The 57671-nt window shown below is 35.5% G+C and carries 52 protein-coding genes (2 of these 52 running past the window's edge); 47 read left to right on the top strand and 5 right to left on the bottom strand.

The features are described 5' to 3' along the window. The 12 genes from RBQ61_RS12695 to spoVT all read left to right on the top strand — a co-directional run. Positions 1-1374, top strand: the end of a protein-coding gene (locus RBQ61_RS12695; protein ID WP_308137682.1) for a SpaA isopeptide-forming pilin-related protein. Its footprint begins 4143 nt before the window's first position; only the last 1374 of its 5517 coding nucleotides appear in the window; its start codon lies off the left edge, out of view; it ends in the stop codon at positions 1372-1374. Between the two features lie 54 nt (positions 1375-1428). After that, positions 1429-2103, top strand: a complete 675-nt coding sequence (locus RBQ61_RS12690; protein ID WP_308137681.1) for a class D sortase — start codon at positions 1429-1431, stop codon at positions 2101-2103. 45 nt (positions 2104-2148) lie between these two features. Next, the gene (locus tag RBQ61_RS12685) at positions 2149-2652 is read left to right on the top strand and encodes a GAF domain-containing protein (protein ID WP_308137680.1); all 504 of its coding nucleotides are present in this window, start codon (positions 2149-2151) and stop codon (positions 2650-2652) included. A gap of 63 nt (positions 2653-2715) precedes the next feature. After that, complete coding sequence (locus RBQ61_RS12680; RefSeq protein WP_308137679.1) at positions 2716-3435, top strand: DUF4397 domain-containing protein; 720 nt, start codon at positions 2716-2718, stop codon at positions 3433-3435. Positions 3436-3542: 107 nt separating this feature from the next. After that, positions 3543-4238, top strand: a complete 696-nt coding sequence (locus RBQ61_RS12675) for an aspartate/glutamate racemase family protein (protein ID WP_308137678.1) — start codon at positions 3543-3545, stop codon at positions 4236-4238. Between the two features lie 89 nt (positions 4239-4327). After that, positions 4328-5149: a pur operon repressor gene (gene purR / locus RBQ61_RS12670; RefSeq protein WP_308137677.1), complete on the top strand. Its 822-nt coding sequence runs from the start codon at positions 4328-4330 to the stop codon at positions 5147-5149. Between the two features lie 108 nt (positions 5150-5257). Continuing rightward, positions 5258-5548: a septation regulator SpoVG gene (gene spoVG / locus RBQ61_RS12665; protein ID WP_213926509.1), complete on the top strand. Its 291-nt coding sequence runs from the start codon at positions 5258-5260 to the stop codon at positions 5546-5548. 288 nt (positions 5549-5836) lie between these two features. Continuing rightward, positions 5837-7207: a bifunctional UDP-N-acetylglucosamine diphosphorylase/glucosamine-1-phosphate N-acetyltransferase GlmU gene (gene glmU / locus RBQ61_RS12660; protein WP_308137676.1), complete on the top strand. Its 1371-nt coding sequence runs from the start codon at positions 5837-5839 to the stop codon at positions 7205-7207. 8 nt (positions 7208-7215) lie between these two features. After that, entirely contained in the window at positions 7216-7797 is a 582-nt protein-coding gene (gene pth, locus RBQ61_RS12655) for an aminoacyl-tRNA hydrolase (protein WP_308137675.1), read from the top strand. Between the two features lie 84 nt (positions 7798-7881). After that, positions 7882-11394 (top strand): transcription-repair coupling factor, encoded by a 3513-nt coding sequence (gene mfd / locus RBQ61_RS12650; protein WP_308137674.1) that lies wholly within the window; start codon positions 7882-7884, stop codon positions 11392-11394. Positions 11395-11418: 24 nt separating this feature from the next. Beyond that, positions 11419-12357, top strand: coding sequence for a peptidylprolyl isomerase (locus tag RBQ61_RS12645; RefSeq protein ID WP_308137673.1), 939 nt, complete (start codon positions 11419-11421; stop codon positions 12355-12357). 204 nt (positions 12358-12561) lie between these two features. Further along, positions 12562-13113: a stage V sporulation protein T gene (gene spoVT, locus RBQ61_RS12640; protein WP_308137672.1), complete on the top strand. Its 552-nt coding sequence runs from the start codon at positions 12562-12564 to the stop codon at positions 13111-13113. A gap of 181 nt (positions 13114-13294) precedes the next feature. Here spoVT and RBQ61_RS12635 read toward each other — a convergent pair whose 3' ends face one another. Beyond that, positions 13295-13738: a hypothetical protein gene (locus tag RBQ61_RS12635; RefSeq protein ID WP_308137671.1), complete on the bottom strand. Its 444-nt coding sequence runs from the start codon at positions 13736-13738 to the stop codon at positions 13295-13297. An 18-nt stretch (positions 13739-13756) separates the two neighbouring features. Then, positions 13757-14146 carry a DUF2089 domain-containing protein gene (locus RBQ61_RS12630; RefSeq protein WP_308137670.1) on the bottom strand — a complete coding sequence of 130 codons (390 nt, stop codon included), beginning with the start codon at positions 14144-14146 and terminating at the stop codon, positions 13757-13759. A 441-nt stretch (positions 14147-14587) separates the two neighbouring features. On the opposite strand from RBQ61_RS12630, the gene RBQ61_RS12625 reads away from it, so the two are divergent. From RBQ61_RS12625 to RBQ61_RS12550, 16 genes are all read left to right on the top strand, one after another. Beyond that, entirely contained in the window at positions 14588-16261 is a 1674-nt protein-coding gene (locus RBQ61_RS12625) for an MBL fold metallo-hydrolase RNA specificity domain-containing protein (RefSeq protein ID WP_308137669.1), read from the top strand. A 17-nt stretch (positions 16262-16278) separates the two neighbouring features. Next, the gene (locus tag RBQ61_RS12620) at positions 16279-18339 is read left to right on the top strand and encodes a sigma-54-dependent Fis family transcriptional regulator (protein ID WP_308137668.1); all 2061 of its coding nucleotides are present in this window, start codon (positions 16279-16281) and stop codon (positions 18337-18339) included. Between the two features lie 242 nt (positions 18340-18581). Then, entirely contained in the window at positions 18582-20360 is a 1779-nt protein-coding gene (gene iorA / locus RBQ61_RS12615; protein ID WP_308137667.1) for an indolepyruvate ferredoxin oxidoreductase subunit alpha, read from the top strand. A 1-nt stretch (position 20361) separates the two neighbouring features. Further along, positions 20362-20958 (top strand): indolepyruvate oxidoreductase subunit beta, encoded by a 597-nt coding sequence (locus RBQ61_RS12610; RefSeq protein WP_308137666.1) that lies wholly within the window; start codon positions 20362-20364, stop codon positions 20956-20958. Between the two features lie 38 nt (positions 20959-20996). After that, positions 20997-22064, top strand: coding sequence for a butyrate kinase (gene buk / locus RBQ61_RS12605; RefSeq protein WP_308137665.1), 1068 nt, complete (start codon positions 20997-20999; stop codon positions 22062-22064). A 285-nt stretch (positions 22065-22349) separates the two neighbouring features. After that, positions 22350-26087 carry a phosphoribosylformylglycinamidine synthase gene (locus RBQ61_RS12600; protein WP_308137664.1) on the top strand — a complete coding sequence of 1246 codons (3738 nt, stop codon included), beginning with the start codon at positions 22350-22352 and terminating at the stop codon, positions 26085-26087. A 16-nt stretch (positions 26088-26103) separates the two neighbouring features. Continuing rightward, positions 26104-26601: a 5-(carboxyamino)imidazole ribonucleotide mutase gene (gene purE, locus RBQ61_RS12595; RefSeq protein WP_308137663.1), complete on the top strand. Its 498-nt coding sequence runs from the start codon at positions 26104-26106 to the stop codon at positions 26599-26601. Continuing rightward, positions 26601-27314 carry a phosphoribosylaminoimidazolesuccinocarboxamide synthase gene (gene purC, locus RBQ61_RS12590; RefSeq protein WP_308137662.1) on the top strand — a complete coding sequence of 238 codons (714 nt, stop codon included), beginning with the start codon at positions 26601-26603 and terminating at the stop codon, positions 27312-27314. The genes purE and purC overlap by 1 nt, the downstream gene beginning before the upstream one ends. A gap of 14 nt (positions 27315-27328) precedes the next feature. After that, positions 27329-28723, top strand: coding sequence for an amidophosphoribosyltransferase (purF, locus tag RBQ61_RS12585; RefSeq protein WP_308137661.1), 1395 nt, complete (start codon positions 27329-27331; stop codon positions 28721-28723). 10 nt (positions 28724-28733) lie between these two features. Continuing rightward, complete coding sequence (purM, locus tag RBQ61_RS12580; protein WP_308137660.1) at positions 28734-29771, top strand: phosphoribosylformylglycinamidine cyclo-ligase; 1038 nt, start codon at positions 28734-28736, stop codon at positions 29769-29771. Further along, a complete protein-coding gene (gene purN / locus RBQ61_RS12575; RefSeq protein ID WP_308137659.1) occupies positions 29762-30391 on the top strand; it encodes a phosphoribosylglycinamide formyltransferase in 630 nt (209 codons plus the stop codon). The genes purM and purN overlap by 10 nt, the downstream gene beginning before the upstream one ends. Next, complete coding sequence (purH, locus tag RBQ61_RS12570; protein ID WP_308137658.1) at positions 30392-31948, top strand: bifunctional phosphoribosylaminoimidazolecarboxamide formyltransferase/IMP cyclohydrolase; 1557 nt, start codon at positions 30392-30394, stop codon at positions 31946-31948. Positions 31949-31991: 43 nt separating this feature from the next. After that, positions 31992-33242 (top strand): phosphoribosylamine--glycine ligase, encoded by a 1251-nt coding sequence (purD, locus tag RBQ61_RS12565; RefSeq protein WP_308137657.1) that lies wholly within the window; start codon positions 31992-31994, stop codon positions 33240-33242. 149 nt (positions 33243-33391) lie between these two features. Further along, positions 33392-34663 carry a LysM peptidoglycan-binding domain-containing protein gene (locus tag RBQ61_RS12560; protein ID WP_308137656.1) on the top strand — a complete coding sequence of 424 codons (1272 nt, stop codon included), beginning with the start codon at positions 33392-33394 and terminating at the stop codon, positions 34661-34663. A 919-nt stretch (positions 34664-35582) separates the two neighbouring features. Further along, complete coding sequence (locus RBQ61_RS12555; protein ID WP_308137655.1) at positions 35583-36266, top strand: response regulator transcription factor; 684 nt, start codon at positions 35583-35585, stop codon at positions 36264-36266. Then, positions 36266-37636 (top strand): cell wall metabolism sensor histidine kinase WalK, encoded by a 1371-nt coding sequence (locus RBQ61_RS12550; protein WP_308137654.1) that lies wholly within the window; start codon positions 36266-36268, stop codon positions 37634-37636. The genes RBQ61_RS12555 and RBQ61_RS12550 overlap by 1 nt, the downstream gene beginning before the upstream one ends. Before the next feature lie 140 nt (positions 37637-37776). Here the strand turns inward: RBQ61_RS12550 and RBQ61_RS12545 are convergent, their stop codons facing one another. Beyond that, on the bottom strand, positions 37777-38919 hold the full coding sequence (locus RBQ61_RS12545) for a PucR family transcriptional regulator (RefSeq protein ID WP_308137653.1): 1143 nt from the start codon (positions 38917-38919) through the stop codon (positions 37777-37779). Between the two features lie 385 nt (positions 38920-39304). On the opposite strand from RBQ61_RS12545, the gene RBQ61_RS12540 reads away from it, so the two are divergent. The 12 genes from RBQ61_RS12540 (at position 39305) to RBQ61_RS12485 (ending at position 52493) form a co-directional block, all read left to right on the top strand. Next, positions 39305-40384 (top strand): DUF917 domain-containing protein, encoded by a 1080-nt coding sequence (locus RBQ61_RS12540; protein ID WP_308137652.1) that lies wholly within the window; start codon positions 39305-39307, stop codon positions 40382-40384. Positions 40385-40395: 11 nt separating this feature from the next. Further along, positions 40396-41982: an ABC transporter substrate-binding protein gene (locus tag RBQ61_RS12535; protein ID WP_308137651.1), complete on the top strand. Its 1587-nt coding sequence runs from the start codon at positions 40396-40398 to the stop codon at positions 41980-41982. A 62-nt stretch (positions 41983-42044) separates the two neighbouring features. Continuing rightward, positions 42045-43055 (top strand): ABC transporter permease, encoded by a 1011-nt coding sequence (locus tag RBQ61_RS12530; protein WP_308137650.1) that lies wholly within the window; start codon positions 42045-42047, stop codon positions 43053-43055. Between the two features lie 10 nt (positions 43056-43065). Beyond that, on the top strand, positions 43066-43956 hold the full coding sequence (locus tag RBQ61_RS12525) for an ABC transporter permease (protein WP_308137649.1): 891 nt from the start codon (positions 43066-43068) through the stop codon (positions 43954-43956). 9 nt (positions 43957-43965) lie between these two features. Continuing rightward, positions 43966-44961, top strand: a complete 996-nt coding sequence (locus RBQ61_RS12520) for an ABC transporter ATP-binding protein (protein WP_308137648.1) — start codon at positions 43966-43968, stop codon at positions 44959-44961. Beyond that, positions 44958-45917 carry an ABC transporter ATP-binding protein gene (locus RBQ61_RS12515; protein WP_308137647.1) on the top strand — a complete coding sequence of 320 codons (960 nt, stop codon included), beginning with the start codon at positions 44958-44960 and terminating at the stop codon, positions 45915-45917. Before RBQ61_RS12520 ends, RBQ61_RS12515 begins: the two co-directional genes overlap by 4 nt. A 24-nt stretch (positions 45918-45941) precedes the next feature. Beyond that, a complete protein-coding gene (locus RBQ61_RS12510) occupies positions 45942-46988 on the top strand; it encodes an aminopeptidase (protein WP_308137646.1) in 1047 nt (348 codons plus the stop codon). A gap of 1 nt (position 46989) precedes the next feature. Beyond that, positions 46990-48096: a DUF917 domain-containing protein gene (locus tag RBQ61_RS12505; protein ID WP_308137645.1), complete on the top strand. Its 1107-nt coding sequence runs from the start codon at positions 46990-46992 to the stop codon at positions 48094-48096. A gap of 41 nt (positions 48097-48137) precedes the next feature. Then, positions 48138-48977: a nitroreductase family protein gene (locus RBQ61_RS12500; protein WP_308137644.1), complete on the top strand. Its 840-nt coding sequence runs from the start codon at positions 48138-48140 to the stop codon at positions 48975-48977. Between the two features lie 224 nt (positions 48978-49201). Next, the gene (locus RBQ61_RS12495; protein WP_308137643.1) at positions 49202-50752 is read left to right on the top strand and encodes a sigma-54-dependent Fis family transcriptional regulator; all 1551 of its coding nucleotides are present in this window, start codon (positions 49202-49204) and stop codon (positions 50750-50752) included. Positions 50753-50772: 20 nt separating this feature from the next. Further along, entirely contained in the window at positions 50773-51966 is a 1194-nt protein-coding gene (gene megL / locus RBQ61_RS12490) for a methionine gamma-lyase (protein ID WP_308137642.1), read from the top strand. A gap of 230 nt (positions 51967-52196) precedes the next feature. Continuing rightward, the gene (locus RBQ61_RS12485) at positions 52197-52493 is read left to right on the top strand and encodes a DUF2325 domain-containing protein (protein ID WP_308137641.1); all 297 of its coding nucleotides are present in this window, start codon (positions 52197-52199) and stop codon (positions 52491-52493) included. Positions 52494-52549: 56 nt separating this feature from the next. On the opposite strand, the gene RBQ61_RS12480 is transcribed toward RBQ61_RS12485, so the two are convergent. Continuing rightward, a complete protein-coding gene (locus RBQ61_RS12480) occupies positions 52550-52918 on the bottom strand; it encodes a metal-dependent transcriptional regulator (protein WP_308137640.1) in 369 nt (122 codons plus the stop codon). 295 nt (positions 52919-53213) lie between these two features. Here RBQ61_RS12480 and RBQ61_RS12475 point away from each other — a divergent pair, with 295 nt between their 5' ends. The 6 genes from RBQ61_RS12475 (at position 53214) to RBQ61_RS12450 (ending at position 56165) form a co-directional block, all read left to right on the top strand. After that, positions 53214-53702, top strand: coding sequence for a molybdenum cofactor biosynthesis protein B (locus RBQ61_RS12475; protein ID WP_308137639.1), 489 nt, complete (start codon positions 53214-53216; stop codon positions 53700-53702). Between the two features lie 85 nt (positions 53703-53787). Continuing rightward, on the top strand, positions 53788-54744 hold the full coding sequence (gene moaA / locus RBQ61_RS12470) for a GTP 3',8-cyclase MoaA (RefSeq protein ID WP_308137638.1): 957 nt from the start codon (positions 53788-53790) through the stop codon (positions 54742-54744). 1 nt (position 54745) lies between these two features. Continuing rightward, complete coding sequence (gene moaC, locus RBQ61_RS12465) at positions 54746-55219, top strand: cyclic pyranopterin monophosphate synthase MoaC (RefSeq protein ID WP_308137637.1); 474 nt, start codon at positions 54746-54748, stop codon at positions 55217-55219. 12 nt (positions 55220-55231) lie between these two features. After that, the gene (locus RBQ61_RS12460; RefSeq protein ID WP_308137636.1) at positions 55232-55666 is read left to right on the top strand and encodes an MOSC domain-containing protein; all 435 of its coding nucleotides are present in this window, start codon (positions 55232-55234) and stop codon (positions 55664-55666) included. A gap of 72 nt (positions 55667-55738) precedes the next feature. Then, positions 55739-55921, top strand: coding sequence for a hypothetical protein (locus RBQ61_RS12455; RefSeq protein WP_308137635.1), 183 nt, complete (start codon positions 55739-55741; stop codon positions 55919-55921). Positions 55922-55976: 55 nt separating this feature from the next. Further along, on the top strand, positions 55977-56165 hold the full coding sequence (locus tag RBQ61_RS12450; protein WP_308137634.1) for a ferredoxin: 189 nt from the start codon (positions 55977-55979) through the stop codon (positions 56163-56165). A 74-nt stretch (positions 56166-56239) separates the two neighbouring features. Here RBQ61_RS12450 and RBQ61_RS12445 read toward each other — a convergent pair whose 3' ends face one another. After that, on the bottom strand, positions 56240-57052 hold the full coding sequence (locus RBQ61_RS12445; RefSeq protein WP_308137633.1) for a TIGR00266 family protein: 813 nt from the start codon (positions 57050-57052) through the stop codon (positions 56240-56242). A gap of 413 nt (positions 57053-57465) precedes the next feature. Between RBQ61_RS12445 and RBQ61_RS12440 the strand changes: the two genes are divergently transcribed. Beyond that, a protein-coding gene (locus RBQ61_RS12440; RefSeq protein WP_308137632.1) for an ATP-binding protein crosses the window boundary here: on the top strand, positions 57466-57671 show its start. It continues 622 nt past the right edge of the window; the window shows 206 of its 828 coding nt (coding positions 1-206); the start codon lies at positions 57466-57468; the stop codon falls past the right edge of the window.

Here is a 57671-nt window from a genome sequence, read left to right as displayed (position 1 = left end):
ACCAACACTTATACAAAGAAAGATGTAACTGCTACAAAAGTATGGAGCGGCGGACCTTCTTCAAGGCCTACAATTTGGCTTGAATTATATCGACAGATTGAAGGTGGAGAATTAGAAAAAGCAGATGTTGAAATTAAAGAATTGCCAAGCGGAACAGAAGAAGCGACTTGGGAAGATGTAGACAAAACAGATGAAAATGGCAATGTATATATCTATTCAGTAAAAGAAGTAGATGAAGATGGCAATGATTTTGTTCCAAGTGGATACAGAAAATCCGAAGATGGTCTAACAGTAACAAATACCAAAAAATCATCAGGCGGTGGCGAAGTAACTCCGCTTTATGGAAAGGTTGTAGTTAAGAAAACCGATGAGGATAAAAAGGTTCTTTCCGGAGCAGAGTTTACACTGTATGATGAAGACGGAAAAGTTGTTGACAAAGGAGTTACAGGATCTAACGGAACAATATCCTTTGAGGAGTTGGAACCTGGAGAATATGTTCTGAAGGAAACTAAGGCTCCTGAGGGATATGTTTTGGAAGAGAATGAAACTGAAGTTTCAATCAACGGCTCTGTTACCAGGACATACACATTCACTAACAAGAAAGAAGAACCTGAGAAGCCAGGCAGCATTGAAATAATCAAGACTGATGAAGAAGGAAAACTTCTTTCAGGTGCATGGTTCAGTCTGATTGACGAAAACGGCTCTACTTTGCAGAATGTTGAAACTTCTGATGGACGCGCCGTATTTGAAGATGTACCTGCTGGAAGGTATACGGTAAAGGAAGTTCAGGCTCCAGAAGGATATGAACTGAGTAACAAGACAATTTCAGTTACTGTTAATAGCGACAAGACTATTGAGTTAAGCTTTATAAACAAACTTGAAGGAACACCTGATGTACCAGTTCCGGCTGAAACTGTTGGAAATATTTCAATTATTAAGGTAGACGAAAATTCCATGGCTCTACCGGGAGCGGAGTTTACACTATATGATGAGAATAATCGAATTATAGAAACTGCCGTATCAGACGAAAGCGGAAGAGTTATGTTTGAGAACCTTAAGAATGGGAAATATACCGTAAAAGAAACAAAGGCTCCAGAAGGATATGAAATTGTAGATGAACCTATGAACATTGATGTTACTGGAGATAAGACATACAGCTACAGATTTAGGAATGTACCTTCTTCTGTTCTAATAGAGGATCCTAATGTACCGATGGGATGGGAAACAATAGATGACCCAGACGTGCCTCAGGATACTGTGGATACACTGCCTAATACAGGCTCGTTTTTAAACACTTGGCTTTTAATGGTCATAGGGTTAATGATGATACTAGCCGGAGCGGTACTATACTTCAGAAGAAGAGTTACTAATTAGATTAATTTAGGAGAGGGGCGGTTTTGCTCCTCTCTATTTTTAGAGGATGATGGTATGCTAAAAAAATATTTGTCTTATATATTAATTATTACAGGAATAGCAATTATATCAATCGCATTATATCAAAAAATAAGTACATCTTATTATCAAAAGAAACTTGTCGAGGAGTATGACAGGCATATTAGCATGCTAAATTCTGATGTAAATGAAGAGTCGGAGGTTGTTCAGTCTGAAGTGGAGATACCTGGTGAGGAAATAAAACAGGAGTCAAGGGAAGAGCATGTTGAGGAAGTTCATGAAGAAAAAAGCCCCGTTGAAAAATATCTTGAGGGAAAAGAAATAAGCGGAATAATAGAAATTCCAAAATTGAATGTAAAATCGGCAATACTTGAAGGTACAGATGACAGCGCTCTGAAATATACGGTTGGACATTATCCGGAAACAGCAAATCCAGGTGAAAAGAGGAACTGCGTTCTTTTGGGGCACAGGAATTACGTATATGGTCATTTTTTCAGAAGAATTGACGAGCTGGAGCCTGGAGATCAAGTTATACTGAAGAAAGACGCAGAGACATACACCTATATTGTAACGGAATCTTTTGTAGTCAGCCCGGAAGAGGTATGGGTTCTAGATAACACGGAGGATGCCACAGTAACTATGATTACTTGCACACCTATGATAACATATACGGACAGACTTATTGTCAGAGGAGTTCTTTCAGATAAGTAAAATATACGAAGGAGAAATCAATAGCGCAGCTATTGAAAAAGCATTATGAATAATATAGAAAAAATTAATTTTGAATCAGAAGATAAGTTATATAGCTACATTAATTTGAAGCTTACAGCTTTAATATGTGATGAACCTGACTGGCTTGCAAACTTGTCTAATGCCGGTGCAGTTCTTTGGCTGCTGCTTGATAATATTAATTGGGCAGGATTTTACCTGTATAAAAACGATGAGCTTGTTCTCGGACCTTTTCAGGGAAAGCCGGCATGCACGCATATAAAACTTGGAAAAGGAGTATGCGGCACAGCGGCAGATAAGAAAGAGACACAGCTTGTTAAAAATGTACATGAATTTCCGGGGCACATAGCTTGCGATTCGAATTCAAATTCTGAGATAGTGATTCCTATTGTTAAAGGAAGCAGGCTGGTTGGAGTGCTGGATATTGACAGTCCTGTTATAAACAGGTTTAATGAAAACGATAGGCGGTATTTGGAGAAATTTGTGTCGTTAATTGTAAAATATGTTGATTTTCCCGAAAGCTTCGTTTAACCATTTTATTGAACGTTTAACATTCCTTTTCATATAATATTACATAAGAAAAGGGGTGAATTAATGAATAATTTTAACAATGTATATAACAATCCGTATTCTACATATCCTCAATGGAAAAACAACATGGATTACAAGAATCAAATATATAATCAAGCGATCAATTGTTACTGCAAAAAATCTTATTTAAGAATACTTAACACATATGATAAGGCTCTTGATGTCCAAGTTAATGAAATAATTATGGCAGAAGGTCTAAAAAGAGGTAATTTTACAAGATATGTGCAATTTACACCTGGGGTTTATAATGTGAAAATTTTTGAATCCGGTGAACCAAAAAAATTAATCTTTGAATCGGCTATAGACATAGAACGAAACCTTGTTTATACAGGAGCCATAGCTGAAGACGATAGAGACCCCGCTGATATAAGTGTATTAATGATTCCTGAAGCAAAGCAAAAATCAATTCCGGGGAAAATGGCGGCAGTCCGATTAATAAACCTTGCATCTAATGCACCGGACTTTGAGCTGGCAGCATCGGATAAAACTATACTGTTTTCCGGAGTAAACTTTGGCGATGCTTCAAATAATGTAGGAATACCTTCAGGGAGGTATACAATTACATTGAGAGAAAAATCAAATAAAAAGGATGTAAAAACACTTAATGTAGATTTTGCTCCAAGAATGCACTACACATTGTTCGTGTCAGGCAAGTATTGTGATGATTCAGACATTGATATAATAATACCTGAGGATGGAGTTAATTATTTAGAATTGTGCTAAGGTAAGTTGCGAGCATATGCAAGTTCATATGCTCATTTTTTTGTTGTTACTGCATTTCCTGTGTGATATAATTTAGTAGATTATTTTTATTATTATTGAGGTGTAAAATGAAAACTATAGGAATAATAGGTGGAATGGGACCTCTTGCTACAGTGGACCTGTACCATCGCATAGTATTGAGAACAAAAGCAGCTACTGATCAGGAGCATATACATGTAATTATTGACGGAAACACCGATATACCTGACAGAACAAAAGCAATAATTTCAGATGGCAAAAGCCCTACAGAAGAACTTATAAAATCTGCCAGGAAGCTGGAACAGGCCGGTGCAGATTTTTTAATAATGCCTTGCAATACAGCACATTATTATGTGGATGTAATCAAACAAAGCGTAAATATACCATTTGTGAACATGCTTGAAGAAACTACTAAGTATACTTTGAATAAATACGGAAAAGAAGCTGTTATCGGTATCCTTGCCACAGATGGCACCATAAAGTCAAAAATTTATGAAAATTATTATGCAAAGGTTGGAATTAAAACGGTGATTCCTGAAAAAACTCAGGAAAAAATAATGAAGTTCATATATGATGTTATCAAAAAAGGAAATTATGAAGAAGGGACTGCGCTTCTATTTGAATGCCTTGAGGAATTAAAGGAAAAAAAAGCAGATGCATTTCTTTTGGGATGTACAGAATTATCATCAGCACAATATATGTACAAGTTTGATGGAAATTTTATTAACCCTATGGAGGTGCTTACAGAAGCATCGATACTATATGCAGGTGGAGAGTTGAATTAATTTTAGGAATGATAAAATATTTTATTTAGCATCTTGAAAATTGCGAACGATTATTATATAATCAATTAAAACATTCGGACGGGGTTACTATGAAAAAATATAAAAGAAACCAAAGAATCGGTGCATTGATGAAAATATTCGCCGAAAAACCAAATTTCATTTTTTCTTACAACTATTTTTCAGAAATTTTCAATGCTGCTAAATCGACAATAAGTGAAGATGTTGCAATAGTAAAAGAATTAGTTTCAGAACTTGATTACGGTAAAATAGAGACTATCTCGGGAGCAGCAGGCGGTGCTGTCTTTATACCTGTAATGGGAATGAAAGAAAAAACAGACATACTTGATAACTTGTGCGAGATGTTTTCGCATAAAAATAGAATACTTTCTGGGGGTTTCATATATATGACGGATATTTTCAATAACCCCGGAGTTGTTACAAACATTGCAAAAGTTATATCCTCGGAATTTTCCAATAAAAAGATAGACTGCATAATAACTGTTGAAACAAAGGGTATACCGGCTGCTATATTGACGGGACAAAAGCTTAATGTGCCTGTTGCAGTCATAAGAAGAAATAACAAAGTAACCGAAGGAGCAACGGTAAGTATTAATTATGTATCCGGCTCTTCAAATAATATCCAGACAATGTCTTTATCAAAACGATCATTGAAGGAAAATTCAAGAGTGCTGATAGTGGACGACTTCATGAAAGGAGGAGGGACATGCAAGGGCATGGCCGACATGATGAGAGAATTCAATGCGGAAGTTGTGGGTACTGCTGTTGTCATCGAAACAAAGGAACCTGAAAAGAAATTGGTTGATAATTATTTGTCCCTTCTTGTGTTAAATGGTATAAATGAAAAGGAAGGAATTATTGATATAACCCCTAACAGTAAATTGTTAAAATAATTTCACATTTTTTTCCACAAAAATGAAAATGTTTTTTTGCTTTTTTCTTTTTATTATAGTATAATAGAAGAAAGTGGACATAATCTTTTGGGGGAAGGTGGTGACAACATGAAAATTTCGGACGTTAGAGTCAGAAAAATTAATTCAGAGGGTAAGATGAAGGCAATCGTTTCCGTTACTTTTGATGATTGCTTTGTGGTACATGACATTAAAATTATTGAAGGACAAGAAGGCTTGTTCATAGCTATGCCAAGTAGAAAAATGCCGGATGGAGAGTTTAAAGATATAGCTCATCCAATTAATTCTGAAACAAGAAACCTTGTTGCAGATGCTGTTTTTAAGGCTTATGAAGAAAAGCGCTTAGAAGAAAGCGAAAGTGCAGAAGCTGCTCTTCTATAGCGCCACGACTGATGATTGAATAATCAACAGTTTCCGGGTCTTTTATAAGACCCTTTTATTATGAAATTTTTTGACTTAATTATTAATATGTAATATATTTTTAATTATACCAATTATTATATGAGTTCAATATCTTATGCTTAAACACTTTAAAAATTTTAAGCAAAGATTATTTTATAAGTGAAAATTCGTTGATATTTCAGATTTGTTATCTATTTTTTCATTTTTATTTACTTTTCGAATAATATGTACTATAATAGCAAAGTATTACGAACAAGGAGAAAATATATGGGCATGTCAATTATTTTAGCAGCCGGTGAGGGAACGAGAATGAAATCAAATATTCCGAAAACCTTACACAAAGTTTGCGGTAAAGAGATGATCAGGTACGTTGTGGATGCTGCTAAAAATTCAGGAATAGAAAAAAATGTTGTTGTATTGGGTCATGGTAAAGAAAAAGTTGGACATAATATAGAGGATATGAATGTTGTTACAGTGGAACAACCTATTGGAGAAGGGGCGCCTTACGGAACAGGCTTTGCCGTTATGTCTGCTGTGGAATACATTGATGACGATGACACGGTCGTAATTTTAGTTGGAGACGGGCCGCTTATAAGAAGCGAAACTCTTGTGTCATTTATGAAGTATCATGAAGACAATGGCTATGCAGCATCGGTTATGACTTCGCATCTGGAGAATCCTAAAGGATATGGTAGAATAGTAAGAAATAACGATTTATCAATAATGAATATTGTTGAAGAAAAGGATGCTTCAGAGGAAATAAAGAAAATAAACGAAATTAACACAGGAATTTACTGCTTCAGTGGAAATATGCTTAAAAGCGCATTGCAAAAAATTGACACAAATAATTCACAGGGAGAGTATTATCTTACCGATACAATTAAGGTTTTGAATACAGAAGGTCATAAAATAGGCGGATGGTTACTAGAACATTCAACTGATATAAAAGCAGTGAACGATAGGGTACAGCTTGCTGAGGTAAATAAGATAATGCAGGAAAGAATAAATAAAAAGCTAATGCTCTCAGGAGTTTCCTTTATAGATCCTGAGCACACATATATAGCAGATACGGTTAAAATAGGAGCAGATACGGTAGTATACCCCGGAAGTATGTTGGAAGGAAGTACAGTAATTGGATCAAACTGCACTATAGGGCCTAATGCCAGAATAATAGATTCTGCTTTGAAAAATAATGTGACAGTTGAAAGTTCAAAAGTAATTGAATCAATTATAGATGAGGGATCAACTGTGGGGCCTTTTGCATATTTAAGACCGGGCACAGTCTTGGGTAAAAATGTCAAAATTGGCGATTTTGTAGAAGTTAAGAAGTCAACAATAGGAGATAACTCTAAATCTTCACATTTATCATACATAGGAGACGCTACAGTAGGAAAGAATGTAAATATAGGATGTGGTGTGGTATTTGTGAATTATGACGGAAAAAGCAAGCATCAAACAATTGTTGGGGATGGAGCTTTTGTAGGTAGCAATTCAAATCTTGTTGCTCCGGTAACAGTGCAGCAGGGAGGATATGTAGCTTGCGGCTCTACAATAACTGATGACGTTGAAGAAGGAGATCTGGCTATAGCAAGGGCTAGGCAGGTTAATAAAAAGGGTTTGGGGAAAAACAGATATTAGAGGTAAATATGTATATAATTGCAGGACTTGGCAATCCCGGTAAGGAATATACAGGAACCAGACATAATGTAGGTTATGATACATTAGATTGTTTGGCAGAAAAGTATGATGTAAAGTTGAATAAACTTAAATTTAACTCCGTTTATGGCGAAACTTTCATAAACGGAGAAAAAGTTATGCTTGTAAAACCTGTTACATATATGAATAGAAGCGGAATTGCTATTGATGAAATAATAAAATTTTATAAAATACCCGTAGATAACTTGATTGTAATTTATGATGATATAGATATACCTGTGGGAACCCTGAGAATCAGACCACATGGAAGTCCGGGAACGCATAATGGTATGAAATCTATCATTAACCATGTAGGAGAAAATTTCCCGCGTATACGTGTAGGAATCGGAAGAAATCCTGATATTGATTTGGCTGATTATGTTCTCCAAAAATTTGGCAGAGATGAATCGGATAAAATTAGGATGATAATGGAGAAAGCTGCTGAAGCAGCAATAGAAATTATTGAGAAAAACATAGATGCAGCAATGCAGAAATATAACATAAAAGCGACAGGTGAGCAGCTTCGGGATTAGAAGTGACATGACTTATGTCGGAACCGAATGAAATGTTCGGAAAGTCGGCATAATGATGTAAACTTTGTGCTAAAAAGGATAGTCATGAACAAAATTTTGTTTGAGCAGTTTCAAAAAACAGAAAAATTTAATAAGATAATTGAAAACTATAAAAATGGAAAAAGTCAGCAGGTTCAGGGGATTAATGAAGAAAGCATGGCGTTTTTGGTGTGTAATTTATTGGAAGCCGCTGCTGATAAGATACTTGTTATAACTTCCAGCGAATCAAAATCAAGAAAGTACGAGGAAGAAATAAAAGCCTTTACAGACAATGCGGGAAGATTTCATCCTAAGGAATTTATATTGTACAATGTAGATGCATTAAGCAAAGATGTAGAATATAAAAGATCATACTTGCTCGATAAAATCCTTAATTTAAAAAAATGTGCTGTTACCGCATCTATAAATTCTATCGTAACAAGAGTTATGCCTAAAGATAGATTTAAGGATTCTATAATAGTATTAAAATATGGCAACTGCTATGATATGAATGAGCTCAAAAAAAATCTTATAAATCTTAAGTATGAAAGAGTTGATGCAATAGAAGGTGTAGGACAGTTTTCCATAAGAGGAGGAATAGTTGATATATTTTCTCCGTCAGAATCTAATCCTGTTAGAATTGAATTTTTTGATGATGAAATTGATTCAATACGTTCAGTAGATTTAAAAACACAGAGATCTGTTAAAAATTTGAAATCTGTTAGAATAATACCTTGCAGTGACTTACTGTTCAATAAGGATGAAATTGACAGCATGCTTACTGAGATAGACATGGACTATCAAAGCAGGATGGATAAGATAAAAAATCTGTCTGAGTCAAAAGAAGTACAGAAAAAACTCAGAAGTATGTACAACGCTTACAGAGACAAAATGAAAGAAGGATTATCAATAGAGAATTCCGATCTATTGGTTCCTTTCCTGAAAGACAGCTTTGTAAGTGTGCTTGATTATTTCGGTGAGGATTTCATACTTATAGTTGATGAACCGGAAAGAGTATTCGAAGAATTAGGATCCTTGAATGACAGCTATGAATTGAAGTTCAGCGAATTGTTTGAAAAGGGCGAGATTTTTACAAAACAAAGTTGCGTTTTTATTAGTGAACAAGAATTAAAGGCAAAGCTTACAGAAACTCCTTTTGTGTCTGTAAATGGAAGGGATAAGATTTTCAAAGCAGAAGAATCTGTTTCGCTGCAGTTTAAAGAAGCTCCATATTATTATGGTAAGATGGAGGATCTGTCTAAGGATTTAAACAGATTGAAATATAAAGGCTACAAGATTGCCATAGTGCTTTCAAGCAATGAAGGATGCTTGAAACTTCATAATCTATTAAATGATTATGAATGCACAACGACTCTGTCCAAGACCGCAAATGTCGCTGCCGAAAGCGGACAAGTGATAATAATGCCTGGAAAAGTCAAAAAAGGCTTTGAATACTACGATAATAAAATACTTATATTAACCGAAAATGAAGTTTTTGGCAGCCTGAGGAAAAAACCTAAAAAGGCTAAAAAAAGAAAAGGGTCAAAAATTGAAATTTTTACGGATCTTAAAGTAGGAGATTTTGTAGTTCATGAGCACCACGGAATCGGACAGTACATCGGAATTGAGAAAATTGATGTTCAAAACATTAAAAAAGATTATTTGTGTATAAAGTACAAAGGCGAAGATAAGCTTTATGTACCTGTAGATCAGATGTCTTTGATTCAAAAATATATCGGTTCGGACTCTGAAAAACCGAAGCTTAACAAAATGGGAAGCGTTGAATGGGTTAAAACCAAGGAACGCACAAAAGCTGCAATAGAGAACATGGCAGCTGAACTTGTTAAGCTTTATGCTCAGCGAAAAGTAGTCAAAGGACATGCGTTTTCGTCTGATACAGAATGGCAGAAGGAATTTGAATATAAATTTCCTTTCCAGGAAACAGATGACCAGCTGAGATGTACAAAAGAGATCAAGAAAGATATGGAAAGGCCTGTTTGTATGGACAGACTTCTTTGCGGTGATGTTGGATTTGGGAAAACAGAAGTTGCAATGAGGGCTGCATTTAAAGCGGTAATGGATTCAAAGCAGGTGGCAATACTCGTGCCTACAACTATATTGGCGCAGCAGCACTATGCAAATATAGTAGATAGGTTTAGGGGATATCCTGTTAAGGTAGAAATGCTTTCCAGGTTCAGAACGCCTTATCAGCAGGTAAAGGTAATCAATGATTTGAACAAGGGACTTGTTGACATTGTTGTAGGCACGCACAAACTTCTTTCAAAAGATCTTAAGTTCAAAGATCTCGGGCTGCTTATAATAGATGAAGAACAGAGATTCGGCGTTAAGCACAAGGAGCTTATTAAGCAGCTTAAGACAAATATAGATGTATTAACACTATCAGCTACACCGATTCCAAGAACTCTTCATATGTCTATGATTGGTGTTAGAGATATGAGTATTATTTCTGAACCGCCAGGAGATAGGCTGCCTATTCAGACATATGTAATGGAATATAATGATGGAATTATAAAAGATTCTATAGAAAAGGAAATTTCAAGAGGCGGTCAAGTTTACTATGTGCATAATAGAGTAATTGATATTGACAGCGCTGCTTCAAAGCTTCAGAAACTTGTTCCAAATGCCAGAATTGCTGTAGCTCATGGGCAGATGAGCGAACGTCACCTTGAAAATATAATGCTTGAATTTGTTAATAAAGAATATGATATATTGATGTGCACAACCATTATTGAGACAGGAATGGACATTCCTAATGCAAATACTTTGATAATTGATAATGCAGATCATTTGGGGCTTTCCCAGCTTTATCAGCTGCGAGGAAGAATAGGAAGATCAAACAAGGTTGCCTTTGCCTATTTGACATATGAAAAGGATAAAATGCTTTCTGAAGTAGCTGACAAAAGACTTAAGGCAATTAAGGAATTCACAGAATTTGGATCGGGATTTAAAATTGCCATGAGGGATTTAGAAATAAGGGGATGCGGAAACATATTAGGATCGGAGCAGCATGGGCATATGCTTGCAATAGGCTACGATTTGTATGTTAAATTCCTTGACAGGGCAGTTAAAGAACTTCAGGGCAAGAGTTATGAGGATGAGGATATTGAGACCTCTGTAGACATAAGTGTTGATGGATACATACCGTCAACCTATATTGAGAATGAAGAGCAGAAAATTGAGATATACAAAAAAATAGCAGCAGCTTCAAGTAAAGATGATATATATGATATCACAGAAGAAATTATAGATAGATTTGGAAACACACCGGTACAAGTAGACAACCTGATGAAAATTTCTTATATCAAATCTCTTTGCAAAAAGCTGCATGTAAAATCAATTGCGCAGGCAGGTTTTATTGTAAACATAGAGTTAACTTCCGGCAACGATCTGAGTCAGGACATAATAGGTTTCTTAATTGAAAATTACAATACAAAAATAAAATTTGACGTTTCAAGAGAGCCTGTTATTAAATATAGATTAGATTCTACAGAACAATTGAAAATTCTGGAGGAACTTGAAAAATTCTTTGAAATATTAATTAATTATAAGCAGGTTTAAAAGAATCTGCCAGGGAGGAAAAATATGAATAAATTGAAACAAGCATTAGCACTGACTCTTGCTTTAACAATGGTTTTATCAGTTACTGCATGTAAGCAGGAAAGCACTGATACAGTTGAAGAAGGTATAAAAGCTAAAGTCAACGACAAAGTTATTACTCAGGAAGAATATGATGAGAATCTGTCAGTATATAAAAAAATGGCAGAAAATCAATATGGAGCGGATGCGTGGGAGCAGGAGATTTCCGAAGGTCAGACAATGGGGAGCTATTATGAAAGCACTTTGTTAGATCAACTTATTATGGATCTTTTGTTGGTTGAAGCAGCAGAAAAAGAAGGAATTACTATTTCTGAAGAAGAACTTAAAGGTGAGCTTGATAACTTTAAAGCATACCTAGATACTGATGAACAATATCAGCAGTTTCTTGAAAACTATGGAATGACGGAAGAATATCTTAAAGAATCATTGAAAAAAGAATTCCTGATAAATCATTATCTTGCATTGAAGATTGAAAACTTACAGCCTACGGATGAAGAGCTTCAAACATTGTTTAATGATTTAAAAATGAATATAAAGATAAAAGCAAGCCATATACTTGTTAATACAGAGGATGAAGCTAAGAATGTTGTTGAAAGACTTAACAATGGCGAAAATTTTGAGGACCTGGCTACGGAACTATCTTTAGATACAGTAAGCGCGGCTAACGGAGGAGACTTGGATTATTTCGAATATACTGATATGGTTCAGCCATTTTCAGAGGCAGCATTCTCTATGGAAATCGGAGAAATAAGCGAGCCAGTGAAATCAGACTTCGGTTATCATATTATTAAAGTGAATGACAAAATTGTAGATGATGAAATTACTGTAGAAACAGAAAAAACAGCTTTGACAGAATACTATAAATCATTTAAATATGAAGAGCTTCTTGAGAAATTAAAAAGCGAAGCAACAATTACAGAATAATTAATATTTTATTAATTACTTCTAAATAATGTTAGAAGGTGTAAAAAAATGTTGCTATTCATAAAAGTATCAATTATAATGTAAATGATATTTCCAATAATATCCGTAAACTAATCAGGATAAAATCTATTAAAGTGTAAATAATAGAAAATATTAAAAGAAATGTCATATAAATAAAATTATTCAATTGGAGGAACATAAGTTATGAAAGCAACTGGAATTGTCAGAAGAATTGATGACTTAGGAAGAGTAGTAATTCCTAAAGAAATACGAAGAACTTTGAGAATCCGTGAAGGAGATCCTTTAGAAATATTCACAGACAGAGAAGGTGAAATAATACTGAAAAAATATTCACCAATAGGAGAATTGACTGAATTTGCGGGAGAATATGTAGAATCCTTGTTTGAAACAACAAGACATATAGCAATAATTACAGATCGTGATGGGGTAATAGCCGTATCGGGAAGTTCTAAAAAAGATTATTCTGAAAAAAGATTAAGCCCTGAGCTGGAAAAAATAATTGAGAGCAGGGAAGTTTATATGACAGGCGCTAACGCTAAGCCAATCAGAATTACAGCTAATGAATTTAACCCGGATAACTATGTAAGTCAGGTTATATCTCCCATACTGGTTCACGGTGATCCTATAGGATCGGTTATGCTTTTATCAAAGGATAAGGCTTCTAAAATGACTGAAGTTGAAGAAAAACTTATAAAAACAGCAAGTATATTTCTGTCCAGACAAATGGAAAGCTAGCATTAGCAAAATCTATATCAGACAATTCATTAAAAGGTTTATATAGAATTTTGTATAATGTATTTTCTTAATAAATTTTGTTATGTTGATATGATACTGCTATCAAAAAACTTCAGATGTGTAATTTATTTGCACATCTGAAGTTTTTTGTAAACTATGCCTATATTTGTATTTGCCATAATTATTCTACGTATATTTTTACTTTTATGGTTGTGTTATGTTCCTGATCCCATGCTTCAACATCAACTATACTGGGATCATCTAATGTTCCGCTCATTAATTCATCTATAATTTCTTTGAAATCAATGTTTGTTATGTCAATACCTTTGCTTTCTATTTCTGCCCTGGCATCCTTTGGTATCATTGATGTCATTTTTCCTGCAATACCACCTACTATTTTAAGAAAGCGTATTGGGATATTTACATTTACATTGACAGTGTTGTTTTCAGACGTTACCCGTATTTTAAGGTACTTATAATCTGTCCTAGATACGTTTGACGCGAGAGCTGTATTGGTTTCGTCTGGTGCGGAAGGGGTGTTTAGGGCATTAAGCAGTTCCATTGCTTCTGCTGCCGTTAATTGACCATTTTCTATCATTTCAAGTATTTTTTCCTGCTCGTTCATTCAAATACCTCCTTAAGGTTATAAATTTTTAATTTTTTCCGTTGCTTCCTTAGGTGAAAGTTCGCCTTTTGAAAGCTTTTCTAGAATTTCACTTCTTAGAGATTTTTTTATTTCATTTTCTTTTTCGACTCCTTTCGGAGAAATTTCTAATCCCAAGCTTTTTATGACAGTGTCTAATTTGCCGCGTACAGTCGGATAAGATATTCCCATTTCCTTTTCAACATCTTTAATGTTACCGCGACACTTTATAAAGGTTTTTAAAAAATTAAGGTCGTCTTCAGGAAGACTGCAAAATTCGCATGGCTCAAAGTCGCCTTCAATGAATGTAGAACATTTATGACATCCTAGTTTTGTAATTGATAATTTTTCTCCGCATACTGGGCATTTGCTGGGTGCTTTATATTTCATTATTTCACCATCCTTGTTAATAGCATAATATACCAATTTGTTTAATATGTCAATATATAAATTAAAAATATTAATATAAAAATTAAATAAATTAATAAAAAAATTAAAAATATTAATTAATTGATAAAAAGTGACAAGAATTTTATGCTATCAAATTATCAAGTATAAACAAATTTATATAACGATGTGCTGATTTTGATACAAATATTTTATATTGGTTAAATTAGTTGTTTGTGCTACAATTATATTGTAATTTATGTACAACGTTATTTATGTTTATAATGTGGAAAGTTAGTGAGCATGTGGCAAATTTAATTTTTAATTCCGTATTAAATTTGTGATATAGGATAGAATTAAGGGTATACTTTTCTGGTTATATGCATAATGCGTTATAACGGCGGCATAGCACATGCTATGACTATTATACCCCAGGGGGCAAAAATGGAAATAAGATTTTTAGGAGCTGTAAAAGGAGTAACAGGCTCAAGTCATTTAATACAATACAAGAATAAAAAGATACTTTTAGATTGCGGGATGTATCAGGGCAGAGATGATGATTTGAATTTAGAGGAATTTGAAATAAATCCTGCCGAGATTGATTATTTATTTTTAAGTCACAGCCATATAGATCACAGCGGCAGAATTCCTCTGCTTGTTAAGAAAGGATTTAAGGGAGTTATTTTTTGTTCAAAGCCTACATATGATCTATGTGAAATAATGCTTTTAGATTCCGCACATATTCAGGAGAACGAAGCAGAGTGGAAAAACAAAAAGGCTCAAAGGCTTGGAAGAAAATTAGTTGAACCTATGTACACACAGGATGACGCCATGGATAGCCTTCAATATTTTAAAACAGTTCAGTACGATCAGATAATTAATGTTGATGAGGGTTTGACAGTAAGATTTAATGATGCAGGTCATATTCTGGGATCTTCAATTATTGAGATGTGGTTTGATGACGAAAATGAAAACGTAAAGCTTGTTTATTCAGGAGATCTTGGAATGGACCAGAAACCAATTTTGAGAGACCCTTCATTTATTGAGAGAGCAGATTATATAATAATGGAAGCTACATATGGGGACAGAGTTCACGATGATGTTGCTCAAAGAACAGAAGAGCTTATAAAAATTATTCTAAAAACCGTTAAAAGAGGAGGAAGTGTCATTATTCCGTCCTTTGCAGTGGGAAGAACTCAGGAGCTTATTTATGAACTTAATAAATATTATGACAGCCACTTAGGTGAAATTGGGACTAAGGAAAATGAGCTTAGAAAAATTCCTGTCTATATTGATAGTCCTTTAGCTTCCAAAGCTACGGAAGTATTTAAACAAAATGCCGGTGTATTTGACGAGGAAGCAAGAGAGTATATTATGAAAGGAGATAATCCTCTTGAGTTTGAAAATCTCCATTTTACTCAAAGCGCCGAGGAATCAAAAGCATTGAATTTTTCTTCTGAACCTAAAATAATAATTTCAGCCAGCGGAATGTGCGATGCTGGGAGAATTAAACACCACTTGAAACATAATTTGTGGAGAAAAGAAGCAAGCATCGTGTTTGTCGGATATCAAGCAGAAGGTACTCTGGGGAGAAGAATATTAGACGGCGAAAAGGTTGTTAAGGTTCTGGGAGAAACAATCAATGTTAAGGCTGAAATTTATAATGTTGAAGGGTTTTCAGGGCATGCCGACAAACCATCGCTTTTAAACTGGCTGAAAGGGTTTAAGGAAAAACCAAAGACAGTCTTCATAGTTCATGGAGAACAGGATTCAAAAATTAATTTTGCTAAAGAAGTTAAAGAAACTCTCGGAATGAACTGTATAATCCCTGAGTATAATATTATTTATGAAATCAAGAAATCAAAAAACATAGAAAAAGTACCTGTTTCAGGGCCTAAATCTATCACGCTTCCTTATTCAAATAAAGTTAACGAGAAGCGCATAAGCGATTTGAGCAATGATATAAACGAGTTGAAGGAGATGTTTGAAATTGCTGTAGAAAGGGCTCAAGTCCATATCAAGGAAAATATTAGCATAGACGATTACAAAAAAATAAACAATGCTATAATTGATTTGGAAAATGAAATTATTAATCTTACGGTTATGACCAGCAAATAAATATCGGGAGTATGTAAATGAAAAAATTAGCCATTGTAAGTTATACTGCTGAGTCTGTCAATAGCTATTATAATCAGATAAAAAGCTTGTTTGGTAATAAAATTTCTATAGAAAAATATTGCCTAGACGATTTTGCCACCAATGGATATATAATTATTGACGCTGATGTTCTGTTAATTCCATCATATCATTTGTTCAAAAAAATAAGAGAACATGTAAATAAAGATACTGAGCTCTTGTTTGCAAACAGGACAATTTCCAAATCGGGGATGGACAAAATAAACAGTATAAATAAGGGCGCTAAAGTTGTGCTTGTTGATGAGAGCCCTGAAATGGCCGAACAGATAATCTCCATAATATATCAGCTGGGAGCAAGGCATATAGAGTTAAATTCATATTGGGCAACAGATTTAAATAAATCAAGGGGAGAAATATACATTATTTTAGGTCAGACTGACTATATTCCTGAAAATACAAAAGAAATAATTAATGTTGGAAACAGTCTCCTAGATATTAACTCAATTATTGATATAGGAACTAAATTCGATTTGTTTTCAGAGTTAGACAGGAAGGATATCGTACGAAGTTATACTGAAATAAAGACGGCGAATTTTGGGTTTCTTAAAATATTAGGACTTACCAACAGCCGCGAAAGTCAGCTTGATATTCTTTTACAGACCATAGATGCCGGAGTAATCGGAATCAATACAGAAGGCGAAATTTTTCTTTATAATGATAATGCTAAAGAAATACTGGGCAGAAATTACGAAGATGTTATAAACAGAAGCGGGTTAGAATTGATGCCTGAAATACCTTTTTCAGTTGCACTGCGAAATCTTAAACCTGTTGAAGAAAAAATAATAAAAATAAATGGTTACGACGTTGTTGTTTCTGTTAATCCGCTTCTTCACTCAAAAAAAACATACGGTGCTGTAGCGATTATACGAAAGTATTCTGATCTTGAGAAACAGGAATATTTATTGAGAAAAAAGCTCATTGGAAAAGGATATGCGGCTAAATATGATTTTAAAGATATATTCGGGAAAAGCAGTTCTATAACAGAATGCATAAACATAGCCAGAAGAATGTCCAGATCAAACTCTTCAGTTTTAATTACAGGAGAAACAGGAACGGGCAAGGAGCTATTTGCACAGGCTATTCACAATAATTCTCTAAGAAAAGATTATCAGTTTGTTCCTGTTAACTGCGGTGCCTTTCCGGAAAGTCTTTTGGAAAGCGAGCTGTTCGGATATGAAGACGGGGCTTTTACAGGAGCTAGAAAGGGCGGAAAACCCGGTTTGTTTGAGCTTGCGCACAACGGTACGCTTTTTTTAGACGAAATAACAGAAATGCCGATGAATTTGCAGGTTAAGCTCTTGAGAGTTCTTCAGGAAAGAGAAGTTGTAAGGTTGGGCGGAGACCGAATAATAGATGTTGACATAAGAATTATAGCCGCAACAAACAAGGATATTAAGGAAATGGTTGAGAGAGGAGAATTCAGGCAGGATTTATTTTACCGCCTCAATGTTCTTCCGTTAAAAATTCCTCCTTTACGCAATCGCAGAGAAGATATAATCGGTCTCATAGATTATTTGAAGAAAACATTTAACAGCAATTTTATTTTAAAAGAAAAGGCCAAAGAGCTGCTGATTAATTACAATTGGAATGGTAATGTAAGAGAGCTTAGAAACTGTGTCGAGTACTTGGTTAATCTGGGTCTGGAGGAAATAGACGGGAAGGATTTGCCAATCGATTTTAATGTGTCTGATGACGAAGAAATTTTTGTTGTTGAACATGAGCTTATGCTTGAATTTCTAGAGCATGCAGGTAATAATATTAAGAAGTATGTCTTTGTTCTTGAGGAACTTAGGAATGCTTATATTAATGAAAAGAGACTTGGAAGAAGAAGTATATCTGAAATTGCAAAATCAAAAAAACTTTTCATTAGTGAGCAGGAAATAAGATCAATTCTCAATAGTCTGGAAAAATATAAAATGGCAGAAATCAACAAAGGCAGAAGCGGTACGGTTATAACGGATTTTGGAATAAAAATTCTTAATCATCTATCAACGGGTTAAAGGGTATAAAAAACTATACCTTTTAACCCGTTGATAATTTACGCACAATTTTAAGCCTGCTTAAAGGCAAGTAATTGCAGTGTTTTATAATTTTTTTTTGCCTGAAATTAATGGCATGATTTATGCAGGTATAAATATGATGCATATGATAATTTTTCTTCATGAAAGACATTTATTTGTCGGATGAGAAATAATTTCTATTGATGTCTACTATATATAAATGATTTGAAGGAGGGCTAAAATTGAAAAAATTAATGACAGGTAATGAAGCTATAGCTCGTGGCGCATATGAAGCAGGTGTGCATTATGCAGCAGCTTATCCGGGAACACCAAGTACAGAAATCCTGGAAAATATCGCTCCGTATAAGGAAATAATAGCTGAATGGGCTCCAAATGAAAAGGTTGCCGTTGAATCGGCCGTAGGTGCTTGCTATGCAGGTGCAAGGACATTGACTGCAATGAAGCATGTCGGTCTTAATGTTGCAGCTGATCCTTTTTTTACAATGGGTTATACGGGTGTAAACGGAGGAATGGCATTAGTAAGTGCTGATGACCCTGGGATGCATTCTTCTCAGAATGAACAGGATAACAGATATTATGCAAAAATGGCAAAGGTTGCATTATTAGAACCTAGCGATAGCCAAGAATGTAAGGACATGGTTAAGGCTGCTATGGAAATAAGCGAAAAATATGATGTCTTGGTTTTGGTTAGAATGACAACAAGGGTATGTCACAGTAAATCAATAGTAAAAATAAGTGAACGTACTGAAGTACCTATTAAGCCATATATTAAAAACCCAAATAAATACCTGGTTGCTCCGGCAGTTGCGAAACAGCTTCATCTTGTAGTTGAAGACAGGCTTAAAGAGCTTGAAAAGTTTTCTAATGAAACAGATTTGAATTTTATAGATTGGAATGACGATAAAAAAATAGGTGTAATTTCATCAGGTATTGCCTACCAGTATGCTAGAGAAATATTTGGTGACAAGGCATCGTACTTTAAAATAGGTTTTACTAATCCTCTTCCTATGGAAAAAATAAAAAAATTTGCTGAAGAAGTTGATACACTATATGTAGTTGAAGAACTTGAACCATTTATGGAAGAACAAATAAGAGCTGCAGGCATCAACTGCATAGGAAAAGATAAAATTCCGAACACATGGGAATTAAACCCGGACATAGTTGAAAAATCACTGCTGGGTACAGTAAAGCCGACAATAGATTATGATAAAACTATGGCTGTTGGAAGACCTCCTACTTTGTGTGCAGGTTGCCCTCATAGAGCATTCTACTATGAATTGTCCAAGAAAAAGAATACTATGATTACAGGAGATATAGGCTGCTATACATTGGGAGGCGCAGATCCTCTAAATGCAATGGATACTGTAACCTGTATGGGAGCAAGCATAAGTTCAGCTCATGGTGCTAAAAAAATATTTGATAAAAACAATGCCAATATGAGAGTTGTTGCTACAATAGGAGATTCCACATTCTATCATTCTGGAATAACCAGCCTTTTGGATGTGGTTTATAATAAGAGCAATACTATAACCTGCATATTGGATAACAGAATAACAGCTATGACAGGGCATCAGGAAAACCCAGGTACAGGTCGTACTCTTCAGGGAGATGAAGCTTATATTACAGATATTCCTGAAACGGTGAAAGCAATAGGCATAAAAAACCTTCGAACAGTTAACCCGATGAATAATTCTGAAATGAAAGAAGCATTAAACTGGGCGTTTGATCTTGATGAACCTTCCGTTATTATTTCAAGATATCCATGTGCTCTTAAGAAATATTCAGAAAACGATTTAAATGAGTTTGGAGCAATAGAAGGTGTTTGTGTAGTTGACCAGGATAAATGTATAGGTTGTAAAAAATGCGTCAGCACAGGCTGCCCTGCAATTCATTTCAAAAAAGAAATTAAGAAATCAACTATAAATAGCGCTCAATGCGTGGGATGTACTTTATGTATGCAAGTATGTCCTGTAAAAGCTATAAGTAAGGTGGGTGAATAATATGAAAAAGAATAAGAATATTTTGTTAGTTGGAGTAGGCGGACAAGGAACAATATTGGTGAGCAAAATTTTATCAACTGGTCTCATGGAGGCTGGATACGATGTAAAAATGTCTGAAATTCATGGTATGGCTCAAAGAGGCGGAAGTGTGTCAACTCAGGTAAGATTTGGAGAAAAGGTATACTCGCCTATAATTGGAGTGGGCGATGCGGATATTCTTGTATCATTTGAAACTATGGAAACATTAAGATGGCTTGAGTATTTGAAACCTGATGGAGTTGTAGTAATAAATGACTACGAAATTCCGTCTGCGCCAATACTTTCCGGTAAAGCTGAATATCCTGAAGGGATAATTGATTTGATAGAGAAAAAAGTAGATACAAGAGTTATTAAGGCCGCTGAAATAGCAGAAAGTATAGGAAGTGCTAAGGTTATGAACGTAGTGCTTATGGGAGCTTTAATAAAATCAATGAATCTGACAGATATAGACTGGGAAGATGCTATAAGAAAAACTGTAAAGGAAAAATTTATAGACTTAAACATCAAGGCCCTGCGTGCCGGAATGGAAAGTGCAGCTCTGGCAGAAGCCGGAAATTAATTAATAGTTTTGATAATTAAATTATACGAGGAAGACATATGAGCTATAAAATTTTGGCAATAAATCCGGGATCCACTTCAACGAAAATTTCTTTATATGAAAATGAGTATGAAATTTTCACAAAAAAATTTGAACACCCCTTGGAAATCATTGAAAAATACGACAGTGTAGAAGAACAGTTAAAAATGAGAAAACAACTTGTCATCGAATTTTTAAAAGAAAAAGGTATTGATATCAAAAAATTATCGGCTGTTGTAGCAAGAGGGGGAATGCTTCCTCCTGTAAAATCAGGAGCATATATAATTAATGATTTGATGATTGACAGGGTTTTAAATAGGCCTGTCATGGAGCATGCTTCAAATTACGCAGCTCCTATTGCTTATGAGATAGCAAAGGAGGCAGGTGTAGAATCATATATATATGATTGTGTTGTTACTGATGAACTTACAGATATAGCTAGGATTTCAGGTATGCCGGAGCTTCCCAGAACAAGTACCAGTCATGTTTTAAATACACGGGCCATGGCTATAAAGGCTGCCGGCGAACGAGGCAAGAAATATGATGATATGAATATAATTGTTGCTCACTTGGGAGGTGGAATTTCTATTAACATCCATGTGGGTGGAAAAATAGTGGACTTGGTATCCGATGATGAAGGCCCGTTCTCTCCGGAAAGGGCAGGTAGAGTACCTTGCAGAGAGCTTATTAATTTGTGTTATTCAGGCAAATATGATAAAAAAACTATGCAGAGGAAGCTCAGAGGAAACGGAGGATTAAAGGCTTATTTAAACACAATTGATGCCAGAGAAGTTGAAGGTATGATTGCCGACGGCAATGAAAAAGCTAAGCTTGTTTATGAAGCAATGGCCTACCAAATTGCAAAAGGAATCGGAGAGCTAGCCACCGTAGCTGAAGGAAATGTGGATCTGATAATTTTAACAGGAGGAATAGCATATTCAAAGATTTTGACAGACTTGATAGTGAAAAGAGTAAGCTTTATTGCTCCGGTAGAAATACTTGCAGGGGAGAATGAACTTGAGGCGCTGGCATTAGGAGCATTGAGAGTTCTGAATGGCGAAGAAAAAGCGAAGGAATATACCGAATAAAGTAAATACAATACAACTAAAAAATGCTCTCGATAGTGATATTGCTCCTATAGAGGGCATTTTTTATATTTAAATTTATGACATAATTTCTTAGGATGCAAACTCATTATTAATTATAACAGATACATATACGAACTATACTATAATTGATTGTGTTATAGTTCGATATAAGACGAATATAAAAATGTTAAATTATAAAATCATATCATTTTGTATTGACTTTAATATTTCTATTTGCTATTATAGAGTTGAAATTACAAATAACGAAATTTAAGGATGGTTGTTATGAACTTTGAAGTCAGAAGAGTGTATGTGGAAAAAAAACATGGCTTTAATACAGAAGCTGTTAACTTGAAGGATAATTTTATTGAAAATCTGCAACTTACAAATTTGGATGATGTTCGTGTTTTGAACAGATATGATGTATCTCACATAGATCAGGAAGATTTTATAAGGGCAGTAACTACAGTTTTTTCAGAACCTAATCAAGATAATACATATGATGAAATAGAAATTAATCATAATGTATTTGCTGTTGAATATCTTCCCGGACAATATGACCAAAGGGCGGATTCCGCAGCACAATGTATCCAAATAGTAACAGGCAAGGACAAACCTACAGTAAAGTATGCAAAGGTTATTGTTCTTGAAGGAGAATTGTCGGAAGAAGATCTAGACAAAATTAAAAAATATTGTATTAATCCTGTCGATTCGAGAGAGGCTTCATTAGAAAAGCCTGATACTCTGGATGAAGTTTATCCTGATTCGGAAGAAGTAGAAATAATAACGAATTTTATAAAAAAATCCAAGGAACAATTGGAAGAATTCCGTGTTGACAGAGGACTTGCCATGAGTTTCGAGGATTTGTTTTTTTGCCAGGAATATTTCAGAGACGCTGAGAAAAGAGATCCTACTATTACAGAAATTAAGGTAATAGATACGTACTGGTCAGATCACTGCAGACATACAACATTTTCTACAGTAATTGAAAAAGTAGAATTTGAAAACGGAAAAATATCGGATGAAATAAAAAGCACTTATGAAGAATATATAAACACAAGAAAATTTGTGCATGATAAAAAGCAGAAGGATATTACCTTGATGGATATGGCAACAATAGGAGCTAAGGAGTTAAGGAAACGTGGTCTTCTGGATAACTTGGAAATATCTGATGAAATAAACGCGTGCAGCATAATAATAAATGTAGATGTAGACGGAAAGAATGAAGAATGGCTTTTGATGTTTAAGAACGAGACGCACAATCACCCTACGGAAATAGAACCGTTTGGAGGGGCTGCTACATGTCTGGGCGGAGCAATAAGAGATCCTCTTTCAGGCCGTGCATATGTGTATCAGGCAATGCGTGTTTCAGGAAGTTCTGACCCACGACAAAAATGGGAAGATACGCTACCTGGCAAGCTTCCTCAAAGGAAGATTTCAACAGAGGCAACTTCAGGCTACAGCTCTTATGGAAACCAAATAGGGCTTGCTACAGGTTATGTTAATGAAATATATCATCCTGACTATGTAGCAAAAAGAATGGAAGTTGGTGCTGTAATAGCAGCAGCTCCAAGAATTAATGTAAAAAGAGAAGATTCTGAAAAAGGCGATGCAATTATCCTATTAGGAGGAAGGACAGGAAAAGATGGTTTAGGTGGAGCTACAGGAGCTTCAAAGGAGCACACTGAAGAATCAATTTTGCTGTGCGGCTGTGAGGTTCAAAAGGGAAATGCACCAACCGAGAGAAAAATTCAAAGACTGTTCAGAAATCCAAATGTCAGCAAAATGATAAAAAAATGCAATGATTTTGGTGCAGGAGGAGTATCTGTTGCTATAGGAGAATTAGCCGAAGGACTTAACATAAATCTTGATCTTGTGCCCAAAAAATATGAAGGGCTTAACGGAACAGAACTTGCCATTTCAGAATCACAGGAAAGAATGGCTGTAGTTATAAGAAAAGAGGATATTGAAGAATTTAACAGATATGCTCATGAAGAAAATTTAGAATCAACTCATGTGGCCGATGTAACAGATGACAGAAGATTGAAAATGAGTTGGAATGGGAAAATAATTTTAGACATAAGCAGAGAATTTTTAGACACCAACGGAGTAAAGCAAAAAATTAATGCTTTAGTAAAAGAACCTGAAAATGTATGTTCAGAAATAAATGTAAAATGTGATGAATTAAAAAGTGCATGGTTTGAAAATTTGAGGGATTTAAATGTGGCAAGTCAAAAGGGCATGGTTGAAAGATTTGACTCTACAGTTGGAGCCGGTACTGTGTTAATGCCTTTCGGAGGAGAAAAACAGCTGACTCCGGCAGAGGGAATGGCTGCTAAAATACCTGTATTGAACGGAACAACAAATACATGTTCTCTCATGGCATACGGTTTTGATCCTTATTTGTCAAAACAGAGTCCGTATCACGGAGCTATGTATGCGGTTATACATTCTGCTGCTAAAATTGCGGCAATGGGCGGAAACTATAAAAATATTAGGCTGACATTCCAAGAATACTTTGAAAAACTGAATAAAGATCCGGAAAAATGGGGAAAGCCGATGTGTGCTTTACTTGGTGCTTTCAAGGCACAGCATGAGCTTGAAATTGCAGCAATAGGCGGGAAGGACAGCATGTCCGGAACATTCAAAGATTTAAATGTTCCTCCCACACTTATTAGTTTTGCCGTAGCAACAGAAAATGTCAAAAATGTAATATCTCCGGAAATTAAAAAGGCTGGCAGCAGGGTAAGCTTGCTTAAAATTAACAGGCTTGGAAATAATATTCCTGATTTTAAAGATATAAAAGAGAAGTATTCGAACATGTACGAAGCTGTTAAATCGGGAAAGATTCTCAGTGCACATACGGTTGGGTACGGTGGTATTGCTGCGGCTATAAGTAAAATGACATTAGGCAACTATATTGGATTTAAAGCTGACAACAACCTTAATATAAGTTTAGATAAATGGTTTACTGCAGACTACGGTGATATTATTCTTGAGATAGAAAATGATGCAGAAATAGCTGGATGTATTCAATTAGGAACAACTACAGAAGAAGAGAAAATAGTGATAGACAGTTCAGTGGCAATAGCATTAGACGATGTGAAAAATGAGTGGCTTAAGCCTCTAAACAGCATTTATCCGATAAAAAAAGATACTGACGGTACAGCAGAGAGTTACCTCACTTCAGGAGGAGCAAAGATTAAATCGTCAACAAGCATTGCTAGACCAAAGGTATTTATACCTGCGTTCCCCGGAACAAATTGCGAGTACGATACGAAAAGGGCTTTTGAAAGGGCAGGCGCTGACGCAGAAATATTTGTATTTAAAAATTTAAACAAGATGGACGTAAAAGATTCTATAGAAGAAATGAACAGGCTTATAAGGAAATCTCAAATTATTGCATTCCCAGGAGGATTTTCTGCAGGAGACGAGCCGGAAGGTTCCGGTAAATTTATTGCTGCTGTTTTCAGAAATGAATTGTTGAAAGATGCAGTTATGGATTTGCTCAAAAATAGAGATGGATTGATTATAGGAATATGCAACGGATTTCAGGCATTAATTAAGCTAGGGCTGGTACCCTTCGGTGAGATTGTAAACATGGAAGATGATTACCCTACACTTACCTACAATAGCATAAGGCGTCATATATCTACATTTGCAAAAACAAAAGTTGTGAGCAATTTGTCACCTTGGTTAAGCATGTGCAATGTCGGAGATATTCACCACCTTCCAGTATCTCACGGAGAAGGAAGATTCGTTGCAAATGAGGAATGGATTAAGAAATTAAAGCAAAGCGGTCAGATAGCCACTCAGTATGTGGACGAAAATGACAATCCTACCTATGACGGATTTTACAATTTAAATGGTTCGGTAGAAGCAGTAGAAGGAATTACAAGCCCTGATGGAAGAGTGCTTGGGAAAATGGCTCATTCTGAAAGACTGGATAAAGACCTTTATAAAAACATACCTGGCTCTAAAGATCAGTTAATCTTTGAAGCAGGTGTAAATTATTATAAATAAAAAAACAGGAGGAAAAATGAAAGCAGCAATTATTATGGGAAGCGATTCAGATTTCCCTATAGTAGAAAAAGGTTACAATATACTAAAAAATTTCGGAGTGGATGTTGACGTACGAGTAATCTCAGCTCACAGGACTCCGGACGAGGCTATCAGCTTTGCAAAAAATGCTGAAAAAAATGGATATGAAGTTATAATAGGTGCTGCAGGTAAGGCAGCACATCTTCCAGGAGTACTGGCAGGCTGCACTGTTCTGCCTGTTATAGGTCTTCCTATAAAATCATCAGAGCTTGATGGTGTGGACGCGCTTTATTCAATAGTACAGATGCCGCCGGGAGTTCCGGTTGCAACAGTTGCAATAAATGGCGCAGAAAATGCAGCTTTGCTTGCGATACAGATTCTTTCTGTGAAATATGAAGTTCTAAGAGAAAAGTTCTATGATTACAAAAAACAGATGGCTGAAAAAGTATATAATAAAAACAAAAAAATAAATGATAAATTGAGTGGAGGAATATAATGAATAAGCTTGAAATGCTCTACGAAGGTAAAGCAAAAAAGGTCTATAAGACAGATAACGAAAAAAAATACATTGTTGAGTACAAGGACGATGCAACTGCTTTTAACGGAGAAAAGAAGGGGACAATAGTTGGAAAAGGTGTTGTTAACAATAAGATGTCAGCGGCTTTATTTGCGCTCTTGGAGAAAGAAGGAGTTCCTACTCACCAAATTGAGCTTTTAAATGATAGAGAATCATTAGTCAAAGCAGTTAAAATTCTTCCGTTGGAAGTAATAGTAAGAAACGTAGCTGCAGGATCACTTTCTAAAAGACTTGGAATTGATGAAGGTATTGAAATGAAAGAAACCGTGCTTGAGTTTTCTTATAAGAATGATGAGCTTGGTGACCCTATGATAAATGACTATCATATAAAAGCAATGGGTTTTGCAACTGACGAGCAGTTGGAAACAGTAAAAAAATATGCCCTGAAGGTAAATGATGTTTTGAAAAAATTCTTCCTTGAAATTAACATTAAGCTTATAGATTTCAAGCTTGAATTTGGACTTTACGATAATAAGGTAATTCTTGCTGATGAAATTTCACCTGATACATGCAGACTGTGGGACGCTGAAACTAATAAAAAACTTGACAAAGACAGATTTAGAAGAGATATGGGCGGAGTTGAGGAAGTATATCAGGAAGTTCTTGCAAGAGTAAGCAGCAAACAAAGCTAATCTGAGGAGATAATATGTGCATTAAAATTATAGATGATGACAAGCTTCATGAAGAATGCGGAGTTGTTGGGGTATATACAGAAAACACAAAAGCAGCAGCACAATTAATTTACTACGGCTTGTTTGCTTTGCAACACAGGGGACAGGAAAGTGCCGGTATTGCAATACACACCGATAACAAAATAGAATATCACAAAGACATGGGACTTGTGGCAGATGTGCTCACAAAAGACGTGATAAACAAGTACGAAGGTAATATTGCTGTAGGGCACGTAAGGTATTCAACTTCTGGAGGAAGTGAAATACAGAATGCACAACCTTTGGTTGTAAGATATAAGGAAGGTTCAATCGCACTGGCTCATAACGGAAACCTTGTAAATGCGGATTCTTTGAAAAGCATGTTGGAGGATAACGGGGTAATATTTCAAACATCTACAGACTCTGAAGTCGTTGCAAACATGGTGGCGCGACACAATAAGGGTGACATTGTAAAATCAATTCAAAATGTTACCGAAATTGTAAAAGGAGCATATGCCTTTGTTTTTATGACTGAAAATGAGCTGATAGGCGTTAGAGATAACTTTGGGTTAAGACCTTTGTGCTTGGGAAAAAGACCGGATGGATATCTCCTTGCGTCTGAAAGTTGCGCAATAAGTGCAATGGGAGGAGAGTTCGTAAGAGATATTGAACCCGGTGAAATGGTAGTTATAAAAGATAACAATGTGGAAAGTATAAAGAGCAATAAATATGCGCAAAAAAAGCTGTGTATATTTGAACATGTATATTTTGCAAGGCCAGATAGCACTTTAGACGGCGTCAATGTATATCAATCAAGATATAATGCAGGTAAATTGCTTGCCGAGGAAGCACCTGTTGAAGCTGATTTGGTGTTTGCTGTTCCTGATTCGGGAACTCCTGCAGCCATAGGATATGCAACTGAGCTTGGGATTCCATATGGCCTGGGGCTTATTAAAAACAGGTATGCTAAGCGTACATTTATTGAGCCTGAACAGTCTTTGAGAGAACAGGGAGTTAAAACAAAGCTAAGCGTATTGAAAGATCTTGTAAAAGATAAAGTAGTGGTTATGATTGATGACAGCATTGTAAGAGGTACAACAATGAAGCAGATTGTGAGCATGGTCAAAAAAGCGGGCGCTAAAGAAGTTCACGTAAGGATAGCGTCCCCGCCTGTAATTAATTCTTGCTTTTTTGGAATAAATACGCCTGATCGAAACAAACTGATCGGAGCAAATTATACCATTGAAGAAATAAAAGAATTTATTAGCGCAGACAGTGTATACTACTTGAGTATTGAAGGCTTGGTGAAGTCCACGGAATCAACCAACAATTACTGTCTTGCATGCTTAAATGGAGAATATCCTATGGAAGTACCTAATCAGAACATGTAAAGGAGAAAATATGTCCAAAAAACTAACATACAAAGATTCAGGAGTAGATATAAAGGCTGGATACGAAACTGTAAAGTTAATAAAGGATTATGTAAAAAAAACATACACAAAGGGTGTCATGTCTGATATTGGCGGTTTTGGTGGAATGTTTTCGGTTGATAAAGATGAGTACGAAGAACCGGTGCTTGTATCAGGGACTGACGGCGTTGGAACAAAGCTTATGGTTGCATTTAAAACAGATATTCATGATACAATCGGAGAAGATGCTGTTGCTATGTGTGTTAATGACATAATATGTCAGGGAGCTAAGCCTTTGTTTTTCCTTGACTACATTGCTACTGGTAAACTTGAGCCTAAAAAGGCATCAGACATAGTCAAGGGAGTTGCTAATGGGTGCATAAAAGCAGGAGCAGCCCTCATAGGAGGGGAAACTGCTGAGATGCCTGGACTCTACGGCGAAGGAGAATACGACATAGCAGGCTTTTGTGTAGGAATTGTTGATAAGAAAAAAATAATTGATGGCTCAAAAATCGTAGATGGAGATATACTCATAGGTATACCATCAAGCGGTATTCATTCAAACGGATACTCATTAGTGAGAAAGGTTTTTTTTGACCATCAGAATTATAGTACATCTGAATATATAGAAGAACTAGATTGCACATTGGGTGAAGCATTAATGGTTCCAACAAGAATTTATCCTGAGCTCATTCTTGATTTGATATCTAAATTTGAGATAAAGGGAATGTCAAACATAACCGGCGGTGGATTTTATGAAAATATTCCAAGAATGTTTCCAGAAGGCATAACGGCTGACATAGAAACAAAAGATATAAATGTGCTTCCAATATTTAATCTCATTCAAAAATCCGGAAATATAGATGTGGATGAAATGTATTCTACATTCAATATGGGTATAGGAATGGTTCTGGCGGCAGGGTTGGAAGAATCGACAAAGGTACTTGAATATCTTAAAAAATTAGGAGAAAAACCTGTCATAATAGGAAAGACTGTTAAAAGAGAAGGCGGTCTTAAAATATGCCATTAAAAATAGGAGTGCTTATATCAGGCTCGGGAACAAACTTGCAGTCTTTGATAGATAATGTGGAAAGCAGAAATATTAATGGAGAAATCTCCGTAGTAATTTCAAATAAAAAAGATGCCTATGGTCTGAAGAGAGCGCAAAAATATAAGATAGATGCGGTATACTTAAATCCTAAAAACTACGGAAGCTCCGAAGAATATAATGATGCCATTATCGAAGAACTAGAGAAACGAGGCGTGTCTTTAGTTGTGCTTGCAGGTTATTTGAAGATACTGTCAGAGAAATTTATAAAAAGCTACAGAAACAGAATTATAAATATACACCCTTCCCTCATACCTTCATTTTGCGGAAAAGGGTATTATGGTATCAAAGTTCATGAGGCAGCTATCGATTATGGTGTCAAAGTAAGTGGTGCTACGGTGCATTTTGTTGATGAGGAGGCGGACACAGGTCCTATAATATTGCAAGAAGCAGTGTATGTTGATGGTGATGACACAAAAGAAACGCTTCAGAAGAAAATCTTAAAAGTTGAACATAAGCTTCTTCCAACAGCAGTTAAATATTTCTGTGATGGAAGAATAGAAGTACAAAAAAGGAAAGTAAAAATAAAGGAGCTGAACTAAATGAGAGCTTTAATAAGCGTATCGGATAAAACAGGAATTACCGAATTTGCTAAAAGACTTGATAAGCTGGGTATTGAAATTATTTCCACAGGTGGGACACATAAAACTCTTGAGAAAGCAGGAATAAAGGTTACAGGGATTTCAGAAGTTACGGGATTTCCTGAATGTTTGGACGGCAGAGTTAAAACACTTCATCCTAAAATTCATGCCGGACTTCTTGCGGTCCGCAATAACCCTGAGCATATGAAGCAGCTTCAAGATTTGGGAATACAGACCATAGATTTGCTTGTAGTTAATTTGTATCCATTTAAACAAACAATACAAAAAGAAAATGTAGAAAGACAAGAAGCAATTGAAAATATTGATATAGGCGGTCCTACAATGCTTCGTGCCGCTGCAAAAAATTATCAGGATGTTGCAGTTATAGTTGACCCGTCTGATTATGAAAAAGTAGCAAAAGATTTGGAAGAAAAAAAAGAGGTGTCGGAAGAAACAAAGTTTTACCTTTGTGGTAAGGTGTTTGAACACACGGCACATTATGACACTTTAATAGCATCATATCTTAAAAAAGAAAGAAATGATAATAGCCTTCCTGAAACAATAAGTCTGACATATGAAAAGGTTCAGGAAATGAGATACGGTGAAAATCCGCATCAAAAAGCTGCTTTCTACAGAGAAGCAGTTGGCGGCAAAGGACTTTTATCATCAGCTGTTCAGCTTCATGGCAAGGAACTTTCATTCAACAATATTAATGATACAAACGGTGCTTTGGAATTGCTTAAGGAATTTGAAGAACCTGCCGTTGTTGCGTGCAAGCATGCAAATCCATGCGGGGTTGGAATTGCTGACAACATATATGACGCATATATGAAAGCTTTTAAAGCTGATCCAACATCTATATTTGGAGGAATAACGGTATTTAACAGAGAGGTAGATGAAAAAACTGCTGAAGAGATAAATAAGATTTTTATTGAAATAGTTGTAGCTCCTTCATATTCTCAAAAAGCTCTTGAAATACTTAAATCCAAAAAAAACAAAAGAGTGCTTCTTATAGAAAATATCCTTCAGAAGCAGGATGAAAACTCATATGACCTTAAAAAGGTTGCAGGAGGAATACTTGTTCAGACAATTGACTCTAAGTTAATTCAAGAGAATGAAGAATTAAAAACAATTACAAAAAAACAGCCCACAGAAAATGAAATGAAGGATCTAATGATGGCTTGGAAAATTGTAAAACATACAAAATCCAACGCTATAACAATTGTGAAAAATGGTCAGTCCATCGGAATAGGACCTGGTCAGGTTAATCGTATATGGGCGTGCAGACAGGCGATAGAACATGCAGTTGAATTTTTAGGTGAGGACAGCCTAAAAGGTGCAGCAATGGCTTCTGATGCGTTTTTCCCATTCCCTGATTGTGTAGAAGAGGCTGCTAAAGCAGGCATTACAGCAATAATTCAACCAGGTGGTTCCGTTAATGACGAGTTGTCTGTGAAGGCTTGTAATGAAAATAATATTTCCATGGTATTTACGGGAATGAGACACTTTAAACATTAATCATGTACACTTAATAATTAATTAATCGAAGCAGGGAGGACTTATGAATATACTGGTTGTTGGAAGCGGTGCAAGAGAACATGCATTGTGCTGGAAATTAAAACAAAGCGGCAAAGCAACAAAGATTTACTGTGCTCCGGGCAACGCAGGTATTTCTCAAATTGCCCGATGTGTTGATATAAAAGCTGATAATTTGGATAAAATTACTGAATTTGCAGTTTCAAACGGGATTGATCTGACTGTTATAGGACCGGAAGGGCCGTTGTGTGAAGGTCTTACGGACATGCTCGAGCAAAGGAACATCAAAGTGTTCGGCCCCTGCAAAAAAGGAGCAAAACTAGAGGCAAGCAAATCATATTCAAAGGAATTTATGAAAAAATATAATATTCCCACTGCCGGATACGAAGTATTTACTGATGCTGAAGCAGCAATAAAAGGGCTTTCAAAATTCAGAGTTCCTATTGTAGTTAAGGCTGATGGATTGGCGGCAGGCAAGGGAGTAGTTATTTGCAGCACTAAGGAAGAAGCCGAAGAGTCTATTAAAAGTATGATGAATGACAAGCAGTTCGGTGAAGCCGGTGATACGGTTGTCATTGAAGAATTCCTTGACGGAACTGAGGCATCGCTGCTATGCTTTGTGGACGGAAATTCAATAATACCTATGGAGAGTGCAAGAGACTATAAAAAGGCGTATGATTTTGACAAAGGCCTTAATACAGGCGGGATGGGATGCTTTTCCCCAAACACAATTTACACCGAAGAGCTGAAAGGTTATATATCAGAAAATATACTTAAAAGAACTATGGAAGGGCTTAAACAGGAAAAACTGGATTTCAAAGGAGTGCTGTTCATCGGTCTTATGGTTAAAGAAGGCAAAGCTAAGGTTTTGGAATACAATACGCGCTTTGGAGACCCGGAAACAGAGGTTGTGCTCCCAAGATTAGAATCCGACTTGGTTGAAATTATGCTAAAATGCATCGACGGAAATTTGACTGAGCAGGATTTGCAATGGAGTAGCGACAAATGTGTAACGGTTGTTCTTGCATCAGGTGGATATCCGGAAAGCTATGAAAAAGGCAAGCAGATTACGGGCTTGAATGATATGGATGACAGTATTGTGATTTTCCACGGCGGAACAAGGGCTGAGGATGGAAAGGTTTTTACTGACGGCGGCAGGGTGATGGCGGTAACAGCTATGGGAAAAACCCTTGATGATGCAAGAAAAATAGTTTATGAAAATATATTAAAAATTAAATTTGAAAAAATGCAGTTTAGAAGTGATATAGCAAAATAGTATAATAGTATTGGGGCAGTCATAAAAGATATATATTTTTTATGACTGCTTTTTTATTGTACATTATTTTACTGTTTTATTTTGAAATCTATCATTATGAGCATGGTACTGAATATATTATTAATAACTAGGGATATAGGGAGGTTTCTATGGTCATATATGTTGTGCAGAGAGGGGATGTATTGTGGAGGATAGCAGATCATTACAATGTTGATATTGATTCCATAATTGAGGCAAATGCTCTGCCTAATCCAGATGTTCTCCTCGTAGGGCAGTCGCTCATAATACCTACAGAAGAAAATATATATAATGTTAGAGCAGGGGACAGCGCGTGGAAGATAGCTCAAAGGCATGGTATATCAGTTCAAGATCTTTTGTGGGAAAATGAAATTATGAATCCGAATAATTTATACATAGGGCAGTTATTGACAATTCCGGAGAAGAAAAAGCCTGAAATTGAGGTTAATGCATTTACTTATACTTTAGGGGATATGGCTGTGCCTGTTATAGGTGAAGTCGGCGAAATGCTTACATATCTCAGTCCATTTGCATATCTAGTAAAAGAAGATGGAAGTTTGGTGCCGATAGATGATGAAGCTGCCATAGGTGAGGCCATAGCTAATGGCATTGTCCCGGTTATGGCAATTGTTAATTTTACTGTTAATGTGGCAGGTAGAAATGTAGCAAAAAATGTGCTTAACAATCCTGAAATTGTAAACACACTTCAGGAAAATATTATTAACACCATGAAAGATAAGGGATACCAAGGATTAAACATTGATTTTGAGTATGTTTTACCTGAAGACCGTGAAGCATATAATAAGTTTCTTGAAAGTACAGTTAACAGACTGCACGATGAAGGTTTTTTTGTTTCAACATCATTAGCACCAAAAACAAGTGCTGATCAAAAAGGTCTTTTATATGAAGCACATGATTATTTGGAGCACGGGAAATTGGCGGATTTTGTAGTTTTAATGACTTATGAGTGGGGATGGAGAGGCGGTCAGCCCAGAGCCATATCTCCAATAAATGAAATTGAAAAGGTCTTAGATTATGCTGTAACGGTTATTCCAAAAGATAAAATACTTATGGGATTCCAAATTTACGCGCGAGATTGGGAAGTGCCTTTTTTGCCCGGTAAAGAGGCTGAAACAATCAGTGTTGAGGAAGCAATGAATAGGGCATATGCTCATAATGCGCAGATACAATATGATTATATGGCTCAATCGCCGTTTTTTCGTTATACTGACGATGAAGGAAATGCGCATGAAGTTTGGTTCGAGGACGCAAGAAGCGCTCAGGCAAAATTTGATACAGCAAAGGAATATGGATTAAAAGGTATAAGCTACTGGGGACTCGGGTTTCCATTTAGACAAAACTGGGTATTGCTTGAAGACAATTTTGATATTAAAAAGCTGTAATTTAAAAACAAAAGTAAAATATTGATAAATATGGAATGAAGTATGAAGTAATTTGTATAAATTAAAATAAGTCTCATAATTGTAATGATTGTGAGATTTTTTTATTGTGTTTGTCAGTTGAGCTGTTACATACTTTTAACTGCAGACTCCAATGAAGGCAATTGCACTTAAAAACATAAAAAATATTACATTTTTTTGAAAAATGTCAAAATAAATATAAGTAAAGCAGGGAATGCTGTTATATACCTAAGATTAAAATTGTTTTCTACACTGCTTAGCAGTACCGTGTTTAATATTTTAGCAGAATTATTTTTTGAAAAAATTACGTAGATTATAAGTGTAGCTGCGAAAGGAATAGCTCCTGTTACGAACAACTATCATGGAAAAAGGCAATGATTTTATTTAATAAATGCATAAGATATTTGCATAATAAAATAAGACCATAATCCAGCACAACCATGGTCTTATTTTAACTTATATTAGGAGATTTTTGATTAAATAGTGATTAATAAATTAATTTCTTTGGATTGCAATTATTTTTGTTTAAAGAGCAGCAACCCAACGGCTGTTCTTAAGGTTTTTGCCTGCTTGACAGCTGTTAAAAAATTCTGCAATATTTAATCATGAAGTTAATTTTTTTGCTCTTATACTAATATTATAATGTACAAATATAAAGATTTTATGAAGAAAATATATAAAAATTGATAATTTAATTATAATAAATTTATAGATATTTATAAAAGGTAAAAATAAGCAAAAAATGCTGAAATGTCATATTGCTAATTACCAAAGATGATGAGAGTGCGGTAAGACTCTATATATTTTATGAATCTTCAAGGCCTAGTGTGAAATAATTATTAAGCATTGACAATGACAGCATAACAACTTATATTATAACTAACATTTTTGGAGAGCTGTTATGAAAAATATATTAGTGATAGAAGATGACGAAAGAGTTTCTGATGTTATCTGTGCGTATTTGGAAAAAGAAGGATATCATGTGTTCTTGAAATCCAGAGGATTAGAAGGAATAGAGCTTGCAAGAAAAAATGATATCAGTTTAATAATACTGGATTTGATGCTTCCTGACATTTGTGGGGAAGAAGTGTGTAAAATAATAAGGGAAAAATCTGATGTTCATATATTCATGCTTACTGCAAAAGGGTCTATTGAGGAAAAAATAGATGGATTAAATATAGGAGCTGACGAATACTTGGTAAAGCCGTTCAGCCCAAGGGAGCTTACTGCAAGAGTAAATGCATTATTTAGGAGGCTTGATAAGGATAATAACGGTGAGTCTTTTTATGATGACGGAAATTTAAAAATAAATTATGGCAAAAGAATAGCCAGTGTCAATGGAAAGGAAATTTGGCTTACTCCAAATGAATTCAATATATTGCATCTTTTAGCTGCTAACAGGGGGAATGTGTTATCTAGGGAGCAGATAATTAGCAAAATTTTTGGGTTGGATTTTAATGGATATGATAGGACGATAGATGTTCATATAAAAAATCTTCGAAAAAAAATTGAAGAAGATACTAAAAAACCTAAGTATATAATTACCGTTACAAAAGTCGGATATAAATTTAGCGGTGAATACTGATGACTACAATAAGAAAAAAAATTAGTATAATATTATTCTTGTGTTCTTTTGCAGCAATTGTTCTCATAATGCTGTTTATTAATTTAACGATTAAAGGTATATTTAAAGAATATATGGCCGATGTGCAAAATAAAAGATATGAAAGGATAGTTTCATATTTGGAGGAAGCATATAAAAAGGACGGAAAATGGAGTGAATATTCCGGAATAGAGCTTATGCACGAGGCTTACATGAGCAACTATATTTTGACACTGTATGATGAAAGAAATACTTTGGTTTGGGGAATGAATCCCATGGACATAAAAAATGAAATAAATCTTAAGCATATGAAGGTGCAGGATGAAGGTGTGTATACAACAAAGAAATTTGGGCTTGAATACAACGATGAAATAGTGGGATATGTAGAGATAGGGCAGTATGCACCTCTCCTCATAACAGAGGAGGATGTTCTTTTTCAAACATCAGTCAATAAAAGTATCATTGCAAGTGGTGTATTAACTTTAATTATTATAACTGCAGCAAGTTTATACCTGTCCAAACAGTTTTCAGACCCTATAAAAGAAGTTGCCGGTATGTCCGTCAACCTTTCAAAAGGTCACTTCGAAGAAAAAGCGAGTATTCAGACAGACATAGAAGAAATAAGGGATCTAAGGAATAGCATCAATATTCTTGCTGATAAACTTAATAAGCAGGATATGATAAGAAAAAGGCTTATATCAGATATAAATCATGAAATCAGGACGCCCCTGAATGTTATGCAAAATAATTTTGAAGCTATGATTGACGGGGTTTTTCCTGTTACACAGGCGAGGCTGAACAAACTTAATGATGAAATTATACGCTTTGGAAAACTTTTAAACAATTTAGAGAAACTTAAAGAATTTGAAACAGAAAGTCTCAAGCTGAATTTTTATGCCATAGAACTTTTTGGGCTTATAGAAAGCTTATATGATGATTTTCTCATGGAATCTGAAAAAAAACATATTTCAATTGACTTGATAAAGGAAAGAGACACAAATTATTTCATATTAGGGGATTCAGACAGATTAAAGCAGGTGTTTATTAATTTAGTAAATAACGCGATAAAGTTTTCAGAAAAAAACGGAAAAATATCCATAAATGTATATGCAAAAGGTAAAAAAATATTTGTTGAGGTAGCAGATAACGGAATAGGAATAAAGACAGAAGATCTGCCTTTTATATTTGAGCGTCTGTACAGAGGTGATAAGAGCAGGCACGAAACAGAAGGTTCAGGTATTGGGCTAACAATTGTCAAAAATATATTAACTCTGCACTCTGGGTCAATTGAAGTAGAAAGTGAAGAGAATAATGGAACAAAGTTCATTCTTTGCTTTAACGCATTAGATTAGTATTATAGTTTCAGACTGTTGAAAAAATTCGTTTTTCCACCTATTTTTGCAGTGTATTTATTAATGCATGAAATACTTTGCATTTTTAACAAATTTTCAAACAGCCTGTCACTTCTACGACTTTTATTTAAGAAGCTATTTTACAATCTTAATATATTTTTTATTTTCAGAGCTATTGAAACCTGTTCAATAAATTTAAAATTGTTATTCTCAAGGTTAAGCAGTCGTTTTGCCTTTGAAATTCTGTATCTCACGGTATTTTCATGCTGGTTTATCAAAGCGGCTGTTTTTTTAAAATCACCGTCGCAATTTAAATATGCCTCAATAGTATTTATTAATTCATTTTTATCGTTGCTGACATCTTTTGTCAGCGGTTCTATAACATCCGAATAAAAATCCATCAAAACATCTGAATTTTTTAAAGGATATAATATTTTATAAAGGCTTATATCCTTGTAATATACAGTATTTCCTTCTAATATTTTTGATATTTCATAAGACAGAAGAGACTGTCTCAGACATATATTAAAGTTTTCGACTTCGTTGAATGTGTTGCTTATGCCTATATTATATCTGCTAAAAAAATTTTTTAATATTGATTCTGATTGTTCGATATATGACGGTAGTAAAGACAACTTATCAAGATTAATTATCAAAAACATTCCTTTTTTATATGTTACAGGTTCAATTGCATTTATATTTTTTATTGTTGCAACACTCATCTGTTTTTTTACTCCAGAAAAATCGTCCGGACTTACATATAAGGAAACATAATTGCTTCTGAAATTTTTTATTATTTCATGGGCAGTGTCTATTATTGTCTTTTTACTTACATTATTTGATAAAATCCTCTCTATTTTCATTTCAAAAATTGTTTCTGATTTGTCAGAAAGAATCATTTCCATTGTTGTTTTGATTATTTCCGCATATGGAATATCAGGATCAATAAAAACAACAGGGAAATTATGCATATTGCAAAGATCTTCTATTTTTTGAGGAAGTTTTTTTATATATTCGGTAATGATAAACGTTCCGGAGCATTTGCAGTCAATGTATGCATTTATAAAATCAAACAGCATATCTTCGTCGTCTCCTGCAATATAAAAGCTGTTAATAAAAAGATCTCCTTTATTTATCAGTCCGCTGCTTCTGATGTCATCAGGAAAGGGACAGTCTATAAAATTGATTCTTCCTATCTCATTATTTAAACCACTGCTTCCGGCAGCAATTTTTGCATCTTTAAACAAATCTATTGATAGTAAATTATGTATGGTAACTGACATTGTATTTCCTCCGATTTATCTAACTATTTTACTATAAACAAACTAGAAATTCCAGAGTTTTTAAAATACTACAAAAAAATTAGCATATTTTTATAAAAATTACAAAGACAATTGAAAATATATAATATATAATACAAAACAAATATATTTATAATAAAATACGCATAAGTAAAAATACACTATTTTTTTTAGAAACACAGTTGTATTTTATTAAATACATATTAATTGTTGAAACCTATGATTATATATTGAAAAATCTAATTTAAAAGGATAATTCATAGGAGGGTTTTAAAAGCGGTTTAATAATTATAAAAAATGCATAAATGTATTTATATGCATAAGCTGATACGAATCTACTAATTTTGTTGAATAAAAGGAGGTTGTCATGAAAGTATTGAATTTAAAAGACATTGAAGACATACTTGTTGGGTGCACAATACTTGGAACTGGTGGAGGCGGTTCTTTGGAAGAGGGATTGGAGGCAGTAAGGACTGCATTTAGTCAGGGATACGAATTTAAGCTCCTGGATTTTTGTGAAATAAGTGAAGAAAAATATTACATAAATCCATATTTTTGTGGAAGTGTTAGTCCCAATGAGGAAAAAAAAGAGCTTTCAAATGAATTGGTCTTGGCTGTTAATGCTCTGGAAAAATATATGAATGTAGAATTCGACGGCGTAGTTTCTATAGAATACGGCGGAGGAAATACGGGACAGGCTATGGCGGCAGCTGCAGAAATGGGAAAATATATTGTTGATTGCGATGCTGCCGGACGAGCAGTTCCGGAGCTTCAATTTTCCACTTACTTCGTCACGGGTAAGCCCATATATCCATTTTCGGTTGCCACACAGTTCGGAGATATAGGGATATTTCCAAAAGTAAGGGATGATGCAAGAGCAGAGGCTTTATCCAGATTTATGGCTGTAGGTTCCGAAGGTTCTGTTGGTATGGCAGATCATCCTATAAAAGGGAATTTGCTTAAAGAATCAGTAATACCTAGTGCCTTAAGCTATGCAGGAAAAGTTGGAAAAGCTCAAAGAGAAGCTATGGAAAATGGGCTTGATCCTGTTGAAGAAATTATTTCAGCTGCTGAAGGATACTTTTTATTTGAAGGAGTTGTATCAGACGCTCAGTGGAAAATAGTAGACGGATTTACGGTAGGTACAGTTGACATAAACGGAATCGAAAATTTTGAAAATGATAAATTTAGGATATGGTACAAAAATGAAAACATGATTTCGTGGAAAAATGATGCACCGTATATTACTTGTCCTGACTTGATCTGCGTGGTAGAGAATTCAACGGGATACCCCATAACAAATCCAAATTGCAAAATTGGCGATAAAGTTGCGGTGCTAGGCTTTGAAGCTCATAATTTATGGAAAACCGAAAAAGGACTTAGTATTTTAAATCCTAGGTTTTTTGGCTTTGACATGGATTGTAGGTATATAAAAAATAATTTATAAACGGAGGAAATATGAAAAAAAAACTATCCATAATTTTAGCAATTCTTATGCTCCTAACGACAATTACCGCATGCGGTACAAATGGAGATGGAACTTCAAATCAACAGGGCAAAAACGATGAAATGGACGTATTGTATTATGCATATAATTCAATTCCTATTTTAACGTGGGACCCAAGCATTGAATTTTCAAATGGCATTGTAGTATTGAACAACGTATATGAGCAGTTGCTGAGATTTAATGCAGAAACGAAAGAGTATGAAAATGTTCTGGCTACAGACTACAGTAAAAGTGAGGATGGAATGGTATGGACATTTAAACTTAGAGAAGGAGTAACATTCCATGACGGAACTCCATTCAATGCGGAAGCTGTAAAATACTCAATAGAAAGAACAAAGAAAATAGGCCAGGGCGCTGCTTTTATATGGGATCCGGTTAAAGAAATAAAAATTGTTGATGAATACACTGTAGACTTTGTTTTGTCACACCCGGCTCCGATGGATGTTATTACCAGCTGCCCCTATGCATCGTTTATGATGTCGCCTTCACTGGAAGATGAACCGGAAAATTGGCTGGAAGAGGGAAATGCAAATGGAACCGGTCCGTACAAGCTCCAGGACAAAACAATGGGTGACGAGGTTATCCTTACACAAAATGAAGACTATTGGAAAGGCTGGGATGGAGAACACTTTGAAAAAGTTATAATTAAAAAAGTATCTGAAACATCATCGAGAAGGCAGATGATTGAATCAGGAGAGGCAGATATAACTATTGAGCTTCCTTCAGAAGATATTGAAGCATTAAAATCTAACGAAAATGTTGTAATAGATGTTGTGCCTTCATTTACAAATTTAATTGGATTTTTCAATACACAAAAAGCTCCTCTAAACGATGTTAAGGTAAGGCAGGCACTTTCATATGCATTCCCGTATGAGGATGTTGTAAATTATGCAATGGGAGGATATGCTTCGCAGTCCTACGGCCCTGTTCCTGAAGGGATGTGGGGGCATTCAAAAGAACTTTTCCAATTCAATCATGATTTAGACATGGCAAAGCAATTGCTTGAAGAATCTGGTATAAAGGAAGGTCAGATAAAACTGCTTTTGACTTACATGACAGGTGATGAAGCAGAAAAGAAAATGGCTGAATTATATAAAGCGGAATTATCCAAGATTGGTATAGAATTAGAAATAAGAGCGATGCCTTGGGAAAGCCAGTGGGAAATGGCAATGGGAAACAATGTGTCTGATCAGCAGGATATATTTGTAATGTATTGGTGGAATGATTTGTCAACACCATATTCATATTTGTATTCACTTTATCATTCGGAAGACAGCACCTTGTACAATCTGGGATATTACAGCAATCCGGAATTTGATGAATTAATAGACGGGGCTCAGACTAAATCAGCTGTCAATATGGCAGAAGCAGAAAGAGATTTTGTAGGTGCTCAAAAAATACTGCTGGAAGATGTACCTTCAATATTTATGTATGACAAGAACGTTGCATGGGTTAAATCTTCGACATTGAAAGGTCATAAGGATAATCCTTCATATCCATTTGTTGTATTTTTCTATGATCTTTACAGAGAAAAATAATTATTGACAATAGAAAATACAGGGAAAGCAGTATTGCTTTCCCTGAGACTCGGAGGTAAAAGTTGAGTAAATATATATTTAAGCGTGTTCTATTGGGAATATTGGTTTTGGCGGGAGTAGTTACAATTACTTTTTTTCTTACAAGGGTTTTGCCGTCAAATCCTGCAGCTCAATGGGTGGGTCCCAGAGCAACACAAGAGCAAATTGATGCAGCAACAGTCGAGCTTGGTTTAGATAAGCCTCTTCTGGTGCAGTATAAAAATTATATTACTGACCTGATGCATGGAAATTTAGGGATGTCTTTAAGAACAAAGCAATCAGTTTTAAGCGAATTAAAGACATATATTCCTCCGACACTTGAGCTTGTGCTGATATCGACAATACTTGCCGTAATTATCGGAATACCGCTGGGATTATATTCTGCAAAGAAAAAGGATAAGCTGTTGGATCACTTCTGCAGGTTCTTTTCTGTTGGAGCTGTATCTCTTCCAACATTTTGGGTTGCTTTATTTTTGCAGCTTATTTTTTACAGATGGCTGGAACTGTTGCCCCTAGGCGGGCAATTAGATGCAAAATTGAAGCTCTTATACAGTATTCCCAAGATAACGGGACTTTTAACTTTAGATACATTAATTTCAGGAAACATGACGCTGTATGTTGACGCTCTTAAACATATAATTCTTCCTGCTATAACTATTTCCTTATATCCCATAGGTCTTGTTGCAAGAATGACACGTTCAGCTTTGCTTGAAATACTTGGCGAAGATTACATAAAGGCAGCGAGATCATACGGGTTGAAAGAAAATTTAATTTTGTGGAAATACGCTTTAAAAAATTCTCTCGGAACTACAGCAACTGTGCTTGCTTTGTCAGTGGGATATACTTTGGTTAACACTTTTCTGGTAGAAGCTATATTTAACTGGCCCGGTATTGGAAATTATATTTCGACGGCGGTTATGTCCATGGACTTCCCTGCAATTATCGGAGTTACGCTTTTTTCTGCGTGTTCATATATAGTGTTGAACCTTCTCGCTGACATTATTATAGCAATAGACCCGAGAATAAGAGTATAGGAGTGAATTTATGAAAAGCGATACAATAACAAGGATAATTAAAGCGAAATTAAACCAGCTGAAAATGAACATATACCTGCTTAAGAAGAACGCACTAACCAAGTTTGCCATGTATGCGGTAGTCGTTCTTTGCCTAATAGGAATCATTGCTCCGATAGTTCTTCCAAAGGATATACATGTAAACCAGGATGCTAATCCGCAGGAAAGTCTGCTGGCACCGTCTGCAAATCATTTGTTCGGAACGGATGAGCTGGGAAGAGATGTTTTTAAACGAGTATTGCTTGGTACAAGCATATCATTGAAAACATCAATATTTGCAGTAGGTATTGCCATACTTATAGGAGTTCCCATAGGAGCTATCGCAGGTTATTTCGGAGGTTTTATTGATGAACTTTTAATGAGATTTACGGATATATTTTTAGGTTTTCCATCACTGCTTTTGGCTATTGTTATATCAGCATTTTTGGGACCTAACTTAAACAATGCAACACTAGCAATCGCATTGTCATGGTGGCCGTGGTATACGCGTATTGTAAGGGGACAAGCTGTGTCTCTGAAAGAAAGGCAGTTTGTCAAGGCTGCACAAGCAATGGGCGCTCCATCAGGTAGTATTGTAATCAAGCATATTATTCCGAACTGCATAGCTCCGATTATTGTACAGGCGTCAATGGACATAGGCGGAGTAATACTTACAATTGCATCCTTAAGTTTTTTAGGGCTTGGAGCTCAGGCGCCTGTGCCTGAATGGGGACTTATGGTAAGTACAAGCAGAAACTATTTTTTAAACGCTTGGTGGTACAGTATATTCCCTGGACTTGCAATATTTTTTACAGTGCTTATATTTAACCTGCTTGGTGACGGTCTCAGAGAAATATTGGACCCAAGAACGAGAAAGAACTAGGAGGCAGCCATGGAAGAGAACCATAAACCTTATCTTCATATCAAAAATCTAAAAGTAAATTTTAAAGGATATGACGGTACAAGGACAATATTGGATATTGATGAAATACAAATAGAAAAAGGTGAAGCCTACGGAATAATAGGAGAAAGCGGGACAGGCAAGACCGTTTTGGCGTTAACAATATTTAAACTTCTGGAAATGCCTCCGGGAGAGATTGTGAGCGGACAAATATTGCTTGACGGAGATGATCTGCTTAAAAAAACTGACAGGCAAATGGAAAGAGAAGTTAGGGGAAAGAAAATATCTATGATTTTTCAAGATCCTATGTCAACTTTAAATCCTGTCTATACAGTTGGGGATCAGGTTATAAATGTAATAATTAAAAATCAGGGCTTAAAAAAAAGAGAAGCAACTGAAAAAGCTGTAGAAATGCTTCGGATGGTGGATTTGCCGGACCCTGAGCGCGCTATGGAAAAATATCCTCACGAGCTTTCCGGAGGACAGAGGCAGCGAGTTATTATTGCACTGGCTTTAAGCTGCGGCGCTGAATTTATAATAGCAGATGAGCCTACAAGAAATCTGGATGTTACAATACAAGCAGGCATACTGAAGCTAATTAAAAAGCTTCAAAAAACATTAAACGTAACTGTGCTGTTCATTGCAAATAATCCAGGACTTATTTCATCTACATGCGATAATGCAGCAGTGTTGTACAAAGGGATGATTGTGGAGCAGGGAAATACAAAAGAAGTGCTGAGAAATCCGATGCATCCATACACATTTACTTTGTTAAATGCCATACCTAAATCAAGAAAAGACAAAATAATTTTGAAAAAACCTGATTTGATTAATGAAAAAATAGATTTAGAAACAGCATGTATTTATTACGATAAATGTTTGAAAAGAAAAGATAAGTGCAAGATGTTCCAAAATAACATAAAAATAAGTGAAATTCATCAAGTTAAATGTTGTTTTGCACAGGAAAAAATTCAGGAGGGTATATGAGTGAATTAATATTAGAAATAAAGAATTTAAAAAAGTACTTTCCTGTTAAAGGCAGTAAGGCGACTTTTGTCAAAGCGGTTGACGGGGTTTCGCTGAATATGGCAAAAGGGGAAGTATTAGGGCTTGTTGGAGAATCGGGATGCGGCAAATCAACGTTGGTAAGTACGGTATTGAACTTGACACATCCTACGGAAGGCGAAGTAATTTTTGACGGGAAAAACATATATACTCTTGGGAAAAGAGAAATGAGAGAAACACGAAAAAATATTCAGATAGTTTTTCAGGATCCATTCTGGTCTTTGAATCCAAGAATGCTCGTTAAGGATATAATAGGAGAGCCGTTAAGTGTACAAACAAAATTGAGTAATGTTGAGATATTAGAAAAAATTGGTGAACTTTTGGATATGGTGGGTTTGCCGAAAGACGGAGCATACAAGTATCCACATGAGTTCAGCGGAGGTCAAAGGCAGCGTATTGCAATAGCGAGGGCGCTGTCTCTGATGCCTAAGCTTGTCGTACTTGATGAACCAACATCTTCAATAGATGTTATATCACAGGCGCAAATACTAAGTCTTCTTGATGACTTGAAAGAAAAGTTTAATTTAACTTATATAGTTATATCTCATGATTTAAGTGTTGTGAGTTATATGTCAGATAAGATAGCAGTTATGTATCTAGGTAAGCTTGTAGAATATGGAAAAACTGATTTAATATTTAATAGCCCTAAACATCCATACACAGAAGCCCTTTTTGCAGCTATACCGGATATTAATACCGATAACATTGAAGATATGAAGACCCTCGAAGGAAACATACCAAGCTCGATTAATCCTCCGGCAGGATGCAGGTTTCATACGCGATGTCAGTATGCATGTGACGTATGCAAGTTAAAAGAGCCTGAACTTATAAAATTAAATGATGGAAGATTAATTGCATGTCATAGGTATAAAAATTAAATTTTAAAAAATGGAGAAAGACTTATGAAATTATTAGAGTTTGAATTGCAAAATGCAGCAGACAGATTAATTAAGGAAATGCTTCAGGTAAAAAAAGGAGAAACAGTGGTAATTACTGCAGACACATGCTCAAATGAGCAAGTTGTTAATGCAACTGCGTCAAGCGTGTACGCTGCAGGCGGGAAACCCATGGTTATATATACTTCCACTCCCAGCGGCGTAGGAAAGGCAGCAGATTTTGATCTTCCTGTAGAAGCTCTTGGAGGCGCATTAAAGCATGCAGATGTATGGATTGAATATAACAAGCAGTGGCTTTTGTATTCCACTCCGTTTGAAATTGCTTTCAGCGGCAACAAAAAAATAAGATATATAAATCTTGTGGAAATGAATCCGGATCTAATGATAAGAAATATAGGCAATATAGATATGCTGCTTCTTGCCGAATTTATGCAGAAGTTTACAAATATGAATATTAATACGAAGGCTTACAGGGTTACTACTCCGGCAGGAACAGACTTGACTTTCAAAACTAATCCAAATCACTTGGTTTGTAATGATTCAGGCGATGCATCAAAACCCGGTATGAATATGATGCCTGGGCAGTTAAACATTGTGCCGGAATTTGACAGCATACAAGGTACTATAGTGTTTGATGGTTCTCTTGTTCCACCTTTCAGACTTTTAGATGCGCCTGTCAAGCTGACAATTAAAAACAGCACGATAACAAATATAGAAGGGGGAAATCAGGCCGAACAATTTGCCGGCTGGCTAAAGAGTTTCGGAGATCCTAATATGTATAAACTGGCTCACATGGCTTACGGGCTGAACCCCGGGGCAAGATTGACAGGAGACATAGTTGAAGATGAAAGAGTGTGGGGATGCGTTGAATGGGGTATAGGCTATGTAAGTCCAATAGATGCACCGCCAAAGGGACAAGATGCAAAATCACACTGCGACGGAATTTGCCTGAATGCTTCAGTATGGCTGGACGATGTGCAAGTGTTGGATAAAGGAAAATTTATCCACAAAGAATTAAAAGATTACGAAGATAAAATATTTAAGAGGGCATAATATGAAAAAACTAACAAAACAAGATTTGCATGATATACTACTAGGCGCTGCCATAGTAGGAACAGGAGGCGGCGGAAGCCTTAAAGAAGGAATTGAATTAGTAGATAAGGCATATGATGAAGGATTTGAATTTACGCTGGCAGAAATCAATGAAATACCAGACGATGCTTTAATCGCAAGTCCATACACATGTGGCTCAATAGGAGAACTTTCTCAAGAACAGAAAAGCAAATATGATGCTTTGCCTAAAATAAAAGAAGCAAAAGAAGTAAGAGCAATAAAAGTTTTAGAAGAGTACTTCGGAAATGAATTTTACGGCGTTATAGCAACTGAATTGGGTGGAGGAAACACTGCTGCAGCACTTAATGTGGCAGCAAGGCTTGGGAAACCTATAGTGGATGCAGACCCGGCAGGTAGAAGTGTGCCGTGCCTACAGCATTCAACTTTGTTTTTAAATGATGTTTCCATAACACCTATGGGCCTGGCAAATGAATTTGGGGACTCTATGGTTATAACAAACGTGGCAAATGATGACAGAGCTGAACTTTTTGCTCGACAGACAGCAGTTGCAAGCTTCAATTCAGTAGGAGTCGTTGACCATCCGGGATATTGGAAAAATCTAAAGAATGCTCTGATAAAAAATACAATTACATATTGCCTGGAAATTGGAAGGACAGCAAGAGCCGCAAAAGAAGAAGGAAGAAATTTTGCTTATGATGTGGCTGAAAAGTTCAACGGATATGTAGTGTTTGAGGGTGAAATAACCGAAGCTGACTGGGAAGACAGGGAAGGATTTACTTTCGGAAACCTGAGCATCAGCGGAGAGGGAGAATACAGCGGGCAAAAGCTTGATATATGGTTTCAAAACGAATATATAATGTCATGGAAAAACGGAGAAGTTTTTGCAACTGCACCGGATTCAATAAACATTTATAATCGGGATGAAAAGATGCCGCTGCTTAATCCTAACGGAAAACCCGGTATGAAAGTTACGGTTTTTGTCCTAAAGGCATTTGAAGAATGGAGAACAAAAGAAGCGGTTGATATATTCGGGCCGAGATTTTTTGGATACAATATGGATTATAGAAGAATTGAGGATATAATTTAATGGTTATATCATGCTGTCAATAATTTCAGGAGGCAGGCGATATGGATAATATCTATTACATAATAAATAACCGTTCAAGCTGCAGAAACTTCTCAGACAGAGAAGTTTCGGACGAATGTCTTGAAAAAATCCTGAATGCAGCATGCAAATCACCGTCGGCAGGAGGGTTTCAAGCATATTCCATTATAAAAATAAAAAATAGTAAAACAAAGAAAAAGCTTGCAGAGCTTTGCAGAAACCAAATGTTTATAGAAAAAGCACCGGTGTGCTTATTATTCTGCATAGACTACAGAAGAATAAAGAAAATTTGTGACGTATTACCTGCTCCATGTGAAGCAATAAATAATTTTATGGACTTTTGGATGGCCGTACTCAGTACGGCCATATGTGCTCATACGGCTTGCCTTGCAGCTGAGGCTGAAAATTTGAAATCAGTTTATGTGGGGAATATAATAAATACTGTTGACAAGGTATCTGAACTTTTGAATATTCCTAAATATGTATGTCCGTCGGTAATGGTTGTTTTGGGATACCCTAAAAATAAACCTGTGATGTCTGAAAAATATAACAGAACTGTATTGGTGCACGACGAAAAATATAAAGATATTGAAATTAATAGTCTTAATAATGAATATGAGAATAAATATGAAAATTGGAATATGAAACCTACAAAAAAACTAGTCGACAGTATTTACGATACATGCTTAAAGTATAATGGAATAGAAATGGCTGAAAAGTTTAGAAGCAATGCATTGAATTTCAATAAAATCAGCGCATATCAGTTCTGGTTTGGATATTATTATTTAAAGCAGGATGATTTCCTTGATTTAAGCGGTTATGTTAATTACATGAAAAAACAAGGATTTAAATGGTTAGAATGAATAGATAAAATTTCTTGCTTGTAAAATTTGTAAAAATGGTTTAATATTAAACCTGATGGATTAATAATAAACCGCAACAAACTGCAACATTCCACAGTCCTGCAATTATGGAACGATATTATTCCATGATTGTAGGACTGTGCTTTATATAAATAAAAAAAACGTTGATATTCTACTATGTTTAATTGGCATACTTAATGCAACTGAAAAAGAGAGGAGAAAGTATGGAAGCAAAGAAAATTAAATTAACAGCCGCAGAAGACAGGCCACATATTACTTATGAGACGTTATCCGTGCTTCATAAATATGATGTAGGATTAATTTGGATGGAGGTTTACGCTTATGTAGCATATATTAAATTGATGCCTGTAGAGGATGATGTGTGGGAAAATATCAAAAGAGAGCTGCAAAATTTAAGCTGTTGGGAATCGCTTGAAGAAATAGATCTTTTTCCTTTTGAAGAAAAAGATACGGAAATGAAAAATGTATTGGATGTTATTTTACATGGTGTAACGCTGCTGAATAGAAATGGAGATATTAAATATTTTAATAATTTTGCAGCCGAAAAAATATTCAATACAGAGGGCAAGGATATAACCGGAACCAACATCAATAAGTATATTGACTGTGATAAGTATTTAATCCAGTTAAGAAGCAATACTACAAAGAAAAACATTGTAAGAGAAAAAATGACAATTGGAAATCAGCTTTATGAAGTTAAGTTACAGCCGATTATCAATGAGGAAAACGTATTGAGCAGCTATTTGTTGTCATTTTATGATGTTGATACCGATATGTATGACCGCTATGATAATCCAATAACCTTTAAAGACATCTACGCAGAAAGCAACAAAATGCTTGAAACCATTGATCGAGGAAAACTATATTCAAAATCCGATTCTCCTGTATTAATAACAGGCGAAAGCGGTACGGGAAAAGAGCTTTTTGCAAGAGCCATACATAATGAAAGTAAAAGAAAAAATAAACCGTTCATAGCAATTAATTGCGCGGCAATTCCTGATCAGCTGCTTGAAAGTGAGCTTTTCGGTTATGAGGGGGGGACGTTTACAGGCGGCAGAAAAGAAGGCAAAGCTGGCATATTTGAAATAGCAAGCGGCGGAACAGTTTTTTTGGATGAAATAGGAGATATGGCTTCTCATCTTCAGGCAAAACTGCTAAGAGTGCTACAAGAAAAAAAAGTGAGAAGGGTAGGCGGCGTAAAAGAAGTAAGCGTTGATGTAAGATTGATTTCGGCGACAAATCAAAATATTGATGAAATGGTAAAAAATAAAGAATTTAGATTGGAACTTCTCTTTAGAATCAACATTTTTAATTTGTCAATTCCTTCGCTTCGCGAAAGAAAGGAGGATCTTCCCATACTATATGAGCATTTTACGAATATGCATGCTAAAAGGTATCATAAGGAAATAACAGGGATAGATAAGGACGCAATGCGTAAGCTCATAAACTATAATTGGCCGGGAAATGTGCGGGAATTCCAGAATGTTTTGGAAAGAGCTGTAGCTCTTGCAACATCAAAGGAAATAATGCCTAGAGACATAGTGCTTAATTATGCTATCCTTCCGGAGGAAAATTCAAGTTCCGGCTCTCTAAAGGAATATATTGAAAAACTTGAAAAAAAGAAAATTATAGAAAGTCTTCGACAGTCAAAGAGCATCAGAGAAGCCGCCAGAAATCTTGAGGTTACCCATACTCTTCTTATTAACAGAATGAAAAAATACAATATAAATTTAAATCAAATATCAAATTATTAATTTTAGGAGGTTATATTTAGATGGAAAACTTAAGTGAAATGAAATTTGCAACCAGAGCTGTGCATGCAGGATACAAAAAAAACGAATACGGTGCTCTTGCAACACCAATTTATCAGACATCAACTTTTATATTTGATTCAGCAGAACAAGGTGGGAGAAGATTTGCATTAGAAGAAGAAGGATATATTTATACAAGACTTGGAAATCCAACCAGCACTCAGGTGGAAGATAAGCTTGCAAATCTTGAGAATGCAGAGGCCTCTGTTTCAATGGCATCAGGAATTGGAGCAATTACATCTGTATTATGGTCTGCTTTAAAGGAAGGTGACCATGTAGTAGCTGCAAAAACTTTGTATGGATGTACATTTGCATTTTTAAATCACGGATTATCGAAGTTTGGTGTAACTACAACTTTCGTGGATACATCTGATCCGGAAAATGTAAGAAAGGCCATGAAACCTAATACAAGAGTGGTGTACTTAGAAACTCCAGCTAATCCTAATATGCTTATATCAGACATAGAAAAAATTTCTGCCATAGCTCATGAAAATAAAGGATGTATTGTTGTGGTTGATAATACGTATTGTACTCCATATATACAAAGACCTTTAGATTTAGGTGCAGATGTTGTTGTTCATTCTGCAACAAAATACTTGAACGGTCATGGAGACGTAATTGCCGGATTTGCCGCAGGAAAACAGGAGTTTATAAATGAAGTAAGGCTTGTGGGCATTAAGGATATGACAGGTTCAGTACTTAGCCCCTTTGATGCTTATTTAATAAATAGGGGAATGAAAACTTTGCAAATCCGAATGGAAAAACATTGTTCAAACGCCCAAAAAGTTGCAGAGTTCCTTGAAACGCATCCTGCAGTCGAAAAAATAGCTTACCCGGGGCTGAAAAGCTTTCCGCAATATGAATTAGCAAAAAAACAGATGGCGCTACCAGGTGCAATGATTGCTTTTGAAATAAAGGGAGGGCTGGAAGCAGGAAGAAAATTAATGAATAGTTTGAATCTGTGTGCTCTGGCAGTAAGCCTGGGAGATACTGAAACATTAATACAGCATCCGGCTTCAATGACACATTCTCCTTACACACCTGAGGAAAGAGCATTATCAGGTATAACAGAAGGTCTTGTTAGACTGTCAATTGGGTTGGAAGATGCTGAAGATATAATTAATGATCTAAAACAGGCACTAGATTTGTTGGTTTAACAAAGGGTAAAATATCTGGGAATAGTTGTATTGCTATTAAATAAAAATTCGAAAAACACATTACTGATGATAAATCTTTAATGTGTTTTTTTGAAAATTGCTTGACAACAAATTGATAATATGATATTCTTCAGTAGGTTAGTTTTAACTAACCTACTGAAATGAGTTAGTAATTAGCCCTAAAAAAATACTTTAAGGTTAGATGCAACTAACCAAAAAGAGGTGACAAATTGAGTATTGTAATTATAGGTGGTAATGAAAGAATGGTATGTCAATACGAAGATATATGCAAAAATTATGGATACAAAGTAAAAGTTTTTGCAAAGGAAAATGGATCGTTAAAGAAAAAAATCGGAGCACCTGACTTGATGGTTCTTTTCACAAATACAGTATCTCATAAAATGGTCATCAGCGCAGTAGGAGAAGCCAAGCGAAACAACATACCTGTTGCAAGAATTCGTTCAAGCAGTGCCACCGCATTAAACACTTTGTTAGAGGAACATGTATCAAGAAATAGTAAGGCTTAAATAACAGTACAAAACCCGCTGGAAAGCGGGCTATTTTATTGTTTATTAGTTTAGTTTTAATTATGTTTTTGTACGTGCCTTTTAATGGCTTCAAAGCTTTCTTCGCTGATAACATGTTCAATGCGGCATGCGTCTTCTGTTGCTGTTTTTTTGTTTACTCCTAAGAAGGTAAGCCATTCAGATAATAAAATGTGTTTCTCATACACAGATTTTGCTATTGCCATGCCTTTTTCAGTTAATGTAATATAGCTATCAGCATCCATTTCAATATAACCGTTTTCGCGAAGATTTTTCATTCCAACACTGACACTGGGTTTTGTATATTCAAGTTCATTTGCAATGTCAATTGAACGTACCGGGGGGCTTTCCTTTGATAAAATCAAGATTGTCTCAAGGTACATCTCAGCAGATTCCTGAATTTTCAAAACATCATCTCCCATATATGAATTTAATATATATTATCACATATTAGACTGAAAATCAAACTTATAAAATGTTAAAAAACCAGTTAGACTGAGCCTGATTAAACAAGATTTAACAAAGCTTATGGCAGACTTAAATTTTTATTTGGAAATAGGGCGCTTTAAAAACTTGATTTTTATCCAGTAATGTTAATTGCTGGATATTTTAATAAATAATATACAAATATTTACTAAGAAGATTGACAAGTTAATAATTAGGCATTAGAATTGAAATGAGCAAAAGAAAAAGGAGGCCCATATGGTAAGAACTGGAGTACTTACAATAAGCGACAAAGGATCGAGGAACGAAAGGATAGATTTAACCGGCCCCGCTATAAAAGATACATTAGAGCCGAGCATATACTCGGTTGAATATTATAATATAATACCTGATGAAATGGATTTAATATGTGAGGAATTAATAAAAATGTGTGATGAGCTTCATCTAGATTTGATTCTCACAAACGGAGGGACAGGGTTTTCAAAGAGAGATGTAACTCCTGAAGCTACGATGAAAGTAATAAAAAAACAAGTTCCGGGTATTCCGGAGGCCATGAGACAAAAGTCGCTTGCAATAACTCCTAAGGCAATGCTTTCCAGAGCAACTGCAGGTATTAGAGATAATACACTGATTATTAATTTGCCTGGAAGTCCGAAGGGAGCAGTTGAAAACTTGAATTTTATTCTTCCTGCACTGCCGCACGGAATAGAAATTCTTAACGGAACCGGAGGAGAATGTGCCAGATAGTTATTTGTAAGATTCAGGAATAAGTTTGCATAGATAGCGAGCGAACTATTTACAATGACACAATTATTTTACAAGGAGCAGAGAAATGCTTGATAAAAAAGGTAGAAATATTGATTATTTAAGAATATCTCTTACAGATAGGTGTAATCTCCGATGTGTTTACTGCATGCCGGAAAAGGGCATTGAAAAAAAATGCCATGATGAAATACTCCGTTTTGAAGAAATTGAAAAAATAATCGCAGCCTGTACCACTCTTGGAGTTAAAAAGGTTAGGTTTACAGGAGGAGAGCCTCTTGTTCTCAAAGGAATAGATGAACTTATAAGATACACCGCATCTATGCCCGGTATTGAGGATATATCCCTTACAACAAATGGGATTCTGCTTGCAGAGATGGCTGAAGATTTAAAAAAAGCAGGTTTGAAACGTGTGAATGTAAGTTTGGATACTTTGCAGCCAGAAAAGTATAAAAAAATTACAAGAGGCGGAGATATAAATAAGGTTTACAAAGCAATTGAAAAATGCATTAGTTTGGGTATGACGCCTGTTAAAATCAATGCTGTGCTGATGCGAGGCATGAATGATGACGAAATAGGAGATTTTTTAAGATTAACAATGGACAGTCCTATTCAGGTAAGGTTTATAGAACTTATGCCCATTGGTGAGGGTATTAAATATTTTGAAAAATGCGAAATGAAGGTTGAAGAAATATTAGAGATGTATCCTGAACTTGTGCCGGTTAAAGATGATAGCAGGGTGGCTTCAGTGTACAAGCTTCCAGGTGCTGCGGGCAAAGTAGGACTTATAAGTCCAGTAAGCTGTAAGTTTTGCGAAGAATGTAACCGCATAAGGCTAACTTCAACGGGTTCTATTAAGCCATGCCTTCATTCTGCAGAAGAAGTTAATTTAAGACCATATATTAACGATGATCAAAAATTGCTTGAAGTAATTAAAACGGCTGTTTATAATAAACCGGCAGAACATCATTTAGAAACTGAAGGAAAAAGTGACACAAAAAGAATGATGTTTCAAATAGGAGGCTAGTATGGAGTTAACGCATATTAATGAACAAGGCAGAGCAAAAATGGTTGATGTCAGTGATAAGCAAGATACCCTGAGAGAGGCTGTTGCATGCGGAAATGTATATATGAAAAGAGAAACCCTTGAAAAAATTCAAGAAGGAACAATAAAAAAGGGAGACGTGCTTTCTGTTGCACAGGTGGCAGGAATCATGGGAGCAAAGAAAACGTCTCAGATAATTCCAATGTGTCATCCTATAATGATTTCGGGATGCGACATGGGGTTTGTGCTGAATTTTGAAAAAAATAGAATTGAGATAACTGCAACAGTGAAGAATACAGGGCAGACCGGAGTTGAAATGGAAGCGCTTACGGCGGTTTCAATTGCCGGACTTACAATCTATGATATGTGCAAGGCAATAGACAGAGGAATGATAGTTTCAGATGTTATGCTCATGAAAAAATCGGGCGGCAAATCGGGACTATTTGAAAGAAAATAAGGAGAAAGTAAAATGGCAAAAGTATTAGCTGTAAATATAAGTGAAACCAAAGGAGTTCCTAAAGAACCTATTGATAAAGGTTTTTTTGAAGTGAATCATGGGCTTAATGGAGATGCTCATGCAGGAAACTGGCACAGACAGGTAAGTCTTTTAGGACAGGAAAGTATAGATAAAGCAAATGCAGCAGGCAATTTAGATTTATGCGTTGGAAAATTTGCAGAAAATTTAACAACTGAAGGAATTGTACTCTATGAACTTCCGGTTGGTACAAAACTTAGAATAGGTGAAACAGAGATGGAAGTGACACAAATAGGAAAAGAATGTCACGCAGGATGTGCGATTAAAAAGCTTGTAGGAGATTGCGTAATGCCAAGAGAAGGAATATTTACAAAAGTTTTGAAAGCAGGATGGATTAAGCCGGGAAATAAAATCGAAATTTTAAGTTAATTTTTTAAATTATAGTGCTGCCTCAATGAATAAATGCAGAAAAATAAATCACACTAAAACAGAGGTGATTTTATGGCAAAAGCAGGAATGAGAAGGCCGGATCCAAGAGATCCGCATGGAACAGAAAGCAATAAAAAGCAGCATTTCAAAAAAAATGAAGAGCCACCTGTTCCTGAAATACAAGGTAAAGCTAAATACGGACATGAAAAGGCAAAACAGATTATAATTAATTCTATTCATCATAAGGAATTATAATAATTATGCCTTAACACTATTTTAGTAACAATATTAATCAATAAAGGAGGATAATATGAAAGCTATAGTAGACAGAGACGCATGTATCAGCTGCGGACTGTGTGTATCTGTGTGTCCCGGAGTATTTGAAATGGATGATGAAGATATCTCAACTGTAATACAGGATCCGGTAGCGGATGAGAACGAAGATTGTGCAAAAGAAGCTGCAGATGGTTGTCCAACAGATGCAATTAGTATTGAATAATAACTAAGCAAGCAAAATTTTAGGCTGTCGAAAAAACATTTTTGACAGCCTTTTTTATAAATTATTTTCGACCGTTAATCCTCTCCAAACAGGTTTCCGATACCTATGCTTCCCAGTAGACTTCCTTCTCCCTTGCTTGATGCACCTGAATTAGCTTTTTTGCTGGCAGAAAATATCCTGTCAGCCATCCTGCTGAAAGGAAGTGATTGAAGCCACACTGTTCCCGGTCCTCTAAGTGTTGCAAGGAACAACCCTTCTCCTCCGAACAGGGCGCTTTTTACATTGCCTACGAACTGTACATCATATTCAACTCCAGCTGTGAACGCAACAAGGCATCCTGTATCTAATTTCAGCATCTCCCCAGCATTAAGTTCTCTTTTTATAATCGTTCCGCCCGCATGCAAGAACGCCAGTCCATCACCCCTTAGTTTTTGCATTATAAATCCTTCTCCGCCGAAGAAACCAACACCTATTTTTTTCTGGAATGCTATGCTGATTTCTATTCCCTTAGCGGAACAAAGATAGGAATCTCTTTGACAAATTAGTTGCCCTCCGTAATCCATAAGATTAACCGGTATTATTTTTCCTGGATATGGAGCTGCAAATGCCAGAGATTTTTTTTCTATGGATTTGTTTGTAAATGTTGAAGTAAATAAATTTTCACCTGAAAGAACGCGCTTGCCTGCTGTGGCCAAGATTCCTTTAAAGCCTTTTGAAGATTCTCTTCTGTTTCCGTCTCCAAAGACGGTATCCATCTCTATGTCGGCATCCATGTACATCATTGCACCAGGTTCTGCAATTATGGTTTCGCCGTAGTCCAACGAGATTTCTACAAATTGGATATCATCCCCGTAAACCCGGTAGTCTATTTGGTGAGCTCTTTCCATTGTTACCTCCTTTAAAGTTCTACCCTTGCGGTATATAATTGTTTTTGGCAAACATTATAACATTATATCTAAATTAACATTGCAAAATATTAATTGTACTTTGCGGTAGATGGTTCTACATATTGAAATTTTTGCAATCTGCTACTATCTTAGCTGCTCAGTTTAGTATTATATTTATACTTCAGTTTAGCAAAAAATATAACTGCGTGCAATATATATTATAAATTTAGCTTGTAAAAATTTAATATAATTAATATAATTAATATATAATATAATTTTATTTATATTATGCGGCAAACTACTCCTGTTTATGAACATGTGGTGAACATATTTAATATATAGGATATTAAACTAGCGCACTGTTTTCTGGTGCGTTTGATAAATGTTATGAAAAATATGTAAAGTAGGTTTATATGGAAAAATATGAAGAAGTAGAAAGAAGTATAGTTAAAAAATTTAGAAAAAGCATATGGTCAAAGTTTATATCTGCAGTTAAAGAATATAAATTAATTAAGGATGGGGATAAAATTGCGGTATGTATTTCCGGAGGTAAAGATTCCATGCTCATGGCCAAATGCATGCAGCAGCTTCAAAAATACAGTGATGTTAATTTTGAAAC

This window comes from Sedimentibacter sp. MB35-C1 (assembly GCF_030913635.1).
Taxonomy (GTDB): Bacteria; Bacillota; Clostridia; order Tissierellales; family Sedimentibacteraceae; genus Sedimentibacter.
This window is presented reverse-complemented; position numbering and strand designations above follow the sequence as displayed.

Bases quoted from the DNA above. Each gene is read 5' to 3' on its own strand.
- RBQ61_RS12635 (WP_308137671.1), bottom strand. From the start codon at position 13,738: ATGAACGAGCAGGAAAAAATACTTGAAATGATAGAAAATGGTCAATTA.
- RBQ61_RS12645 (WP_308137673.1), top strand. From the start codon at position 11,419: ATGAATAAATTGAAACAAGCATTAGCACTGACTCTTGCTTTAACAATG.
- RBQ61_RS12455 (WP_308137635.1), top strand. From the start codon at position 55,739: ATGGCAAAAGCAGGAATGAGAAGGCCGGATCCAAGAGATCCGCATGGA.
- purF (WP_308137661.1), top strand. From the start codon at position 27,329: ATGTGCATTAAAATTATAGATGATGACAAGCTTCATGAAGAATGCGGA.
- pth (WP_308137675.1), top strand. From the start codon at position 7,216: ATGTATATAATTGCAGGACTTGGCAATCCCGGTAAGGAATATACAGGA.
- RBQ61_RS12610 (WP_308137666.1), top strand. From the start codon at position 20,362: ATGAAAAAGAATAAGAATATTTTGTTAGTTGGAGTAGGCGGACAAGGA.
- RBQ61_RS12500 (WP_308137644.1), top strand. From the start codon at position 48,138: ATGGATAATATCTATTACATAATAAATAACCGTTCAAGCTGCAGAAAC.
- purE (WP_308137663.1), top strand. From the start codon at position 26,104: ATGAAAGCAGCAATTATTATGGGAAGCGATTCAGATTTCCCTATAGTA.
- RBQ61_RS12600 (WP_308137664.1), top strand. From the start codon at position 22,350: ATGAACTTTGAAGTCAGAAGAGTGTATGTGGAAAAAAAACATGGCTTT.
- RBQ61_RS12680 (WP_308137679.1), top strand. From the start codon at position 2,716: ATGAATAATTTTAACAATGTATATAACAATCCGTATTCTACATATCCT.
- RBQ61_RS12675 (WP_308137678.1), top strand. From the start codon at position 3,543: ATGAAAACTATAGGAATAATAGGTGGAATGGGACCTCTTGCTACAGTG.
- RBQ61_RS12685 (WP_308137680.1), top strand. From the start codon at position 2,149: ATGAATAATATAGAAAAAATTAATTTTGAATCAGAAGATAAGTTATAT.
- RBQ61_RS12495 (WP_308137643.1), top strand. From the start codon at position 49,202: ATGGAAGCAAAGAAAATTAAATTAACAGCCGCAGAAGACAGGCCACAT.
- buk (WP_308137665.1), top strand. From the start codon at position 20,997: ATGAGCTATAAAATTTTGGCAATAAATCCGGGATCCACTTCAACGAAA.
- purH (WP_308137658.1), top strand. From the start codon at position 30,392: ATGAGAGCTTTAATAAGCGTATCGGATAAAACAGGAATTACCGAATTT.
- RBQ61_RS12545 (WP_308137653.1), bottom strand. From the start codon at position 38,919: ATGTCAGTTACCATACATAATTTACTATCAATAGATTTGTTTAAAGAT.
- RBQ61_RS12515 (WP_308137647.1), top strand. From the start codon at position 44,958: ATGAGTGAATTAATATTAGAAATAAAGAATTTAAAAAAGTACTTTCCT.
- RBQ61_RS12620 (WP_308137668.1), top strand. From the start codon at position 16,279: ATGAAAAAATTAGCCATTGTAAGTTATACTGCTGAGTCTGTCAATAGC.
- RBQ61_RS12450 (WP_308137634.1), top strand. From the start codon at position 55,977: ATGAAAGCTATAGTAGACAGAGACGCATGTATCAGCTGCGGACTGTGT.
- purR (WP_308137677.1), top strand. From the start codon at position 4,328: ATGAAAAAATATAAAAGAAACCAAAGAATCGGTGCATTGATGAAAATA.
- moaC (WP_308137637.1), top strand. From the start codon at position 54,746: ATGGAGTTAACGCATATTAATGAACAAGGCAGAGCAAAAATGGTTGAT.
- RBQ61_RS12460 (WP_308137636.1), top strand. From the start codon at position 55,232: ATGGCAAAAGTATTAGCTGTAAATATAAGTGAAACCAAAGGAGTTCCT.
- RBQ61_RS12550 (WP_308137654.1), top strand. From the start codon at position 36,266: ATGACTACAATAAGAAAAAAAATTAGTATAATATTATTCTTGTGTTCT.
- RBQ61_RS12525 (WP_308137649.1), top strand. From the start codon at position 43,066: ATGAAAAGCGATACAATAACAAGGATAATTAAAGCGAAATTAAACCAG.
- glmU (WP_308137676.1), top strand. From the start codon at position 5,837: ATGGGCATGTCAATTATTTTAGCAGCCGGTGAGGGAACGAGAATGAAA.
- RBQ61_RS12475 (WP_308137639.1), top strand. From the start codon at position 53,214: ATGGTAAGAACTGGAGTACTTACAATAAGCGACAAAGGATCGAGGAAC.
- RBQ61_RS12520 (WP_308137648.1), top strand. From the start codon at position 43,966: ATGGAAGAGAACCATAAACCTTATCTTCATATCAAAAATCTAAAAGTA.
- RBQ61_RS12625 (WP_308137669.1), top strand. From the start codon at position 14,588: ATGGAAATAAGATTTTTAGGAGCTGTAAAAGGAGTAACAGGCTCAAGT.
- purC (WP_308137662.1), top strand. From the start codon at position 26,601: ATGAATAAGCTTGAAATGCTCTACGAAGGTAAAGCAAAAAAGGTCTAT.
- RBQ61_RS12555 (WP_308137655.1), top strand. From the start codon at position 35,583: ATGAAAAATATATTAGTGATAGAAGATGACGAAAGAGTTTCTGATGTT.
- RBQ61_RS12445 (WP_308137633.1), bottom strand. From the start codon at position 57,052: ATGGAAAGAGCTCACCAAATAGACTACCGGGTTTACGGGGATGATATC.
- RBQ61_RS12630 (WP_308137670.1), bottom strand. From the start codon at position 14,146: ATGAAATATAAAGCACCCAGCAAATGCCCAGTATGCGGAGAAAAATTA.
- spoVG (WP_213926509.1), top strand. From the start codon at position 5,258: ATGAAAATTTCGGACGTTAGAGTCAGAAAAATTAATTCAGAGGGTAAG.
- megL (WP_308137642.1), top strand. From the start codon at position 50,773: ATGGAAAACTTAAGTGAAATGAAATTTGCAACCAGAGCTGTGCATGCA.
- RBQ61_RS12540 (WP_308137652.1), top strand. From the start codon at position 39,305: ATGAAAGTATTGAATTTAAAAGACATTGAAGACATACTTGTTGGGTGC.
- purN (WP_308137659.1), top strand. From the start codon at position 29,762: ATGCCATTAAAAATAGGAGTGCTTATATCAGGCTCGGGAACAAACTTG.
- purM (WP_308137660.1), top strand. From the start codon at position 28,734: ATGTCCAAAAAACTAACATACAAAGATTCAGGAGTAGATATAAAGGCT.
- purD (WP_308137657.1), top strand. From the start codon at position 31,992: ATGAATATACTGGTTGTTGGAAGCGGTGCAAGAGAACATGCATTGTGC.
- RBQ61_RS12505 (WP_308137645.1), top strand. From the start codon at position 46,990: ATGAAAAAACTAACAAAACAAGATTTGCATGATATACTACTAGGCGCT.
- spoVT (WP_308137672.1), top strand. From the start codon at position 12,562: ATGAAAGCAACTGGAATTGTCAGAAGAATTGATGACTTAGGAAGAGTA.
- RBQ61_RS12535 (WP_308137651.1), top strand. From the start codon at position 40,396: ATGAAAAAAAAACTATCCATAATTTTAGCAATTCTTATGCTCCTAACG.
- RBQ61_RS12510 (WP_308137646.1), top strand. From the start codon at position 45,942: ATGAAATTATTAGAGTTTGAATTGCAAAATGCAGCAGACAGATTAATT.
- RBQ61_RS12560 (WP_308137656.1), top strand. From the start codon at position 33,392: ATGGTCATATATGTTGTGCAGAGAGGGGATGTATTGTGGAGGATAGCA.
- moaA (WP_308137638.1), top strand. From the start codon at position 53,788: ATGCTTGATAAAAAAGGTAGAAATATTGATTATTTAAGAATATCTCTT.
- mfd (WP_308137674.1), top strand. From the start codon at position 7,882: ATGAACAAAATTTTGTTTGAGCAGTTTCAAAAAACAGAAAAATTTAAT.
- RBQ61_RS12690 (WP_308137681.1), top strand. From the start codon at position 1,429: ATGCTAAAAAAATATTTGTCTTATATATTAATTATTACAGGAATAGCA.